Source organism: Cellulosimicrobium sp. RS (genome assembly GCF_046159675.1).
Classification (GTDB): domain Bacteria; phylum Actinomycetota; class Actinomycetes; order Actinomycetales; family Cellulomonadaceae; genus Cellulosimicrobium; species Cellulosimicrobium funkei.
The window spans coordinates 1-57377 of record NZ_JBJXVU010000004.1 but is presented as its reverse complement, the minus strand read 5'-3'; the positions used below and the strand labels follow the sequence as shown (position 1 = coordinate 57377).

Below are 57377 nucleotides of genomic sequence, written 5' to 3'. Positions count from 1 at the left end.
GTCGCGACAGCGCCCATGTCGAGCGCGTCGGTGACGATCGGGCTGTCGAACCCGAGCTCGCGCACGAGCGCGCCGACGGCGGGCTCGAGCGTCGCGGGCAGCGCGCCGAGCGCGGGGACGACGACGTGCGCCGTCATCACGGCGTCGAGCAGCACGTCGCCGGCCTCGTCGTCCGGGGCCATGGTCGCGACGAACGGGGGCAGGTCGCGCGCGCGGAGCTCGTCGAGGCTCGCGTCCACGACCGGGAGGGCGAGGTGCGAGTCGACGTTTGTCGCGCCGTGCCCTGGGAAGTGCTTGCCGCACGCACCCGCGCCGCCCGCGTGCAGTCCGCGGACGAACGCCGCGCCGTGGCGGGCGACGAGCGCGGGGTCCGCGCCGAACGAGCGCACGCCGATCACGGGGTTGTCGGGGTCGGAGTTCACGTCGAGGTCGGGCGCGAGGTCGAGGTCGACACCGGTCGCGGTGAGCAGACGACCGAGCGCGGCGCCGACCTCCTCGGTGACCGCGACGTCGTCGACCAGCCCGAGGGCCGCGTTGCCGGGCAGGCTCGAGCCGGTCGCGGCCTCGAGCCGGGACACGTCCCCGCCCTCCTCGTCGACCGCGACGAGCAGGTCGGGCGACGCGCCGCGCAGGCGCGCGGTGAGCCGCGCGGTGGTCGCGACGTCGGGCGTGTTGTGCCCGAACAGCACGACCCCGGCCAGGCCGTCGCGCGCCGCGTCGACGAGCCACGCCGGCAGGTCGTCCGTGCCGGTGAACCCGGGCAGGAGCACGCCGTTCACGGCGCGCACCACGTCGGCCGCGCGCTGCGCCCCGGTCGGGGCCGCGGCCGGAGGCGTCGCGCCGCTCATCCCTTCACCGACCCGGCGGTGAGGCCCGAGGACAGGTTGCGCTGCACGAGGACGAAGAACACGAGCACGGGCAGCGTGATGATCGTCGACGCGGCCATGACGGCGCCCCAGTCGGTCGTGTTCTCGCCGAAGAACTTCTGCAGCCCGATCGGCACGGTGTACTTGCTCGACTGCTGGAGGAACGTCAGCGCGAAGATGAACTCGTTCCACGCGGTGATGAAGGAGAAGACGCTCGTCGCGACGACCCCGGGCGCGACGAGCGGCACCAGGACCTTCCAGAACATGCGCCCCCACGACGCGCCGTCGAGGAACGCCGCCTCCTCGAGCTCGACCGGGACCGCGGCGACGAAGCCGCGCAGCGTCCAGATCGCGAAGGGCAGCGCGAACGCGAGGTACACGACCGCCAGGCCCAGGAGCGAGTTGAGCATGTTGAGGTTGCGCATCTGGATGAACAGCGGGATGACGAGCGCCTCGAGCGGCACCATCTGCACCATGAGGATGAGCACGAGCATCGACTTGCGGAACCGGAAGCGGAACCGGCTCACCGCGACGGCGGCGAGCAGCGCCACGACCGACGACGCGAGCACCGTGCCGAGCGCGACGAGCACCGAGTTGCGCAGGTAGTGGCCGAACCCGCCGTCGTCGATCACGGTGACGAAGTTGTCCCACGTGACGCCGGCGGGCAGGAGCCGGGCGCCGCGCGTCGCGGCCTCCGGGTCGATCGCCGAGGAGAACATCCAGTAGGCGGGGAAGAGCGAGAAGGCGAGGAGGGCGACGATCCCCACCGTCTTGGCCGCCGCGACGCCGGGACGACGGCGGCGGGCGCGCAGCACCTGCTCGGTGCGGGCGCCGGGCCCGGGGGTGGCACGGGTGTCGACGACGGCGGCGCTCACAGCTCCTCCTCCTTGAACAGGGTGCGCATGTACACGAGCGTGATGCCGAGCAGGATGAGCGTGAGCAGGACCGCGATCGCCGCGCCCATGCCGTACTTGCCCTGCGCGAACGACTGGATGTACGACCACACGCCGAGGTTGAAGACGTCCTTGTTCCCGCCGTTGCCGCCGGGCATGAGGTAGATCTGCGTGAAGACCTTGAAGTCCCAGATGGTCGACAGGATCGTCACGACCGCGAACACGGGGCGCAGGATGGGCGCGGTGATGGCCCAGAACCGGCGCCACGCCGTCGCGCCGTCGACCTTGGCTGCCTCGTGCAGCTCGTGCGGGATCGTCATGAGCCCCGCGAGCACGGTGATCGCGACGAACGGGAACCCGTGGTGCACCACGTTGAGCGTCGCGATCGCGTAGAACGACAGGCGCTCCGTGAACCAGTTGACCGTGCCGGGTTCGATCGCACCCACGCCCTCGAGCACCGAGGCGACGAGGCCGTTCAGCGGGTCGAAGATCCACACCCACACGTACGTGCCCGTGATCGCGGGGACCGCCCAGGCGACCATGATCGCCGTCGCGCCGACGCCCCGCCAGAACCCGCCGAGCGTGTTGAGGAACAGCGCGACCGCCGTCCCGAGCGCGACCGTGAGCACGACGCACGCGAGCGCGAACAGCACGGTGTTGGGCAGGACCGTGGTCCACAGGTAGCTGTCGCCGAGCAGGTCGGCGTAGTTCTGGAGCCCGATCCAGTTCGACTCGCCGCTCGCGATCTGCCGCAGGCCGTAGTCCTGCAGCGAGAGCAGCACGACGCGCACGAGCGGCCACAGGAGCAGGACGCCGAGGACGACGAGTCCCGGGGCCAGCAGCAGCCAGGGGCGCAGCGGGGAACGGTGGCCGAGGCCCGTGCGGCGCCGTCGTGCGGCGGTCGGCACGGTGCTCGACGGCGGCCGGTCGGCCGGGGCGGCCGGGGCCGGCGAGGCGCCGGGCGCGGCTCGAAGGTCTGCCATGGGAGAGGTCCTGTCGCGGGGTGCGGGGCGTGGTGCGGGCGCCGGCGGTCGGGTGCCGGCGGAGGCGGCGTCCGGCCGCGGGCGGGCTGCCCGCGGCCGGACGCGTCAGGTCAGGAGCCGAACGTCTCGTCCATGTCGGCGGCCGCGGTGTCGGCGGCCTCCTGGACGGTCGCGCTGCCCGACAGGACGGACTGGAGCATCGTCTCCAGCGTCTTCTTGCCCTGGATCTGGCCGTAGAGCGGCGTGACCGGGACCGAGCGGCCGGCCTCGACCATCTGCTGGGCGAACGGCGCGACGATCGGGTCGTCCTCCTCGATGACCTTCTCGAGGAGCGACGTCTGGCCCGGGAAGTAGCCGGACTGCTCGCCCCACGCCTGCGCGAACTCGCCGGTCGTCATCATCTCGACGAACTTCCACGCGAGGTCCTGCTTCTCGCTGGCCTCGAAGACGCCGAGGTGCGAGCCGCCGAGGAACGAGTCGGACAGGCCCTCGGTCTGGCCGGGGATCGGGAAGGCGCCGATCTTGCCCTCCATGTCCGGGACGTCGGCGAGGATCTTGCCCGGCGTCCAGCTGCCGGAGATCATCATGCCGACCTGGCCCTGCTCGAACGCGGCGAGGAGGTCCGTCTCCTTCCACGTCGTCGCGGCGGCGGTCGAGAAGCCGTGCTCGGTCGCGAGGCCGGTGTAGAACTCGAGGCCCTCGACCGACTCCGGCGAGCTGATCTCCGACGTCCAGGTGTCGCCGTCCTTCACCGCGAGGTCACCGCCCGCGCCCCAGACGAACGGCATGGCGCCGTACTGGCTGTCGCCCGCGACGGGGAACGGGATGATCTCCGGGTTCGCCGCCTTGAGCGCGTCCGCCGCGGCGACGAGCTCGTCCCACGACGTCGGGGTCTCGATGCCCGCGGCCTCGAAGAGGTCGGCGCGGTAGACGACCGAGCGCACGCCCGCGTACCACGGCATGCCGTAGACGCCGCCGTCGAGGGTCGCGGACTCGACGAGCCCGGGGACGAGGTCGTCCTCGAGGCCGGCGTCCGCGATGCGGTCGGAGAGGTCGGCGAGCGCGCCGACGTCCGCGAACTCGCCCGTCCAGGTGGTGCCCACCTCGGCGACGTCCGGCGTCGTGCCGCCGGCGATGGCGGTCGTGAACTTGTCGTGGGCGCTGGCCCACGGCTGGAACTCGATCTGGAGGTCGGCGCCGGTCTCGTCCTTGAACGCGGTCGTCACCTCGTCGAAGAACGCGTCCGCGTCGGGGTTGGTGCCCTCCATGATCCAGACGGTGAGGGTCTCGCCCGAGAAGTCGGTCGCGTCGTCGCCACCGGTCCTCTCGGAGCCGGACCCGCCGCCGGAGCTGCACGCGGCCAGGCCGAGCGCGAGGACGAGGGTGCCCGTGACGGCCACCGTGCTGCGTCGCTGCATGCCGTGACACTTCCTTTCTGGTCGGCCGTCGGGGGAACGGCCGGGTCGTGTGTCCTGACGGTCCCGCGCGGCCGGTCGGCTCCCGCGGTGTGAAACTTACTTCCATCAGTGGACGTATGTGTGGAGATTACTGCCACGCGTGCGCGAACGGAAGCCACGGCGGCAGATGTTGCACGTTCTTAACAATCGCCGGGCGTCGCCCGGCTCTGGCGACCGCTCAGGCCGCGGGGCCCTGCCCGCGGGCGGGCGTCACACTCCCGCGCCGGCCGCGCACGTCCCCGCGCAGCACCCCGCGCGTCACGGGACGCGCGCGGTCCACTCCGGCGTGGAGAACTTCGTCCGCGCGAGCTCCTGCGCGCGCTCGCGCTCCTCGGGGGTGACCGCACCCTCGACCGTGCGGTACCGCGAGCGGAAGTGGTCCTTGAACGCCTCGATGACGTCCTCGCGCGCCATGCCCGTCTGCGAGCGCACCGGGTCGACGCGCTTGTTGGCGCTCGTGGTGCCCTTGTCCGAGAGCTTCTCGCGCCCGATGCGCAGCACCTCGGTCATCTTGTCGGCGTCGATGTCGTACGCCATGGTCACGTGGTGGAGCACCGCACCCCCGCGCAGGCGCTTCTGCGCCGCGCCCGCGATCTTGCCGGCCGGCGACGCGATGTCGTTGAGCGGCTTGTACGTCGCCTCCACGCCCAGGTCGGCGAGGGCGCCCAGCACCCAGTCGTCGAGGAACGCGTACGAGCGCTCGAAGCTGAGCCCCTCGACGAGCGACCCCGGCACGTACAGCGAGTAGGTGATGGTGTTCCCGGGCTCGACGAACATCGCACCCCCGCCCGAGATCCGCCGCACGACCGTCACCCCGTGCCTCTCCGCGCCCTCCGGGTCGACCTCGTTGCGCAGCGACTGGAACGAGCCGATGATCACCGCGGGCGACGCCCACTCCCAGATCCGCAGCGTGGGGCCGCGACGGCCCTCGTCGAGCTCCTCCGTGAGCACCTGGTCGAGCGCGAGGTGCATCGCCGGCTCCTCGGGCCCCTCGTGCACGATCTCGAACGTGTGGTCGCCCCACCCCGTCGCCCGGCCGAGCGCCCGGCGCACCGCGATCGCGACCGCCTCGGGCGAGAACCCGACCATCGTCACGTCGGGGCCGAGCGCGGCCTGCACGGCGCTCGCGAGCTGCGCGACCGTCGCCGTCTCCGGCATCCCCGTCAGGGCGCCGTCGATGTCCTCGAGCGCGCCGTCCGGCTCGAGGAAGAAGTCGCCGCTGACCGCGACCCGGGCGAGCCGCCCGGCCTCCACCTCGACGTCGACCGCCACGAGCTTGCCACCGGGGACCTTGTACTCACCACGCACGCGTCCACCCTAAGCCCGACGCGCGCACCTCCGGCTCAGCGCGGCTCGACGCCCGCGTGGACCAACCCGTAGATCGCCGAGTCGGTGAGCGCCTCCCAGGCCGCCTCGATGAGGTTGGGCCCGACGCCGACCGTCGACCACGACGTCGAGCCGTCGGTCGTCTCGATTAGCACGCGCGTGATGGCGTCCGTGCCCTGCTCGGTGTCGAGGATGCGCACCTTGAAGTCGATGAGCTCGAACACCTCGATCTCCGGGTAGACGCGCCCGAGCGCGAGCCGCAGCGCGTGGTCGAGCGCGTTGACGGGGCCGTTGCCCTCGCCCGTGGAGACGATGCGCTCGCCCCCGGCGTGCAGCTTGACGGTCGCCTCCGCCGTCGCCTCGGTGCCGCGCGACCCGGCGCGCTCGACGATCGTGCGCCAGCTCTCGACCCGGAAGTACGGCGGGCGCTCCCCCGCGATCTCCTCGCGCAGCAGCAGCTCGAACGACGCGTCGGCGGCCTCGTACGTGTAGCCGCGCGCCTCGTCGTCCTTGACCCGGTTCGTCACGCGGGTGAGGAGGTCGCCCTGGCCCGACAGGTCGAACCCGAGCTCGCGCCCCTTGAGCTCGATCGACGCCCGGCCCGCCATGTCGGAGACGAGCATGCGGATGTCGTTGCCCACCGCCGTCGGGTCGATGTGCTGGTACAGGTCCGGGTCGACCTTGATGGCGCTCGCGTGCAGGCCCGCCTTGTGCGCGAAGGCGCTCGCCCCGACGTACGGCTGGCGCGCGTACGGGGAGATGTTCGTGATCTCGCTGATCGCGTGCGAGATGCGCGTCGCCTCCTCCAGGCCCTCGCCCGTGAGCGTGCGCACCCCGTGCTTGAGCTCGAGGTTCGCCACGACCGTGAGCAGGTCGACGTTGCCCGTGCGCTCCCCGTACCCGTTCACCGTGCCCTGCACGTGCGCGGCGCCCGCCTCGACGGCGGCGAGCGTGTTCGCGACGGCGCAGCCCGAGTCGTTGTGCGCGTGCATCCCGAGCAGCGCGTCCCCCGGCAGCGCGTCGCGCCCGTGCGGGAGCCCGACGGCGTCGCGCAGCTCCGCGACGGTCTCGGCGACCCACGTGGGCAGCATGCCGCCGTTCGTGTCGCACAGCGCGACGACCTCGGCGCCCGCCTCGAACGCGGCCTGCACGGCCGCGCGCGTGAACGCGGCGTCGTACCGGTAGCCGTCGAAGAAGTGCTCGGCGTCGACGACGACCCGGCGCCCCTCGCCCACGAGGAACGACACCGTGTCGGTGATCATCGCGAGACCCTCGTCGGGCGTCGTGCGCAGCGCGCGCTCGACGTGCCGGACGTCGGACTTCGCGACCAGCGTGACCACCGGCGCCTCGGAGTCGACGAGCGCGCGCACCTGCGGGTCGTCCCAGGCCCGCAGCCCGGCCTTGCGCGTCGCGCCGAACGCCGCGAGCACCGCCCGGCGCAGGTCGAGCTCCTTGGCCGCGCGGCGGAAGAACTCGGTGTCCTTGGGCACGGCGCCCGGCCAGCCGCCCTCGATGAAACCGACGCCGAGCTCGTCGAGCAGCGGGGCGATGGCGAGCTTGTCGGCGACGGAGAGGTTCATGCCCTCCTGCTGCGCGCCGTCGCGCAGGGTCGTGTCGTAGACGTGGAAGACCCGGGGCTCGTGGGGGCCGGTCACGGGGGTCGTCGCCGAGGTCATGGTGCCTCTTCCTGCCGTTCGTCGTGTCGCGGGCGTCGCTGCGCCCGCCCCTGCGGTGCGTCTCCCGACGCCGGGCGGGGCCCTCGTGAGGCGGTGGGCCCGGCGTCCGTGCCGCCGGGCGGAGGTGGTGCCCAGCAACAAAAAAACCCCCCGAGGGTGCGGGAGGTCTGCGCGTCCGGTGGGTGCTACCGGGCGCGCTACTCGATAATGAGCTGGGAGACGAGGTGTGTCACAGGGCACATGGTGCCACAGGTTCCGCCAGGATGGACCAGAGCGTCCATCCACTGAGCCGCCCGCCGCCCGCCGGCGCGACGGCGACCGAGCGAGGAGTGACGATGAGCGACCCGACCCCGGGCGGTTACGACCCGCAGAACCCTCCGACGCGGCGCTACGGCCAGCCGCCGGTCCCCCCGCAGTCCCCGCCCCCGGCGATCCGCCCGACGGACCCGCAGGCCCAGTTCCCCGAGCCCCGCACCCCCGTGAGCCCGGCGGACCCGCGCCTCACGGTCGAGGCCGGCCGGTTCTGGGCGGGAGCCGCCGCGACCGCGCTCGTCGCCGCCCTCATCGGGCTGCTCGGCGTGATCATCTTCGAGCGCATCTTCGCGATCACCCTCGTCCCGCCGCCCGACCTCTTCGCCACGGGGTCGCGCCAGGCGGCGTGGGCGATCGACGGCGCGATCCTCGCGCTGCTCGCCGCCGGGGTGCTGCACCTGCTCATCCTCAGCACGCCCCGGCCGCGCGCGTTCTTCGGCTGGATCATGGCGCTCGTCGTGGTGGCGATCGCCGTCCTGCCGTTCGCGTGGTCGAGCGACGTCACCGCGGCGGCGCTGTCCGGGCTCATCAACCTGCTCATCGGCGTCGCGGTGTGGTCGCTGCTCGCGGGCGTCGCGGGGCGGACGATCGTCGCGCGGCCCGCGCCCGTCGTCTGACCCGGAGCACCCGGGCAGACCCACCGCGCCGCAGTCCGTACGACGACGGGGCGCCCCTCCCGCGGGAGGGGCGCCCCGTGTCGTCCCGGCCGGCTCGGGCGAGCCGACGCTCAGGCGAGCCGGCGGAGCCAGCCGTGGCGGTCGGCGGCGCGACCGGTCTGGATGTCCGTGAGCTCGGTGCGGATCGTCATGGTCAGCGAGCCCGCCTCGCCGGTGCCGATCGTGTGGTCGAAGTCCGAGCCGGCGAGCCGGCCGATCGGCGTGATCACGGCGGCCGTGCCGCACGCGAAGACCTCCGTGACGGAGCCGTCCCGGATCCCGGCGAGGACGTCGGTCAGCGGGATGCGGCGCTCGACGACCTCGTGCCCGCGGTCGGTGAGGAGGCGGATGATCGACGAGCGCGTCACGCCCTCGAGGATCGAGCCGCTGAGCTCCGGCGTCTCGACCGAGCCGTCGGCCTTGACGACGAACACGTTCATGCCGCCGAGCTCCTCGAGGAAGGTGCGCGTCGCGGAGTCGAGGAAGCACACCTGCTCGCACCCGTGCTGCTGCGCGACCACCTGCGGGAGCAGGCTCGAGGCGTAGTTGCCGCCGCACTTCGCGTCGCCGGTGCCGCCCGCGCCGGCGCGGCTGTACTCGCGGTCCACCCAGATGGACACGGGCTTCACGCCGCCCGAGAAGTACGGGCCGACGGGCGACGCGATGACGAGGTACTCCGCCTCGAGCGACGGGCGCACGCCGAGGAACGCCTCCGAGGCGTACATGAACGGGCGCAGGTAGAGGCTCGCCTCCTCGCCCGACGGGACCCAGTCCACGTCCGTGCGCACGAGCGCGGTGATCGAGCCGACGAAGTCGTCCACCGACAGCGCGGGCAGCGCGAGGCGGTGCGCCGACCGGGCGAAGCGCGCGGCATTGGCCTCGGGCCGGAACGTCCACACCGAACCGTCGGCGTGGCGGTACGCCTTCATGCCCTCGAAGATCTCCTGCGCGTAGTGCAGGACGGCGGTCGCCGGGTCCAGGAGGAGCGGGCCGTACCTCTCGATGCGGCGGTCGACCCACCCGTCGGTCGAGTTCCAGCTGATCCGCGCCATGTGGTCCGTGAAGACGGTGCCGAACTTCGGGGCCGCGATGGCGGCCTCGCGCTCGGCGGGCGGCGTCGGGGAGTCCGTGGGGCGGACGTCGAACAGGGCGACGAGGTCCTCCGCCGAGGAGGACGGCTGGTGCTGCGCTGCGAGGGTGCTCATCATGAGGCCTTTCACCTGGCGACCCGGGTGGTCTCCGCCTAGTTTTCCACGCCGGTGCGGCTCGTGCGGGGATCCGCGCGAGGGCACGACGACGCGGGGCGCCACCGGGTCAGAACGGGAGGGATCCGGTCCTGGGGCGATGACGACCGAGGTGCGGGGACTGCGGCGAACCGGTGCCCGGGCCCGCGAGGGGCCCGTGACGGCGTGTCAGCCGGCGACGCGAGCGGCGAGCTCGCGGCCCACCTCGGCCGTCGAGCGTACTCGGCTCCCCCGCTCGGCGAGGTCGGCGGCGACGGCCGCCTCGACGCGCCGCGCCTCGTCGCCGAGGCCCAGGTGGTCGAGGAGCAGCGCGACCGACAGCACCGTGGCGGTCGGGTCGGCCTTGCCCTGCCCGGCGATGTCCGGTGCCGAGCCGTGCACGGGCTCGAACATCGACGGCGCGGTGCGGTCGGGGTTGATGTTCGCGGACGCGGCGAGGCCGATCCCGCCCGTGATCGCGGCGGCCTGGTCGGTGAGGATGTCGCCGAACAGGTTGTCGGTGACGATCACGTCGAAGCGCGAGGGCTTCGTCGTGAGGAAGATCGTCGCGGCGTCGACGTGCAGGTAGTCGGTCGTGACGTCGGGGAACTCCGCGTTGACGGCCTCGACCGTGCGACGCCACAGGTGGCCCGCGTGCACGAGGACGTTGTGCTTGTGCACGAGCGTGAGGTGCTTGCGCGGACGCGCCTGGGCGCGGGCGAACGCGTCGCGCACGACCCGCTCGACGCCGAACGCCGTGTTGAGGGAGACCTCGGTCGCGATCTCGTGCGGCGTGCCGGTGCGCAGCGAGCCGCCGTTGCCGACGTACGGGCCCTCGGTGCCCTCGCGCACGACGACGAAGTCGATCTCGCCCGGGTCGGCGAGCGGCGACGTGACGCCCGGGTACAGCTTGCCCGGGCGGAGGTTGACGTAGTGGTCGAGCGCGAAGCGCAGCTTGAGCAGCAGGCCGCGCTCGAGGACGCCGGACGGGACGCTCGGGTCGCCGATCGCGCCCAGGAGGATCGCGTCGTGCCCGCGGATCGCGTCGAGGTCCGCGTCGGTGAGCGTCTCCCCCGTGGCGTGCCAGCGGCGCGCACCCAGGTCGAACGGCGTCGTGGAGACCTTCACGTCCGAGCCGGCCACGGCGGCCTCGAGCACGGCGAGCCCCTGCTCGACGACCTCGGTCCCGATGCCGTCGCCGGCCACGACTGCCAGATCAATGGTGCGCGTCATGCCGGCGAGCCTACGCCGCGCCGCCACCCTTCGGGACGGTGGTCTCACGTCTCGGACGGGCGTCGAGTTGCGTTCCGCGCGCAGCCGGTCCACTATTAGTAAACTTTCCTAAAGCCCGTCGAAGGACCGACCATGACCGCGCCCGCCACGTCGAGGGTTCCCGGCACCCCGGGGCTCCTGCGCACCATCAACGACCGCGCGGCCCTGGAGCTCCTCCTCGACGTCGGGCCGCTGACCCGGTCCCAGATCGGTGACCGCACCGGCGTCTCGCGACCGACCGCCTCCCAGATCGTCGCACGGCTCGAGCAGTCGGGACTCATCGAGCCCACCGGCTCCGTGCAGGGCGCGCGCGGCCCCCAGGCCACGCAGTACGCCGCCCGGACCGACGTCGTCGTGGGACTCGCGCTCGACGTCGTGCCCGCCGGGGTGCGCGCCAGCGTCGTCGACGCGCTCGGCCGCACGCTCGGCGAGACGACCGTCACCGCCGGTCCCGAGCGCTCGGCAGCCGCCGACGTCCTCGCCGCGCGCGACGAGGCCTGCGCCGACGCCGGCATCCCCGTCTCCCGCGTCGCGACCGCGGTCGTCGGCGTGCAGGCCGCCGTCGCGCCGCGCACCGGCGACATCGCCCTCGTCGGGGAGCTCCCCGGCTGGCCGCGCCGCGGGCTGCGCGCGCACCTCCAGGACGCGCTCGGCATCGACGTCCACGTCGAGAACGACGTCAACCTCGCCGCGATCGCCGAGCGCGACGCCGGCCGCGACGAGGAGAGCTTCGCGCTGCTGTGGCTGGGCGAGGGCATCGGCATGGGCGCGTGGCTCGAGGGCCGCGTGCACCACGGCACCGCGGGTGGCGCCGGTGAGATCGGCTACCTCCCCGTCCCCGCCGCCGGCATCGACGACTCGGTCAACGTGCAGGACCTCGTCGGCGGTCTCCGCCTCGTCGAGCTGTGCGCCCGCGCGGGGGTCCCCGGCATCACCGAGGAGGGCTCCTCCTACGGCGACGCCGTCGCCGCCCTCGCCGCGCACCGCGACAGCACCGCGGTGCACGACCTCGTGCAGGACCTCGCGCTCCGCGTCGCGATCGTCCTCCAGCCCGTCGTCGCCATCCTCGAGCCGGACGCCGTCGTGCTCGGCGGGCCGACGGGCGTCGCGTGCGGTGCGCCGCTCGCCGAGGCGACCGCCGCCGTCCTGCGCGGCACCGACCAGCGGACGGGAGCGGTCGTCGCGAGCGCCGTCCCCGAGCTCGCCGTCCTGCGCGGCGCGCGCTCCGTCGTCGCCGAGGACGTGCGCACCCTCCTGCTCGCCGCCGCGGGACGACCGGACCACCCGGTCGTCGCGCCCACCGTCCCGGGGTAGTCCTCTTCACCTACCTCGCGAGCGGTGGCCGGCCGACCGTGGCACGGCCGGCCACCGCTCATCCTCGCCGCGCTCAGCGCGGGTAGCGCAGCTCGAACCGCTCGCACACCAGCGGCATGTCCGGCGCGAACTCGCGCGACAGGACGCGACGGAAGTACTTCTCGTGCTCGACGCGCCACGACTCCAGCGACCGGTCGTCCTCGCCCTCCGCGTGCGCGAAGTCCGCGTCGACGTCCTCGAACGCGACCACCTCGACCGACGTCGTGCGGATCAGCGCGCGCGGGTGGCCCGCGCCGTCGAGCAGGATCGACAGCTCGCCGACCCGCGGCACCGCCTCGCCCGTCTCCTCGTACTCCCACAGCGCCGACGATGTCGCCGTCTTCTCCCCCGTGAGCACCGCCATGAGCAGGTCGTCGGCCAGCGCCGGGTTGTCCCCGAACGACCACGCCGGAGGCGGCACGCTCTCGGACACCGTGGTGCCCGTGACGACGCCGAGCCGCGCCATGCCCGCGCTGGGCCGCGCCAGCTCCCAGAACGCCAGGATCTCCGCCGCCCGCTCGTCCACCGTCACGTCGTCCGTCACCGGGTCTCCCTCGTCCGCCTGTCGGGTCATGCCCCCCATCCTGGCGCACGGGGCCGCGCACCACCCGCACCGCCCGCCCACCGGTCGTCGGCCGGTCGCGACGCGACGACGAACGGCCGGCCGGGCCGGTGGGACGACGAAGGGGTGGGTGACCCCTGTCGCGCGACAGGGGTCACCCACCCCCAGAGGTGAGCCGAGCTCAGAAGTCGAGGATCAGCGTGCGGCGCTGCCCTCGGTGTAGTCGGCGTCCTGCTGCTTCCACGCGAACAGCGACCGCAGCTCCTTGCCGACCTTCTCGATCGGGTGCTGCGCGGCCTTCTCGCGGAGCGCCGTGAACTCCGGCGCGCCGGCGTCCTGGTCGTCGATGAAGCGCTTGGCGAACGCGCCCGACTGGATGTCGGCGAGGACGCCCTGCATGTTCTCCTTGACGCGGGCGTCGATGACGCGCGGGCCGGAGACGTAGTCGCCGTACTCGGCGGTGTCCGAGACGGACCAGCGCTGCTTGGCGATGCCGCCCTCCCACATGAGGTCGACGATGAGCTTGAGCTCGTGCAGCACCTCGAAGTACGCGATCTCCGGCTGGTAGCCGGCCTCGGTCAGCGTCTCGAAGCCGTACTGGACGAGCTGCGACACACCGCCGCAGAGCACGGCCTGCTCGCCGAACAGGTCGGTCTCGGTCTCCTCGGTGAACGTCGTCTTGATGACGCCCGCACGCGTGCCGCCGATCGCCTTCGCGTACGACAGCGCGACGTCCCAGGCCTGGCCCGACGCGTCCTTCTCGACGGCGATGATGTCCGGGATGCCGCGGCCCGCGACGAACTCGCGGCGCACCGTGTGGCCCGGCGCCTTCGGGGCGACGAGGATGACGTCGACGCCCTCGGGGGCCTCGATGTAGCCGAAGCGGATGTTGAACCCGTGCGCGAACGCGAGCGTCTTGCCCGTGGCGAGGTTCGGCTTGATCTCGTCGTTGTAGATCGAGCGCTGGTGCTGGTCCGGCGCGAGGATCATGATCAGGTCGGCCCACGCGGCGGCGTCCGCCACGGACTTGACCTCGAAGCCCTCGTCCTGGGCCTTCGCGACGGACTTGGAGCCCTCGCGCAGGGCGACGACGACCTCGACGCCCGAGTCGCGCAGGTTCTGGGCGTGCGCGTGGCCCTGGCTCCCGTAGCCGACGATCGCGACCTTCTTGCTCTGGATGATGGACAGGTCGGCGTCGTCGTCGTAGAACAGCTCAGCCACGATGGATCTCCTCGGTTCTTCGTTGCGGTGCAGGGGTCTGTTGCGGTGTCGCGCGGAACGGCGACCGGTGCGCGCCGACGCCCACGGGGGTCTCGGTGCGAGGGTAGGCGATGGTCAGGCGGAGCGGACGACGCGTTCCAGCGCGCGGTCCGTGATGGAGCGGGACCCGCGCCCGACGGCGACGGTCCCCGACTTCACGATCTCGCGCACGCCGTAGGGCTCGAGGGCCCCGAGCAGCGCGTCGAGCTTCTCCCCCGTGCCCGTCGCCTCGATGGTCACGGCGTCGGGGACGACGTCGACCACCTTCGCGCGGAACAGGTTGACGACCTCGAGCACGCCGGTGCGGTGGGCGCCGTCGGCACGCACCTTGACGAGCAGGAGCTCGCGCTGGACCGACGCGGACGAGTCGAGCTCGACGATCTTGATGACGTTGACCAGCTTGTTGAGCTGCTTCGTCACCTGCTCGAGCGGGCGCTCCTCCACGTCGACGACCACGGTGATGCGCGAGATCTCCTCGTGCTCGGTGGGGCCGACGGCGAGGGAGTGGATGTTGAAGGCACGGCGGGCGAACAGGCCCGCGACGCGCGTCAGCACGCCGGGCTTGTTCTCGACGAGCACGGAGAGGGTGTGGCGGGACATCGGTCAGTCCTCCAGGGACAGGGGTCGGATCGAGGCTGCATTGCGCTGCAGCCGAGTGCCTTGCTTCGCTGCGGCCCTCAACCTCCGCTGCATTTCGCTCAGTCCTCCCGGTCCCAGGCGGGCGAGATGCCCCGCGCGTACTGGATGTCGTCGTTGCTCACGCCGGCGGCGACCATCGGCCACACCATCGCGTCGCGCGAGACGTTGAAGTCGATGACGACCGGGCGGTCGTCGATCTCCATCGCGCGCTTGATCGCGGCGTCCACCTCGCCCATCGACTCGACGCGGATGCCCTCGCACCCGTACGCGTCGGCGAGCTTGACGAAGTCGGGCACGCGCGCCGTGCCGTGGCCGGTGTGCAGGTCCGTGTTCGAGTAGCGCTGGTCGTAGAACAGCGTCTGCCACTGGCGCACCATGCCGAGCGAGCTGTTGTTGATCAGCGCGACCTTGATGGGGATCTCGTTGATCGTGCAGGTGGCGAGCTCCTGGTTGGTCATCTGGAAGCAGCCGTCGCCGTCGATCGCCCACACCGTGGCGTCGGGGCGTCCGACCTTCGCGCCCATGGCCGCCGGGATCGAGAAGCCCATGGTGCCGAGGCCGCCGGAGTTGAGCCACGTCCGCGGGTGCTCGTAGCGGATGAACTGGGCCGCCCACATCTGGTGCTGCCCGACGCCCGCGACGTAGATCGACTCGGGGCCCGAGATCTCGCCCAGGCGGGAGATGACGTGCTGCGGGGCGAGGTGGCCGTCGTCGGGCTCCGTGTAGCCGAGCGGGTACGTCTCGCGCCAGTCGTCGATCTGGCGCCACCAGGCCTCGACGTCCGGCTTGCCCTTGGCCTCGTGCTCACGCTCGAGCTCCGGCAGCAGGTCGGTGATGACCTCCTTGAGGTCGCCGACGATCGGCACGTCCACGTCGCGGTTCTTGCCGATCTCCGCGGGGTCGATGTCGGCGTGCACCACCTGCGCGTGCGGGGCGAAGCTCGACAGCGCGCCGGTGACGCGGTCGTCGAAGCGGGCGCCGAGCGACACGACGAGGTCGGCCTTCTGCAGCGCCGCCACGGCCGGCACGGTGCCGTGCATGCCGGGCATGCCGAGGTTCTGGGGGTGCGTGTCGGGCACCGCGCCGCGCGCCATGAGCGTCGTCACGACGGGCGCGCCCGACAGGTCGACGAGGCGGCGCAGCTCGGCCGACGCGTTCGCGCGGATCACGCCGCCGCCCACGTACAGGACCGGGCGGCGGGCCGTCGCGAGCAGGCGCGCGGCCTCCTTGATCTGCTTGCTGTGCGGCTTAGTCACCGGGTGGTAGCCGGGCAGCTGCACGTCCTGCGGCCAGGAGAACGTGGTGCGGGACTGCATCGCCGACTTCGCGATGTCGACGAGCACCGGGCCCGGGCGGCCGGTCGAGGCGATGTGGAACGCCTCGGCGATGGTGCGCGGGATGTCGTCCGGGTCGGTGACCAGGTAGGAGTGCTTGGTGATCGGCATCGTGATGCCGACGATGTCCGCCTCCTGGAAGCCGTCGGTGCCGATCATCGACTCGGCGACCTGGCCCGTGATCGCGACGAGCGGGATCGAGTCCATGTTCGCGTCGGCGATCGGGGTCACGAGGTTCGTCGCGCCCGGGCCCGACGTCGCCATCGTGACACCGACGCGGCCGGTCGCGTGGGCGTAGCCCTGCGCCGCGTGGCCGCCGCCCTGCTCGTGGCGCACGAGGATGTGGCGCAGGCGCTGGGAGTCCATGAGCGGGTCGTACGTCGGGAGGATCGCACCACCCGGGATGCCGAAGACGACCTCGGCACCGGCCTCCTCGAGCGAGCGGACGATCGACTGCGCGCCCGTCATCTCCTCGCCCGTCGGGGCGCCGTTCGAGGCGGTGGCCGGGCGAGCCGTGGCTGCGCGCCGGACGTCGCCGCGCGGGGCGACCGACGCGGGTGTCGGGGCGGGCTTCGGCGCCGCGGCGGCGGGCGCCGGGGCGCCCTGTCGCGGAGGTGCCGGGGTGGGACCCTGGGCCATGGTGTCTCCTGCGTGTCGTGGCCTCGGCCCGGCGGGCGCCCCGTGGGGCGCTCCGCCGGGAGCCGGAGCCGACCGTGGTGGTGCGGTCGTGCTGGTCGCGGTGTGCGGGTGCCGGTCCTCGCGGGTCTCGCGGGTGCGGCGCTCGCGGTGGCCGGGTAGGCCTGCCGCGGTCTGTCTGCCGTGCTGATGGCGTTGTGGTGGCAACAAAAAACCCCTCGAACCCGGGATGCCGGGCTGGACGAGGGGTGAGCGCGCTGACGAAGCCTGGTGGCGTGGCCTCAGCCGGCGCGCTCAGGAAGTACTACAAGGAGGATCGTCTGCACGTCTGGGACTGTACGCCCATGTCCCGGTGATGTCACGTGTCGAGGCGGCCGTCTCACGCACTGGGACGTGCGGGGCGCGGCCCGGTGCGCCGGAGCACCCGTCCCTCCCACGGCTCCAGGTGCCCGACGGCGCCCGGCCGGGCGCCGTCGTCGGCCCGCCCGGGGTGCGTGGTCACGAGGACCGACGCCGCCTCCCAGCCCGCGAGCGTCCCGACCGGGACGTCCTGCGGGACGCCGCCGACGTTGACGAGCACGAGGAGCTCGTCCCGGACGGTCGTGCCGTCGGGCCCGGGAGCGTCGAGGGCGCGCGTGAACGCGTAGACCGCCTCGTGGTCGGGCAGCAGCATGCGGAAGTCGCCGAGCGCGACGACCGGCTCCTCCCGGCGCAGCGCGACGAGCCGCCGGTAGAAGTGCACCACGGAGTCCTCGTCGGCCCAGGCGGCCTCCGCGTTGATCGTCGTGTGGTTCGGGTTGACCTCGAGCCACGGCGTCCCCGTCGTGAAGCCGGCGTTCGCGCTCGCGTCCCACTGCACGGGCGTGCGGGCGTGGTCGCGGCTCGCGTGCGCGAGCACGGCGAGCATCTCCCCGTCGGTCCGCAGGCGCGGGGCGCCCGTGCGACCGGTGAGCTCGCGGAAGTACCCGAGCGACTCGACGTCCTGGTACTGCTCGATCCGCGTGAACGGCGCGTTCGTCATGGCGAGCTCCTCGCCCTGGTAGACGTAGGGCGTCCCGCGGTGCAGGTGCAGCAGGAGGGCGAGCGCCTTCGCCGAGGCGACGCGGTGCTCCGGGGAGTCGTCGCCGAACCGCGAGACGACGCGCGGCTGGTCGTGGTTGTCCCAGTAGAGGGCGTTCCAGCCCCGGTGGGCGAGGCCCGCCTGCCACCGGCCGAGGGTCGCCTTGAGGTCGGCGAGGTTCCACCGGACCGGGTCGTACCGGGTCGCGCCGTGGTCGATGCCCATGTGCTCGAACTGGAACACCATGTCGACCTCGCGACGGTCCGGGTCGGTGTACCGCACGCCGTGCTCGACCGTCACGCCCGGCGTCTCCCCCACCGTGAGGATCTCCCGGCCCCGGGCGAGGTACGGCGCGAACACCTCTCGGTGCATCTCGGCGAGGAACTCGTGCACGCGCGGGCCGTCCGTGTAGTGCGGGCTCCCGTCCCCGTACGTGCCCCAGTGCACCTCGCCGTCGGGCAGCGAGCCGTCGGGCGCGACGTCCTTGGAGATGAGGTTGATGACGTCCATGCGGAAGCCGTCGACGCCGCGGTCGAGCCACCGCCGCATCATCGCGTAGACCGCCTCGCGGACGTCGGGGTTCTCCCAGTTGAGGTCCGGCTGCTTGGTGTCGAACAGGTGCAGGTAGTACTCGCCCGAGGCCTCGTCGAACCGCCACGCGCTGCCCCCGAAGAACGAGCGCCAGTTCGTCGGCTCGGCGCCCGGGGCGCCGGGCTCCATGCCCTCGCGCGCGGGACGCCACCAGTACCAGTCGCGCCGCGGGCTCTGCGCGGACGAGCGCGACTCGACGAACCACGGGTGCTCGTCGCTCGTGTGGTTGACGACGAGGTCCATGACGAGCTTCATCCCGCGCGCGTGCAGCCCCTCGATCAGGGTGTCGAGGTCCGCGAGCGACCCGAACAGCGGGTCGACGTCCTCGTAGTCGCTGATGTCGTAGCCGTTGTCCGCCTGCGGCGACCGGTACACCGGGGACAGCCACACGACGTCGACGCCCAGCCGCTCCAGGTGATCGAGGCGTCGCGTGATCCCGGGGAGGTCCCCGATGCCGTCGCCGTCGGTGTCCTGGAACGAGCGCGGGTACACCTGGTAGACGACCGAGCGCGTCCACCAGGGGGCCTCCGCCGGCGTCTCGGCGCCGGGCCACCCCCCGCGGCGTGCGTCCTCGGCCTCGGTCCGGGCGTGCTGCGACATCGTCGGTCCTCTCTGCTCCAGGTCTCGTCCCTCACCCTGCCCGACCGTGCCGCGGGGCGCGCGTCCGGCACGCCGGGCGGACGTCCCCCACGACCGGGTCGAAGGACGGGGCGAGCACCGGTGCATCGCTCACCACGCGTGCGCCCCGGCGAACGACGTCGGGGGCGGGTCGACGCCCAGGACGTCGCGCAGGACCGCGAGGTCGTAGGTGCGTTCCATCGCGAGGTGGCTCAGCGCGTACCGGGTCAGGCGCGGCGGCTCGCGGCGACGCAGCCGCCGGGCGACCGTCTCGACCGCGCCCGCGAGCGCCCAGGCGGGGCGGACCGGGACGGCGACGACCCGCACGGCGGTACCGCGGCGGCGCAGCGCGGCGGCGAGCGCGTCGCGCAGCACCACCGGCTCGGCGTCGGCGACGTTCACGACGAGCGGGCCTCCAGCCGCGCCGTCCCCCGCGGCGGGCGCGCGGGCCGCGGTGTCGGGCAGCACGACGGCGGCGCGTACCGCGGCGAGCAGCGTGCCCACGTGGGTCAGGGACTGGAGCACGCGTCCGCCGCCGGGCAGGACGAGCCGTCCGCCCCGTACGGCGGCCTCGACGCGCGGCAGGAGCGTCGTGTCGCCCGGCCCGTAGACGGCGTGCGGGCGCAGCACGACGACAGCGCCTCGGTCCGGGTGCCGCGCGACGTCGCGGGCGAGCGCGCGTTCGGCCTCTGCCTTCGTCGTGCCGTAGGCGTCGAGGTACCGGGCGACCGGCGCCTCGTCCTCGCGGGCGCGGACGCTCGGGCGGTACGGGTCGTACACGCTGCCGGACGAGACGTGCACGAACCGGGCGTCGGGGAACGTGTCGCGGACTGCGAGCGTCCCGGCGACGTTCGTGGCGCGCGCGACGTCGAGCGCGCACCAGTCGGACACGGCGGCGCCCGCGTGCACGACGGCGTCCACCGTGGGCGGGTCGGCGAGCGGACCGGTGGTGAGGTCCCAGGCGAGGTGCCGGGCGCCGTCGACCGCCGGGTCGCGGCGGGAGGACGTCCAGACCTCGTGGCCGTCGGCGACCAGCCCGCGCGCGACCGCTCCGCCGACGAACCCCGACGCCCCGGTGACGACGACCCTCACGCGCGGGTGCCGGGCGTGTCTCGGCCGACGGCGGTCGACGCGGCGGCTACCACCGGCTCGACGGGTCCGGCCGGAGCGGCGGGCACGGTCGGCGCGGCGCTCCCGAGCGGCGCGGCGGCCACCAACTGCGCGGCGGCGCGCGAGAGCGCGGCCCGGTCGGGCTTGCGCGAGCGACCGGCGAGCGGCACGCGGTCGGCGTGCAGCACGACGTCGGGCAGCGCGTCGTGGTCGAGAACGCTCGGCAGCGCGGTGCGCACCCGGTCCACGAGCGGGTGGTGCGGGTCCAGATGCACCGCCGCACCGGCGTCGGGCCGAGGGTCGGTCCCGGTGCCCGCGTCCGGCCGAGAGTCTTCCGACGCCGAGGTGACGACGAGCGCGACCCGCTCGTCGCCGTCCACCTGGGGCACCCCCACGAGCAGCGCCTCGCCGACGCCGTCGAGCGCCGCGACGCGCGGCTCGTAGAGGCCGGGGTAGATGTTCGTCGTGCCGCGGATGATCATGTCCCGCGTGCGGCCGACGAGGACGAGCCGCCCCGCGTCGTCGAGGCGCGCGAGGTCGCCGGTGCGGTGCTCTGCGGCCCGTGCGCCCGCGCCCCGGGCGGGGGCGTCGAGGTCGTGCAGGTAGCCCGCCATGAGCGACGGCCCGGACAGCACGAGCTCCCCGACGCCGTCCTCGTGCCCGGGCTCCCCGACGCCGTCGTCGCGGCCGTCCTCGGGTTCCTCGTCCTCGACCGGGTCGAGCCGCGCGACCGTGCCGGGCAGCGGCGCGCCGACGAGGTCGCCGTCGCCCGCGTACGCGAGCTTCGCGCGGGCCTCGACCACCGCGACCGGCAGGATCTCGGTCATCCCGTACACCGCGACCCACCGCGTGCCGGGCAGCACGCGCGTCGCGCGCTCCAGGAGCGCGCGGGTCACGGGAGCGCCGCCGACGAGCGCGACGCGCGGCCCGTGCGCGGGCACCGCCCCGGCCTCGATCGCGTCGAGCAGCGCCGTGACGTCCGCGGGCACGAGGTACGTGCCTGCGGCGCCGTCGAGCTGGCGCGCGAAGGTCGTGATGTCGCGGCCCGGCGGGTCGGCCGGCACGGACCACGTGGCGCCCGCCAGCAGCGCCGGGACGCCGAGCAGCATCTGGTCGGTGTGCACGACGTCGCCCGGCGCGAGCGCGAACACGTCGCGCAGCAGGTCGCACCCGGCGAGCAGCGACCCGGCCGTGTGCACGACGGCCTTCGGCTGCGCCGTCGTGCCGGACGTGAAGACGGTGAGCGCCTCACGGTCCGGATCGAGCGGCGGCAGCGCCGCGCGGTCGACCGGGCTCGCGGCGAGGCGGCGGGCGGCGCGCGAGCCGCGCGGCACCCCGGGGAGCCACGGGCCGGCGTGCACGTGCCGCAGCGGGAGGCTCGCGTAGTCGGGCAGGAGCAGGCCCCGTGACCGGGCCAGACGGCGCAGCGGCCCGCGCGAGACGGCGTAGAGGAGCGACTCGGTCGTCGCTAGCGACGGCCCGGCCGCACCCACGCGCGCGGCGAAGAGCTCCGGCGTCGAGCCGGGGTCGACGAAGACGACGGTCCCGCCCGCCCGGACCACCCCGAACGCGAGCACGACGCCCTCCGGCCGGGGCCGCACCGAGAACAGGGCGCGGTCGCCCGGCGCGAGGCCGTCGGCCGCGAGCGCCGTCGCGGTCGCCTCGACGCGCCGCGCGAGGTCGGCGTACGTGACCTCCTCGCGCACGCGCGCACCGCGGCGGCCCGGCCGCGTCCAGCGCCGGAGCGCGACCGCGTCGGCGGACGCGTGCCCGGCGGCCCCGCGGGCGAGGATCGGGGCGAGCAGGTGGCGGGGGACGGCGTCGGGCACGGTCACGCCGCCTCCCCCGCCGACGACGCGGCCGACTCGGCGACCGGACCCGGCGCGCGCACCTCGCCGCCGACCGCCCGCACGACGAGCGAGCGGTACGCCGGGATGAGCACCCCGCGCGCGACGGCGCGGTCGACGACCTCGATGCTCCGCCCCGCGGTGACGACGGGACGCAGCGCGTCCAGCACCGCGTCCACCTGCGCGACGGCGAGCGGCATGCCGAGGCAGAAGTGCGGTCCGGCGCCGAACCACAGGTGCCGCACCGCCGGGTCGACGGGGGCGTCCGGGTCGAAGGGGCCGGCGTCCTTGCAGCAGGAGATCGTCGCGATCACGACCCGGTCCCCCGCGCGGACGCGGACGTCGCCCACGGTCGCGTCGGTGCGCACCGAGCGCAGCATCGCGGGGGTCGGTGCCGTGACGCGCAGCGCCTCCTCGACGACGCGGCCGCGCAGCGCGGCGGCCTCCGGCCCTGCGCCGGGGTCGGCCGCGAGGAGCCGGTCGAGCCAGCCGGTGTCCGCGGTGAGCGCCACGAGGCGCGGCACGAACGACTGGATGGTCTCGGTGCCCGTGAGGACGAACGCGCCGACGGCGCCGAGCGCCTCGTCCTCCGAGAGCCCGAGCTCGCGCATGCGCCCGGGGACGGTCGCGGGGTCCCCCGCGCGGTACGCGTCGCGCGCCGGCGCGGACAGCCGTGCGAGGACGGCGCGCGCGTGCCGCACCTGGCTGGGCGTGAGGCTGCGCCGGTGCAGGCGCACGAGCCCGACCACGGACTGCGCGGCGGTCATCGCCTCACGGACGGCGGCGTCCGTCGGGGGCAGCCCGGTCATCGCGCAGACGACCGTCCCGGCCATGGTCGCCGTCTCCGCCACGAGGTCGACTCGTTCGCCCGCGAGCAGCCGCGGAGCGAGGCCTGCGAGGACGTCGGGCACGCTCACCGCGACGAGGTCGCGCACCGCTCGGGGCGTGAAGAGACCCGACAGCGCCCGGCGCAGGCGCGCGTGGTCGGCCCCCTCCATGTTGAGGAGCACGGACGGGCCGAGCACGGGCGTCCACAGGTCCGACGGCGACCCCGGGCCCACCTTGGAGAAGTGCTCGCTGTCGAGCAGCACGGCGCGCGCCGTCGCGGCGTCGGACACGACCACCCCGATCCCGGGGACGCGCACGACCGGGCCGCGGTGCCGCAGGGCCCGGATCGCCGGGTAGACGAGCGGGTGCGCCCCGCGCTGGACCCTCTCCTCCCAACGCATCGCCGCGGCGAGCCCGGCGGGCGCGGGGGCCAGCGCCGTGCCGGTCATCGGATGTCCACGAGCTCGGGCCGGTAGCGGTGGTCGGCATACCAGCCGAGCGTGCGGACGAGGCCCCACGCGTGCGCCCGGCGCGTGGAGGCCCGCACGACGACGTCGCGGTGCGCGCCGTACCGCCGCGTGAGGCGGCGCACCGCGTTGACGAGCGCCCGGTCCTCGTGGACGTCCTCGATCGCGGTGCGCGGGAACCCGCCCGCCGCCTCGTACAGCGCCGCCGTGATCGCCATGTTGCAGCCCGGCGCCATGACGTAGGGCCCGAGGTAGGACGGGTCCTGGTTGCCGGGGCGGAAGCGCCCGAACGTGCTCGCGACGCTCACCGCCGCGGAGAGCACGCCCTGCTGGACGCGCGAGACCGGGCGGTCGTCGGTGCGCGGCACGAGCCGTCCCGCGACGAGGTCGTGCCCGCTCGCGAACGCGGCGCGCACGCGTCGGGTCCAGTCGGGCAGCGGCAGGCAGTCGGCGTCGGTGCGCGCGAGGTGCGTCGCGCCCTGCGCGATCGCCGCCCGCATCCCCGTGTCGGCCGCCGCGCCCGTGCCCTTCTGCGGCTCGTCGACGACGCGCCACCGCGTCATGCCCCACGCCGCCGCGGTCGCGCGCGCCAGGTCGCCCGTGCCGTCCGACGACCCGTTGTCCACGACGACGAGGTCGAAGTCCGTGTCCTGCTGGTCGCGCAGCGCCTCCAGCGTCGCGACGATCCCGTGCGCCTCGTCGCGCGCGGGCACCACGACGGCGAGCCGCTGCGTGCTCGCCACTCCTCGCGTGAACCGCCGGGTGCTCACAGCCGCACCACCGTCGCGCCGATGCTGATGCCGCCCGCGAGGCCGACGAGCACGACGACGTCGCCCGGCCCGACCCGGCCCGTCTCGAGCGCGGTCGCGAGCTGGAGCGGGAGCGTCGCGGAGGCGACGTTGCCGTGGTCGGCGACGGTGACGAGCGTGCGGCCGGTCGGCAGGCCGAGCGCGGCGTGCACGTCGTCGAGGTAGGCGACGGCGACCTGGTGCACGGCGACGAGCGCGACGTCGTCCCACGTGAGCCCCGCACGGCCGAGCGCGTCGAGGACGACCCCCGGCCCGAGCGCGAGGAACGCGTCCCGGAGCCGCGACCCGTCGATCTCGAAGTAGGTGCGCTCGAGGTCGCGGGGGTGCGCGGTGCCGCCCCCGGGGAGCATGCCGACGTCCCAGTGCGTCGACTCGGCGCCGAACGCGCTCGCGAGGATGCCGCGGGGCGCGGGGGCGCCGGAGCCGTCGCGCGCGTCGGCCTCCGCCGCGGTGGTGCGGCGCACGAGGACGGCGGCCCCGGCGTCGGACATGGTGTAGCCCGGGGCGGAGAGCAGGTAGGTCGCGCGGTCGGGGACGTCCCAGCGCACGGCGCGCGACGGCGCCTCCCCGCACGCGACGAGCACGGTGCCGTACCGGCCCGTCGCGACGAGCGCCTCGGCGACCTCGATGGCGTTGAGCACGGAGTTGCACGCGTTCTTGACGTCCATGACGGGCGCCCGGACCCCGAGCTTCGCGGCGACGATGTGGCTCGTCGCGGGCTCGACCATGTCCTGGCTCGCCGACGCGAAGAGCAGCAGGTCGACGTCGTCGGGCGCGAGGCCCTGGGTCGCGAGCAGCTTCTCCGCGGCCGCGACGGCGAGGTCGGAGGCGTCCCAGTCGTCGGGGAGCACGCGGACCTGCCGCACGCCCGTGAGGCGCGAGACCATCGGCACGCGCGGCGCCGCGCCCGGGTTGCGCTCCGCGAGCGCGCGCTCCGCCTCGCGCACGTCGACCACGCGCTCGGGCAGGTGGACCCCGACGGCGGCGATCACCGCCGCGGGACGCATGGGAGCGGACCCGGGGGCTACCGGGCGGGGTGGGTTCTCTGGCACGCGCGACACAGTAGCCAAGCAGACCCCCTCGGACGGCGGTCGTCCACAGGTTCCGATGGGGTGAAGTGCCCATCCCCGGACGGCGGCGCGGCCGCCCCGTGGCCTCCCCGGTGCGCCACACTGACCCCGTGACTGCGACCACGACCGCCCCCGTGCCCGCCCGCGAACGACGTCGCGCCCTGCCCACGACCCGGCACGAGCTGCAGGTCCTCACCGCCGCACGCCCCGCGATGGCCGGTGTGCTGCTCGTGGGCGGCGCGCTCACCGGGCCGCGTCCGGGCGGAGGGCTGCGCCGGGTCCCGGGCCTCGGGTGGGTGACGGCCGACCCGACCGTGGGTCGCCGCATCCTCACCGACCACCGGCACTTCACGATCGTCGGCGAGGGCGGGGTCGGGCACCTCTGGGCCCAGATCCTCGGCGACTGGGTCCTCGACCTGTTCGACGGCCCAGGCCACCACGACCTGCGCACCCGCTCGCGCGAGCTCTTCACCGAGGCGAGCGCCGCGGCGCTGGTCGACGGCGCGTGGTCGCTCGCGCTCGACGACGCGCGCCGCACCCTCGCCGCGGGCGGGACGGTCGACGTCGGCCGGCTCGCGCGCGTGCTCGTCGGCCGGATGATGATCTCGCTGCTCGGCATCCCGTCCCCGGCGGCCACCGGGGCGGGCTCAGGGCCGGGCTCAGCGGCGGTCGCCGGGACCGGCGCGACGCCGGAGGCCGTTCCGACGGACGACGACGCGCTCGCGGCCTTCGCGACGGGCGAGCGCCTCGCGTCGATCGCGCTCGGGAGCGCAGGCTCGACGTACCTCGCGCCGGGCCAGGTCGCCGCGGCGCGGGAGATCGTCGCCGAGCTGACCCAGGGCGTCCCGGACGGGTGGCGGCACGCGCCGGCCGACCGCCTGCTCGGCCGGTGCCGCGAGCTCGGCCTCGGGCTGGAGGAGACGACCGGGCTCGCGAGCCTGCTCATGGTCGCGGGCACCGAGACGTCGGCGTCCGCGATGGCCCGCACCACCGCGCTCCTGATCGACACGGGCGAGCAGCACCGCCTGCTCCGGCTCCTGGCCGACGAGCGCGCCCACCCCGTCACGCGCGCAGCCGGCGAGCCGGACGCCGTCGAGAACGCAGTGCGCGAGGGTCTGCGCGTGACGAGCCCGGCGTCGGTGATCGGCCGGGGCGTGTCGGCCGACGTCGAGGTCGCGGGCCGCACCCTGCGCGCCGGGGAGCGCGTCATGATCCTCACGTGGGCGGCGAACACAGCGGCCGGGCCGTTCCGCGCCGACCGCCCCTACGTGCGCGAGACGCGCCAGCTCTGGTTCGGCGCGGGGCGCCACCTGTGCCTCGGCGCCGCGCTCGCCCGCGCCGAGATCGCCGCGCTCCTGCACGCGCTGTTCGACGACGGCGCACCCCTGCGCGTCGTCTCGCGCCGCGCCAAGCGGCGGGTGCTGGTGCCCGGCTACGACGAGCTGGTCGTCGCGCGCGCCTGACCTCCGGCCGGGGGCCACGCCGCCGTCGGGCCGGGAGCGACGGCTCGCGTCAGTCGCGCGCCTGCCAGGTGCACACGCACGCCTCGTTGCCCTCGGCGTCGGCCAGGACCCAGAACGCGGGCGCGCGACGGTCGGACACGAGGTGCCCGCCCGCGGCGATGGCGGCGGTGACGCGCGCCTCCGCGACGTCGTGCGGGACCGTCACGTCCACGTGGATGCGGTTGCGCTGCTCGCGCGGCGCATCCATCTGCTGGAACCAGAACGCCGGGGCGCGCCCGCTCGGGTCGCGGAGCTCGGGCGCGGGCAGCTCCGGGGCGCCCTCGTCGAACCCGAGAACCGCGCGCCAGAACGGCTGCACCGCCGTCCCGACGAGGGTGTCGACCGCGATCTCGAGGTCCTGCACCGCCGTCGGGTCCGCGACGAGGTCGAGCTCGCGTGCCGCCGCGGAGATCTGCCGGGCGAGGGCCACGTCGCGCTCGCTGACGCCCCCGACGTCGTGCGAGGTCAGCCGGACCGTCACCGACCCGTACCGCAGGTCGACGTCGGGGTGGTGGTTCGCCGCCTCGGCGAGCTCGCCGATCGCGTCGACCAGCTCCACCCCCGCGGTGAACGACCCCGTGCGGAACAGCGTCTGCACGGTCCTCAGGATGAACCGCCAGTCCTCGACGCCGTCGCTGTCGTGGAACTGGCGCGCGGTGATGCGGTCGTCCGCCGTCTGGGTCATGGCCGTCCTCCGGGGTCCGTCGCTGCGGCGAGGTGCGACACCACGCTAGTGCGCGCCTCCGACGCCCGCGCGCTCCGCGGTCACTCGAGGATCGCGCCGCGCGACGCCGACTGGACGAGCTTGGCGTACTTTGCCAGCACGCCGCGCGTGAACGTCGGGGGCAGCGGCGCCCACCCGTCGCGGCGCGCGGCGAGAGTGTCGGCGTCGACGAGCAGGTCGAGCGTCTTGTTCGCGACGTCGAGCCGGATCGGGTCGCCGTCGCGCACGAACGCGATGGGGCCCCCGTCGACCGCCTCGGGCGCCACGTGCCCGACGCACAGGCCGGTCGTCCCGCCGGAGAAGCGGCCGTCCGTGAGCAGCAGGACCGTCTTGCCGAGCCCCGCGCCCTTGATCGCGCCCGTGATGGCGAGCATCTCGCGCATCCCCGGGCCGCCCTTGGGCCCCTCGTACCGGATGACGACGACGTCCCCGTCCGTGATCGTGCCGTCCTCCAGGGCGTCGAGCGCCGCGCGCTCGCGCTCGAAGACGCGGGCGGTGCCTTCGAACACGTCCTCGTCGAACCCGGCGGACTTCACGACGGCGCCCTCGGGCGCGAGCGACCCGTGCAGGATCGTGATGCCCCCGGTGTGGTGGATCGGGTCGTCGAGCGCGCGCAGGATCTTGCCGTCCGGGTCCGGCGGGTCGATCTCGGCGAGGTTCTCCGCGACGGTGCGGCCCGTCACGGTGAGCGCGTCGCCGTGCAGCAGGTCGGCGTCGAGCAGGGCCTTCATGACGACGGGCACGCCGCCGATGCGGTCGACGTCGTTCATCACGTAGCGCCCGAACGGCTTGAGGTCGCCGAGGTGCGGCACGCGGCTCGCGACGCGGTCGAAGTCGGCGAGCGTGAGGTCGACCTCGGCCTCGTGCGCGATGGCGAGCAGGTGCAGCACGGCGTTGGTGGAGCCACCGAACGCCATGACGACGGCGATCGCGTTCTCGAACGCCTCCTTCGTCATGATGTCGCGCGCCGTGATGCCGCGCCGCAGCAGGTTGACGACGGCCTCGCCCGAGCGGTGCGCGAACGCGTCCCGGCGCCGGTCCGCCGACGGCGGCGCCGCCGAGCCGGGCAGCGACATGCCCATCGCCTCGGCGACCGACGCCATCGTGTTCGCCGTGTACATGCCGCCGCACGCGCCCTCGCCGGGGCAGATGGCGCGCTCGATGCGGTCCACGTCCTCGCGGCTCATGAGCCCGCGCGCGCACGCGCCGACCGCCTCGAACGCGTCGATGAGCGTGACGTCCTTCTCCGTGCCGTCGGAGAGCTTGACCCAGCCGGGCATGATCGAGCCCGCGTAGAGGAACACGCTCGCCAGGTCCAGCCGCGCGGCCGCCATGAGCATCCCCGGCAGGGACTTGTCGCACCCGGCGAGGAGGACCGTCCCGTCGAGGCGCTCCGCCTGGACGACCGTCTCGACCGAGTCCGCGATGATGTCGCGGCTCACGAGCGAGAAGTGCATCCCCTCGTGGCCCATGGAGATGCCGTCGGAGACGGAGATCGTCCCGAACTGCAGCGGGTACCCGCCGCCCGCGTGCACGCCCTCCTTCGCGCCCTGCGCGAGCCGGTCGAGCGACAGGTTGCACGGCGTGATCTCGTTCCACGAGCTCGCGATGCCGATCTGCGGCTTGGCGAAGTCCTCGTCGCCCATGCCGACGGCGCGCAGCATGCCGCGCGACGCCGTCGCCTCCAGGCCGTCGGTGACCTGGCGGGAGCGCGGCTTGAGGTCGGGTCCGGCGTCGGACCCCGAGGTGTGCCCAGTCATGACCCCACTCTAGGAACGGCACCGGCGCGGGGCGCGGCGGGACGCGCCGGACGCGCCGCGGCACGGACGCCCGCCCGGCCGGGCAGGCCCGAGACGGGCCGACCGCGGTGCGAGGCGCACGGCATCATGGGGCCGTGCACACACGCCCCGGAGCCGTCCGAGCCCTCCTGCCCGTCCTCGCCCTGGCCGCGACCGCCGCGTGCGCGGCTCCCGCGCCGTCGGGCACGAGCCCCGGCTCTCCCACCTCCGCGGCGTCCGCCCCCGCACCGGACGCGACGACCGGGACGCCCGACGACACCGCGACCGCGACGGCGACCGCGAGCGCCGAGGAGGCTCCCGAGGGGCAGGTCGAGACGCCCGAGGAGTCGTTCCGCGCGTGGCTGGCCGCGAGCCGCGCGCCGGAGGTCGAGGTCGCGTGCGGGTACCTCGCACCGGAGCTCGTCGACCGGATGGTCGCCGAGATGACGGCACAGGGGTGGCCGGGCATCACGGACTGCGCGTCGATGACCACGACCACCGCCGGTCTCTACGCGGCCGTGGGCGACGTGCCGGAGGTCGAGGTCGGCGTCCGCGAGGAGCGCGCCGACGCGACGGTGCTGTCCGTCGTCTACGACGGCGGCGACTGCGGCACCGCCGTCATGGTGCCGCAGGGCGCGCGGTGGGTCGTCACGGAGCAGTCCGAGGAGGAGTGCTGACCCTCGCCGCGGGGGGCTCCGCGCCCGCGCACGACGACGGGCCCGCACCTCGGGAGGTGCGGGCCCGTCGTCGTCGGGTCAGCGGCGCTTGATGAGCGACACGTCGCGGACGGCGCCGCGGTCGGCGGACGTCGCCATGGCGGCGTAGGCCTGGAGGGCCGGCGAGACGTAGCGGTCGCGGTCGACCGGCTGCCACGGGTTCTCGCGCGCCTCCATCTTGGCGCGACGCTCGGCGAGCACGTCGTCGGGCACGTTGAGGCGGATGAGGCGGGTGTCGACGTCGATCTCGATCTCGTCGCCGTCCTCGACGAGGCCGATGACGCCGCCCGCGGCGGCCTCGGGCGAGACGTGGCCGACCGAGATGCCCGACGACCCGCCGGAGAAGCGGCCGTCGGTGATGAGCGCGGTGACCTTGCCGAGGCCGCGGCCCTTGATGAACGACGTCGGATACAGCATCTCCTGCATGCCGGGGCCGCCCGCGGGGCCCTCGTAGCGCACGACGACGACGTGGCCGGGCTGGACCTGCTTGGTGAGGATCTTCTCGACGGCCTCGTCCTGCGACTCGCAGACGAGCGCCTTCCCGACGAAGTGGAAGACGTCCGGGTCGACCCCGGCGGTCTTGAACACGGCGCCGTCCTCGGCGAGGTTGCCGCGCAGCACGGCGAGCCCGCCCTCGACGGTGTACGCGTGCTCGAGGTCACGGATGCAGCCCTCGGCCGCGTCGGTGTCGAGCGACTCCCAGCGGTTCGACGTCGAGAACGCCTGCGTGGTGCGCACTCCCCCGGGCGCCGCGTGGAACAGCTCGACGGCCCGCTCGGTCGCCTTGCCGCCCCGGACGTCCCAGTCGTCGAGCCACTCGCGCAGCGTCGGCGTGTGCACGCTCGTGACGTCGTGGTCGAGCAGGCCCGCGCGGTCGAGCTCGCCCAGGAGGGCGGGGATGCCGCCGGCGCGGTGCACGTCCTCCATGTGGAAGTTCGGGTGGTTCGGCGCGACCTTGGACAGGCACGGCACCTGGCGGCTGATGCGCTCGATGTCGGTGAGGTCGAAGTCGACGCCCCCCTCCTGCGCGGCGGCGAGGATGTGCAGCACGGTGTTCGTCGAGCCGCCCATCGCGACGTCGAGCGCCATGGCGTTCGAGAACGCGGCCTTGGTCGCGATCGAGCGGGGCGCGACGGAGTCGTCCTCGTCCTCGTAGTAGCGCTTCGCGAGCCCGACGATCGTGCGGCCGGCCTCGAGGAAGAGCTCCTTGCGCGCGGCGTGCGTCGCGAGGGTCGAGCCGTTGCCGGGGAGCGACAGGCCGAGCGCCTCGGTGAGGCAGTTCATCGAGTTCGCGGTGAACATGCCGGAGCACGACCCGCACGTGGGGCACGCGTTCTCCTCGACCTGGGCGAGCGCGGCGTCGGACACCGCGTCGTCGGCCGAGTAGTTGATCGCGTTGACGAGGTTGAGCGGGGTCTTCGCGACGCCGTCGGCGACGACCGCCTTGCCGGCCTCCATGGGCCCGCCGGACACGAAGATCACCGGGATGTTGAGCCGCAGCGCGGCGTTGAGCATGCCGGGCGTGATCTTGTCGCAGTTCGAGATGCACACGAGGGCGTCGGCGCAGTGCGCGTTGACCATGTACTCGACCGAGTCGGCGATGAGGTCGCGGCTCGGGAGCGAGTAGAGCATGCCGCCGTGGCCCATGGCGATGCCGTCGTCGACGGCGATGGTGTTGAACTCCTTGGAGACGCCGCCGGCCTCGCGGATCGCGGACGCGACGAGGTCGCCCATGTCCTTGAGGTGGACGTGGCCGGGGACGAACTGCGTGTACGAGTTGGCGATCGCGATGATCGGCTTGCCGAAGTCCTCCGCGCCCATGCCGGTCGCGCGCCAGAGGGCGCGGGCGCCGGCCATGTTGCGGCCGTGGGTGGACGTCCGAGAGCGCAGGGGGCGGCTCATTCCGGGTCAGCTCCTTCGACGGGGTGCTGCGACCGATCCTCCGGCCGCCGGGTCACATTACGCCTCGTCCGGGCGGTCCGGCCGAGGCGTCCGTCTCGTGGTCGTGCGGCCTACGTACGTAGCCCCGAGGGACTTACGGGATGTCCACGCGATCCGGACGTAAGGGTTGAACCGCCTCCCGTACCCCTGCCACCGTGGGCGAGCACGTCACGGCCGGACGACCACCGCGACGCCTCGACGGGGAGCGGCACACCGCTCGGGTCGGGGTGGGTCCTCGCCGGCCCCGACCCGACCACTTCTCTCCCCGAGGGGGCACCTCCATGTCCACGTCCACCACGTCCGCGCCGCCCGGCGCCACCCCGGGGGCCGCAGCGCGCACCACCGGCCCCGTCACCCAGGACGACGTCGTCACGCGCTCGTCGGCCCGCCACGCCCTCGCGCTCACGCGGATCGGCACGGCCGTCGTCTTCCTGTGGCCGTTCACCGACAAGCTCGTCGGCCTCGGGTACGCGACCCCGCGCGAGCGCGCGTGGCTCGCGGGGGGCGCACCCACGCAGGGCTACCTGGAGAACGGCGCCCAGGGCCCGCTCGCGAGCACGTTCGCCGCGATGGCGAGCCCCGTCACCGACTGGCTCTTCATGCTCGGGCTGCTGGGCGTCGGCCTCGCGCTCCTGCTGGGGATCGGCCTGCGCGTCGCTGCGGTGAGCGGCACGGTCCTCTTCGCGATGCTGTGGCTCTCGCAGTGGCCGCTCGCGGCCGGTTCGACCAACCCGGTCGTCGACGACCACGTCCTCGTGATCCTGCTCCTCGCCGTCCTCGCGACGACGCTCGCGGGCCACACGTGGGGCCTCGGCCGCCGCTGGGCGGCCCTCCCCCTCGTGCGCCGGGCGGCCTGGCTGCGCTGACGCGCCGCGGGACGGGCACCACCACGGCGCAGCACCGGAGCGGGGCCGCGACGTCGCGGCCCCGCTCCGTCGTCGGGCGTCGCGCTCAGGCCCCGGCGGTGTGCGCGCCCTCGAGCTCGTCGGCGTGGCGGATGTGCCGCGTGACCCACGGCGCGAGCGCGAACAGCGCGAGCGCGAACACGAGGGTGATGGCGCCGATGCCGCCGAAGTACGCGGTGTCGGAGGCACCCTCGGTGACCTGCACGACCTGCGCGGTGATGGCCTGCCCGGCGGCGGGCGCGAGGAACCACAGGGCCATCGCCTGGGACCGGAACGCCTTCGGCGCGAGCAGGGTCGTCGCGGCGAGGCCGACCGGCGACAGGCACAGCTCGCCGAGCGTCTGGATCACGTAGACGAGCACGAGCACCCACGACGGCGCCTTGCCGTCGCCGACGACGGCCGACGCGGCCGCGAGGAAGAGGAACGACACCGACGCGAGGGTGAGGCCGATCGCGAACTTGTTGGCCGTCGTCGGGCGGTCGCCCGTCTTAAGCCAGATCCACGCGAACACGGGCGCGAGGACGATGATCGACAGCGGGTTCACCGACTGGAAGAACTCGGGGCTGATGCCCACGCCGAAGAACGTCAGGTCGGTGCGGTCCTTCGCGAACGCCGAGAGCGTCGTGGCCGCCTGCTCGAAGATCATCCAGAAGAGCATCGCCGCGACGAACAGCGGGATGTACGCGATGACGCGCGGCCGCTCGGCGTCCGTCACGCGCGGCGAGCGGTACATGACGATGAAGTAGGCGATCGGCGCGAGGAACGCCAGGTAGGACATCGTGTCGATGAAGGTCGAGATCTCGAACCCGCCGGCGACGAGGACGGCGACCAGACCGACGAGCACCACGCCGCCCGCGATGAGGAGGAAGATCCGCGCGATCTTCGCGCGCTCCTCGGGGCGGACGGGGTTGGGCACGTGCGCCCCCGCCTCGCCGAGGTAGCGCCGGCCCGCGACGAAGAACACGAGCGCGACCGCCATGCCCACCGCCGCGACGGCGAAGCCCGCGTGGTACCCGCCCCAGGCGCGCGCGGCGCCCACGAGGAACGGCGCGACGAACGAGCCGAGGTTGATGCCCATGTAGAAGATCGAGAAGCCCGAGTCGCGGCGCGGGTCGTCGCGCGCGTACAGCTCGCCGACCATCGACGACACGTTCGGCTTGAGCAGGCCGGTGCCGAGCGCGACGAGCGCGATGCCCACCATCGAGAAGCCCGCGCCGGGGACCGTGAGGCTCACGTGCCCGGCCGCGATGATGATGCCGCCGTACAGGACGGAGCGCCGGGACCCGATCACGCGGTCCGCGAGCCAGCCGCCCACGACGGACAGCAGGTACACGCTGGTGCCGTAGATCGACACGAGCGCGAGGCCCGTCGTCTCCCCGATGCCCAGGCCGCCGTTCGCCACGGTGTCCGTGAGGTAGAACAGCAGGATCGCGCGCATCCCGTAGTAGCTGAACCGCTCCCACAGCTCGGTGGTGAAGAGCGTCAGCAGCCCGCGCGGGTGCCCGAAGAACGCGTGGTCCCCGACGATGGCCCCCGCCGCGGGGCCCTCGGCGGCCCCTACACCGGCCGCGGTACCCGGCCCGAGGGGCGGCGCCCCGGCCTCCGGCTCGGTGCGCGCCTCGCGTTCGAGGGCGCGGCGTCGCGCGTCGTCCTGCTCTCGTCGGTCGTCACCACCCATCCTGCGATGCTCCCACCGGCGTGCACCGCCTGCGACCGTTAGCGTGGCCGGATGCCGACGCTCTGGTGGTGCCGCCGCGACCTCCGCCTCGCCGACAACCCGGCCCTCGTCGCGGCGGTGCAGGCCGCCCGGGACGCGGACGACGAGGTCGTCGCGCTCTACGTGCTCGATCCCCGCCTGTGGGGCGCCGCGGGCGACCCGCGCCGCGCCTACCTCGCGCGCAGCCTCGCCGCGCTCGACGAGGCGACGGGCGGCCGGCTCGTCGTCCGGCACGGCGACCCGCGCGCCGTCGTGCCCGCCGTCGCGCGCGAGGTCGAGGCGCGCGAGGTGCACGTCGCGGCGTCGTTCGAGCCCTACGGCGTCGCCCGCGACGTCGCGGTCGAGGAGGCGCTGCCCGACGCCGACGCGCACCTCGTGCGCACCGGCTCGCCCTACGCCGTCGCGCCGGGGCGCCTGCGCACGCGCACCGGGACCCCGTTCCAGGTCTTCACGCCGTTCCGCGACGCGTGGGTCGAGCACGGCTGGCGCGACCCGGCGCCGAGGCCGCGCGACGTGCCGTGGGCCACGCTCCGGTCGGACGGCGTCCCCGCCGACCCCGGTACCGACGCCCGGCTCCCCGCAGCGGGCGAGGCCGCGGCGCGACGGCGCTGGCGCGACTTCCTCGCGGACCACCTCGCGGGCTACGCGACCGAGCGCGACCGCCCGGACCGGCCCGCGACGTCGGGCATGTCGGTGCCGCTGAAGTGGGGCGAGCTGCACCCGCGCACGCTCCTCGCCGACGTGCGGAGCGCCCTGCACGACGGCTCCGCGCCGTCCGACGACGCGCTCGCCTACCGCTCCGAGCTCGCCTGGCGCGAGTTCCACGCGGACGTCCTGTTCCACCACCCGGGGGCCGCGCAGCGGTCGCTCCGGGACGTCGTGCCCGAGGACGCGTGGGCGGAGGGTGCCGCCGAGGACGCGTACCTCGCGGCGTGGGCCGAGGGCCGCACGGGCTACCCGCTCGTCGACGCCGGGATGCGCCAGCTCCTCGGCGAGGGGTGGATGCACAACCGCGTGCGGATGGTCGTGGCGTCGTTCCTCGTCAAGGACCTGCACGTGCGGTGGCAGCGCGGCGCGGAGCACTTCATGGCGCACCTCGCGGACGGCGACGTCTCGCAGAACCAGCTGAACTGGCAGTGGGTCGCCGGGACGGGCCGCGACGCCGCGCCGTACTTCCGCATTTTCAACCCCGTCACCCAGGCGAAGAAGTTCGACCCCGACGGCTCGTACGTGCGCCGGTGGGTGCCGGAGCTGCGGGAGGTCGAGGGCCGGGCGGTCCACGAGCCGTGGACGCTGCGCGAGCTGCCGGCCGGGTACCCCGAGCGGATCGTCGACCACGCCGTCGAGCGGAAGGTCTCGCTCGACGACTTCGAGCGGGCCCGGCGCGTCTGACGCCTCTTTCTCAACCAAAGGGTTGACGACTCTCCGAGTGCGGCGTAGCGTCGTTGTCAACCGATGAGTTGATGACCGGACGCCGCACCCCGGCGCCCCACGAGGAGGTCCCGTGACGGCCGACCCGCTCTCCCGCGTGTTCTCGGCGCTCGCCGATCCCACGCGCCGCGACATGGTGGCCCGGCTCGCGTCGGGAGACGCCAGCGTCGGCGAGCTCGCCCGGCCGTACGACATGTCCGTCCAGGCGGTGTCCAAGCACCTGCGCGTGCTCGAGGACTCCGGCCTGGTGACCCGCACGACGGACGCCCGGCGCGCCCCCGTGCACCTCGAGGCGGAGGTGCTGGACCTCATGACGAAGTGGATCGAGCGCTACCGGCGCGAGGCCGAGGACCGCTACCGCCGCCTCGACGACGTCCTGCGCGACCTGCCCGACCGACCGGGCACCACCGAGAACGACCCGACGACAGGAGCAGCACCATGACCACCACCGGCACCCACGAGACCGAGATCGTCGTCCCCACGGACCTCCCGATCGTCCGCATCGTGCGCGAGTTCGACGCGCCCGCGGCGAAGGTCTTCCGCGCCCACCTCGACCCGGAGCTCTTCGCGCGCTGGAACGGCCCGCGCTACCTCACCCAGCGCAACGAGCTCTGGGACGTGCGCACGGGCGGCGCGTACCGGTACGTCCAGGTCGACCCGGACGGCAACGAGTACGCGTTCTTCGGCAGCGTCCACGAGGTGCGCCCGGACGAGCTCATCGTCCAGACGTTCACGTTCGAGGGCTTCCCCGACGGCGTCTCGCTCGACCGCCTCGTGTTCGAGGACCTGCCCGACGGCCGCAGCCGGCTCACCGCGACGTCGCTCGTCGACTCGTTCGAGGGCCGCGACGGCTTCGTCGCGAGCGGCATGGAGGTCGGCGTGCGCGAGGGCTATGAGCAGCTCGACGAGCTCCTCGCGCAGTCCTGACCCCACGCCCTCCACCCCGCCGAGGTAGAGCCCTGGTCCGCCGAGGTAGAGCCCTGGTCCGCCGGGGTAGAGCCGTGGTCACGACCACGGCTCTACCCCGGGCGACCACGGCTCTACCTCGGCTGACCCGGGCTCTACCTCGCGCGCGACGAGGGGCGGCACCCACCAGCGGTGCCGCCCCTCGTCGTGCGCGGGTCAGGTGGTTCCCCGTGCCCGGCCCCCGCGGCCGGGCACGGGAGTCTCAGCCCCTCACGCGTCGCCGCGCGAGAGCAGGCGGCCCGTGGGGCGGTCGAGGGTGATCTCCTCGCCCCGCAGGTACGTCGCGACGACGGCGCCCGAGAGCGCGCGGTCGGCGTACGGCGTGATGGGGTTCTTGTGGTGCAGGGCCTTCGGGTCGACGACGAACGCCGTGTCCGGCTCGACCACCGCGAGGTCCGCGTCGAAGCCGAGCGCGATCGAGCCCTTGCGCCGCAGGCCCGCGACGGCCGCCGGGCGAGCCGACATCCACTCGACGACGCGCGCGAACGGCACGCCGCGCGTCCGCGCCTCGGTCCACACGATCGCGAGCCCGAGCTGGAGCGACGACACGCCGCCCCACGCCGTCCCGAAGTCGCCCGTGTCGAGCTCCTTGAGGTCGGGCGTGCTCGGCGAGTGGTCCGAGACGATGCAGTCGATCGTGCCGTCGAGCAGCCCCTCCCAGAGCAGCTCGCGGTTGTCGATCTCCCGGATGGGCGGGCAGCACTTGAACTGCGTCGCGCCGTCGGGGATCTCCTCGGCCGCGAGCGCCAGGTAGTGCGGGCACGTCTCGACCGTGAGGCGCACGCCCTCGCGCTTCGCGCTCCGGATCATCGGCAGCGCGTCCGAGCTCGACAGGTGCAGCACGTGCGCGCGCGCCCCGGTCCAGCGCGCCGCCTCGATCACCGCGGCGATCGCGACGTTCTCCGCGCCGCGCGGGCGCGACGCGAGGAACGTGTCGTAGTGGTCGCCGTGCGGGGTGGGCGCCCGCTCGATCGCGCGCGAGTCCTCGGCGTGCACGAGCATGAGCCCGTCGAAGTCGGCGAGCAGGCGCAGGTCGGCCTCCAGCTCGTCCGGCTCGAGGTACCCGAACTCCTCGACCCCCGAGTGCAGCAGGAAGCACTTGAACCCGAACACGCCCGCGTCCCACAGGGGCCGCAGCTCGTCCGCGTTGCCGGGCACGGCGCCGCCCCAGAACCCGACGTCGACGAACGCCTGGTCGCGCGCGACCTTCTGCTTGGTCTCGAGCGCCTCGACGTCGACCGTCGGGGGGATCGAGTTGAGCGGCATGTCGACGATCGTCGTCACCCCGCCCGCGGCGGCGGCCCGCGTCGCGGACGCGAACCCCTCCCACTCGGTGCGCCCCGGCTCGTTCACGTGCACGTGCGTGTCGACGAGCCCGGGGACCAGCACCTGGTGCGGCCCCAGCTCGACGACGCGCGCGCCGTCGAGCCCCGCGCCGAGCGGCTCGATCGCGCGGACCACTCCCCCGACGACACCTACCTCGCGCGGGTGCTCGCCACCGGCGACGAGCACGCGCTCGCCGCGCACGACGAGGTCGTACTCGTGCCCGCGACCGCTCACCTCACCCGTGCCCATCGCGCCCTCCGTCATGTCTCCTGCTCCCTGGGTGCGGCGTGCTCAGTCGAGCAGCGCGGTGGCGGTGGGGGCGTCCTCGGCCGAGATCGCGAGGTCCTCGAACTCGTTGACGCCCGTGATCTCGACGCCCATGGCGATGTTCGTGACGCGCTCGAGGATGACCTCGACCACGACCGGCACGCGGAACTCCGCCGCCATGGCCTGCGCCTTCGCGAACGCCTCGCCGAGCCCCTCGGGGTCGGTCACGCGGATCGCCTTGCAGCCCAGGCCCTCGGCCACCTTGACGTGGTCGACGCCGTAGCCGCCCAGCTCGGGCGAGTTGACGTTCTCGAACGAGAGCTGGACGTGGTAGTCCATGTCGAAGGCCCGCTGCGCCTGGCGGATCAGGCCCAGGTAGGAGTTGTTCACGACGACGTGCACGTACGGCAGGTTGAACTGCGCGCCGACCGCGAGCTCCTCGATCATGAACTGGAAGTCGTAGTCGCCCGAGAGCGCGACGACCGGCTCGTCCGGCACGGCCTTCGCGACACCGAGCGCCGCCGGCCCCGTCCAGCCGAGGGGCCCGGCCTGGCCCGCGTTGATCCAGTGCCGCGGCTTGTACACGTGGAGGAACTGCGCGCCGGCGATCTGCGAGAGCCCGATGGTCGTGACGTAGCGCGTCTCGGGGCCGAAGGCCTTGTTCATCTCCTCGTACACGCGCTGCGGCTTGATGGGGATCTCGGTGAAGTGCGTCTTGCGCTGCAGCGTCCGCTTGCGCTCGGCGCACTCGGCCGCCCAGCCCGCGTAGTCGCGCGCACGGCCGGCGTCGCGGCGCTCGCGCGCGACCTCGACGAACAGCTCGAGGGCCGCCTTCGCGTCCGACACGATGCCGTAGTCGGGCGCGAACACGCGACCGATCTGCGTCGGCTCGATGTCGACGTGGACGAACGTGCGGCCCGCGCGGTACGTGTCGAGGCCGCCCGTGTGGCGGTTGGCCCAGCGGTTGCCGATGCCGAGCACGAAGTCGGACGCGAGCAGGTTCGCGTTGCCGTAGCGGTGCGACGTCTGGAGACCGGCCATGCCGGCCATGAGCGCGTGGTCGTCCGGGATGACGCCCCAGCCCATGAGCGTCGGGATCACGGGGACGCCGAGCGTCTCGGCGAGCTCGACGAGCAGGTCCTCGCCGCCCGCGTTGACGATGCCGCCGCCCGCGACCAGCAGGGGACGCTCCGCCGCGAGCAGCAGGTCGATCGCCTTCTCGGCCTGGGCGCGCGTCGCCGTCGGGCGGTGCACGGGCAGCGGCTCGTAGGTCGCCGGGTCGAACTCGATCTCCGTGAGCTGCACGTCGATCGGCAGGTCGACGAGCACCGGGCCCGGGCGGCCCGAGCGCATGAGGTGGAACGCCTGCTGGAAGACCTGCGGCACCTGCCCGGCCTCGAGGACGGTCTTGGCCATCTTCGTCACCGGAGCGGCGATGCTCGCGATGTCGACGGCCTGGAAGTCCTCCTTGTCGAGCTTGGCGACCGGCGCCTGGCCCGTGATGCAGAGCATCGGGATCGAGTCGGCCCACGCGGCGTAGAGGCCGGTGATCATGTCGGTGCCCGCGGGGCCCGACGTGCCGATGCAGATGCCGATGTTCCCCGGCTTCGCGCGGGAGTAGCCGTCGGCCATGTGCGACGCGCCCTCGACGTGGCGGGCGAGCACGTGGTCGATGCCGCCGTGCGCGCGCATCGCGGAGTAGAAGGGGTTGATGGCGGCGCCGGGCAGGCCGAAGGCCTGGGTCGCGCCCTCGATCTCGAGGATCGCCACTGCGGCGTCCACCGCACGCATACGAGGCATGGTTTCTCTCCTTGCTGGAGGTGACGTCGTCGTCAGGGGGAAGGTCAGGAGCCGTCGCGGCCGGACAGGCGCTCGACGCCGCGGAACAGGCCGGAGTGGTCGAGGCCGCCGTCGCCGTTCGCGCGGGCGGAGGCCATGAGCTGGGCGACGAGGCCGCCGAGCGGCGCGACGACGCCCGCCTCGCGGGCCGCGGCGGTGACGATGCCGAGGTCCTTGTGGTGGAGCTCGATCCGGAAGCCGGGGCCGAAGTCGCGGTCGAGCATCTTGCGCGCCTTCTGGTTCAGCACCGCCGAGCCCGCGAGGCCGCCGCCCAGGACCTCGATCGCGGCATCGGTGTCGACGCCGTAGGCCTCGAGGAAGACGACCGCCTCGGCGAGAGCCTGGATGTTCGCGGCGACGATGAGCTGGTTCGCGGCCTTGACCGTCTGGCCGGAGCCGTTCGGGCCCACGTGCACGACCGTCTTGCCGACGACGTCGAGGAACGGCTTGGCTGCCTCGAAGTCCTCGGGCGTGCCGCCGACCATGATCGACAGCGCGGCGTTGATCGCGCCCGGCTCGCCGCCCGAGACGGGGGCGTCGACGATCCGCAGGCCCGCGTCCTTCGCCTGCTGCGCGAGCGCGACCGTGACGTCCGGGCGGATCGAGGAGAAGTCGACGACGAGCGCGCCGGGCTTCGCGTTCGCGAGGACGCCGTCGTCGCCGGTGAGCACCGCCTCCACGTCGGGCGAGTCCGGGACCATGATCGCGACGACGTCGGCGCCCGAGACCGCGTCGGCGACCGACCCGGCCGCGCGACCGCCCGCCTCGACGAGCGGCGCGGTCTTCTCGGGGCTCCGGTTGTAGCCCGCGACGTCGTGCCCGGCGTTCTGCAGGTGGACGGCCATGGGGCTGCCCATGATGCCGAGTCCGATGAAGGCGATGGAGGCCATGGTGTGCTCCTCTGGGTGGTTCAGGTCGGGGGTCGGGGCGGCCGACGGACGCCGGCACGCGGCCGGCGGACGGCCGGGGGTCGCGTCAGCGCTCGGCGGCGGGAAGCCACGCGAACGGGTCGGCGGCCGCGGTCTTGTACTCGAGGCCGATCCAGCCGTCGTAGCCGCCGGCGCGCAGGTCCTTGGTCCAGCGCTCGATCGGCAGGTCGCCCGTGCCGGGCTCACCGCGACCGGGCGCGTCCGCGACCTGCACGTGCGCGATGCGACCGCGGTAGGTCGACAGAGCCGCGTCGACGTCGTCGCCGTTCACGGCCAGGTGGTAGACGTCGAACAGGAGACCGAGGTTCGTCTCGCCGTGGTCGGCGGCGACCCGGTCGATGACGCGCACGGCGTCGGCCGCGGTCTTCAGGGGGTAGGCCGGCGCGCCGCTCACGGGCTCGACGAGCACCGTCCCGCCGATGCGCCCGACGGCCCGCGCCGCGAGCGCGAGGTTCTCGGCGCCGAGCTCGTCCTGCGCCTCGGGCGTCTCACCCTCCTGGCGGTTGCCGTAGAGCGCGTTGAACGCGCGGCAGCCGGTGCGCTCCCCGATCGCGGTGACGACGTCGAGGTTCGCGCGCAGGTCGGCCGAGCGCGCGGGCCACGATACGAGCCCGCGGTCGCCGCCGGGCATGTTCCCGGCGTCGAAGTTCAGGCCCGTGAGCTGCACGCCCGCCGTCTCGATCGCGCCGACGAACGCGTCCACCTCGTCGCGGGCGGGCGTGGGCGACGCGAACGGCCACCAGAACTCGACGCCCCGGAACCCCGCCGCCGCGGCGGCGGCCGGCCGCTCGAGCAGCGGCAGGTCCGTGAGCAGGATCGAGCAGTTGACGGTGTACGTCGGTGCGGGACTCATCGTCGTCTCCCTGGGTCCGTCCGCGTCTCGCTGCGTTGCGATTCCATTCTGCGGAACTTTTCTTCTGCTGTATGGAAGTGTAGACACCGTTCGTGCAGAGCGTCAACCGTCGAAGAGGCCTCGGTGCGACGTCCAGGCAGTCTGCGTTTCCCGTAGCTGGTGCGATGGGAAGCCCGTCAGCGGAGTCTCACGAGGGCGCGCAAGGCTGAACCTCTCCCAGGCCTCGGGTGCAGACCCTGGCGACGACGGTGGCAGGAGAGGGCGACGAACTTGGGCTCGCGCGCTGCTCTCGTCCGCTCTCACACGACCCACGAAGGCGGGTCGTGCGACGGCTCCCGTCTCCGGCGTGCGCGCTCGAGTCGCGCTCGGCGACGTTCAGACGTCATGCATCATCGGGATGGCGAAGGCGAGACGCGCTGCCGCTCGGTCAGGAGGTCAGGGGCCGGTCGCGGTGCTCTTCGAGGAGTGGGCGGGCGTGGCCTTCATGGAGGCGCAGAACGCGAGGCTCGACGGAGGCGCAAACCTCGTCGCTACAGGGACGTCCGTCGCCAGGCGGGATCGACGTGCGGCCTGGTCCTCCACGACGCATGACGGCGACCGGTCGGGACCGGGCCTGACTCACAGTCCCGTGGTACTCACTCCGTACTCGGCTTGCTCCGGCGTGAATCCTTCGAAGAGCAACTGGTCGACGAGACCGGCTCGCGAGAACGACGTCAAGTCGAGGTAGCTCGCCGCGCTCTCGGCCGCCTCCGCGTTCCAGTCAACGCCGCCCTCGGCCTCGAGTCGAGCGATGGCGAACTCGGCGTCGGCCGTGCTGAAACCCTCGAACTCGAGCTGCCCGATGAGGCCCGAACGCGAGAACCCCGTCAGGTCGAGGTAGCTCACGGCCGACCGGTACGCATTCTGCTGCGCGACCGACCCGATCCTCGCCGCTTCGGCAGCGGCCGCCTCAGCAGCAGCCGCCTCGTCAGCGAGTCGCTGCTCCTCCGCCAGCCGCTCCTCCTCGGCTTCCGCCGCCGCCGCTGCTTCCTCCTCGGCGAGGCGCTCGGCCTCTGCCTGCTCGTCCGCAGCGATCTCGTCAGCCGACTTCTCGCCCTGATCGGCACCTTGCGTCGTCGCGACGACAACGGGATCTTCGCCTGCGCCGCCATTCCCGCCGACCAGCGCCGCGATGGCGACGATGAGCAGGACCACACCGCCTGCTCCCGTCAGGAGCTTGTGCCGCGCAATCCAGGACTTCCCCTGTGCCGCTCCCGCGGTCTCGTCACCGGCACCGACCTTGGGAAGCACCCCTCGGGGATCGGGAGAACCGGACTCGGTGTCTTCGACCCAGAACCTCCACCCCTGCGGCGCGGGTCCCCATGCGGGGTCAGGCGACCAGCCTGGCGGCGGTGACCACCCTGCAGGAGGCGGCGGCCAGTTGGGCGGGGAGTTGTAGCGCGGTGCCATGAACACTCCATTGGTTCACGTGATCCGTTGCCTTACACCCCACTGTGGCACCGCCGACAGGCCGAGAGACGTTCGGAGCCGGATGATCTTCGCGCCGCGGCGGGTGAAAACACCCGAAGCACGACGAGGGCCCGGCTCCGCGTGCGGAGCCGGGCCCTGGTCATGCCCTCGTCAGGTCTCGTCAGCGCCGACGGTCGAGCTTGACCTGCCGGTTCACGTCCTTGTAGAGCAGGTAGCGGAACGGCTTGGGGCCGCCCGCGTAGCAGGCCTGCGGGCAGAACGCGCGGAGCCACATGAAGTCGCCCTCCTGGACCTCGACCCAGTCGCCGTTGAGGCGGTAGACCGCCTTGCCCTCGAGCACGTAGAGCCCGTGCTCCATGATGTGCGTCTCCGCGAACGGGATGGACCCGCCGGGCTGGAACGTCACGATGTTGACGTGCATGTCGTGCGCGAGGTCGTCGGGGTCGACGAACCGCGTCGTCACCCACACGCCGTCCGTGTCCGGCATCGCGCGCGGCTCGACGTCCTGCTCGCGCGTGACGAACGACGTCGCGGTGTGGCCCGGGATCGGCTCGTACACCTTGCGGATCCACTGGAACGCGGCCTTGGCGTCCGAGCGGTTGTGCAGCGCCCACCGCTCCCCCGCCGCCAGGTACGCGTACCCGCCCGGCTCGAGCACGTGCTCGACCCCGGCGAGCGTGAGCACGAGCGTGCCCTCGGTGACGAAGACGACGGACTGCACGGTCTCCTCGTCCTCGCCCTGGTCCGACCCGCCGCCGGGCGAGACCTCCATGACGTACTGCGCGAACGTCGTCGCGAAGCCCTCGATCGGCCGGGCGAGCACCCACAGCCGGGTCTTGTCCCAGCCGGGCAGGTTGCTCGTGACGATGTCGCGCAGCACGCCGCGCGGGATCACCGTGTACGCCTCGGTGACGATCGCGCGGTCGGTGAGCAGCTCGGTCTGGCCGGGCAGGCCACCCTGCGGGGTGTAGTAGGGGGTGGTCTGGGTCATGGGGTCACTCCTCGGAGGTCGTGGCCGTGCCGGTGGCGGTGCCACGGCGGACGGCGGGAAGGATGGGAGGGCGGGCGCTCAGCCCGCGACCGGCTGCGGCGCGCGCCCGGAGACGCGGACCGCGTCGAGCCCGGCGCGGTCGAGGCCGGTCGCGGTGCGGACCTCGGTCTCGGTGAGCGCGCCGCAGTCGACGCCGCGTCCGAGGAACCAGGCCATCGCCTTGGCGGTCGCCGGCTCGTCGAGGACGCCCCCGGCGTCGGGCACGAACCCGACGTACGCCGCGAGGCGCGCGAGCGCCGACGCCGCGCCCTCGCGGTAGAACGCGTACGTCGCGGCGAACCGGCTCGGGAGCTGCGCGGGGTGCAGGTCCCAGCCCTGGTAGTACCCGCGCTCGAGCGAGCGGCGCACGAGCCGCCCGTGCAGCCGCCACGCCGCGTCGACGGCCTGGGGGTCGCCGACGGGCAGGACGTTCGTCGACCCGTCCGACAGGCGCACGCCCGTGCCCGCGACGGCGAGCTGCATGACCGACTTCGCGTGGTCGGCCGCGGGGTGCTCCATCGACTGGTACGCAGCGGCGATGCCGAGCGACGCCGAGTAGTCGTACGTGCCGTAGTGCAGCGCCGTGACACGACCCGGCGCGGCGTGCACGAGGCGGGCGACCGTCGCCGTGCCGTCGGCCGCGAGCAGCGCCTGCGGCGTCTCGACCTGGACCTCGAACCGCAGGGTGCCCGGCTCGAGGCCGTTCGCGTCCTCGACGTGCTCGCACGCGCGCGCCATCGCCTCGACCTGCTGCGGCGCGGTGACCTTGGCGAGCGTCACGACGAACCCGTCCGGCAGGGCGCGGGCCTCGCCGGCCGCGGCGCGACCCGCGACGAGCTCCGCGACGAACAGCGCGAGGGTGCGCACGCCGCGTCGGCGCGTCGCCTCCTCGAGGCACTTGATGCGGATGCCCGCGAACGGCGTCGCGGTGCCCTGCGCCTCGGCCCGGACGAGCTCGCGCGCCGCCGCGATCACCGCGGCGTCCTCCGCCGCGTCGCCGCGGTCGCCGAACCCGTCCTCGAAGTCGATCCGGAGGTCCTCGATCGCCTCGACCGCGAGCTTCGCGCTCACGCGCTCCGCGACGGCGTCCGCGAGGTCGCCCCCGGCTCCCTCCCCGACGCCCAGCAGGTCCACGAGGCGACGGACGCCGCCCGCGCCGTCGACCGCCTCGCGCGCCTGGGCCGCCCACTCCGGCGCGAGGCCCGCCGCGTACCGGTCGCCCGGCACGTAGACGGTGTGCACGGGCTGGCGCGAGCCGTCGTCGCCCGGGTAGCGGGCCGCGAGCTCCGCGTCCCAGGGTGCGAGCAGCCCGTCGAGCGACGCGTGCAGCGCCGCGACGCCGTCCTCGCTGAAGCCGCGGACCGAGCCCGCCTCGGGACCGGCCGGCATCAGGACGCGTCCTGCTCGTGCGCGACGACGTCCTCGTACGCGGGCAGCGTGAGGAAGTCGACGTAGTGCTCGTTGAGCGCGATGTCCTCGACGAGCGCCGCCGCCCGGTCGTACGGCCCGGCGTCGTAGGCCTCGTGCCCGACGTCGTCCCGCAGCCGCGCGGTCTCCTCGCGCAGGAGCGTGCGGACCAGGTCCGCGGTGACGGTCGTGCCCGCGCTCTCGCCCGCGGTGAACGACGCGCCCGAGCGCACCCACTGCCACACCTGCGAGCGCGAGATCTCCGCGGTCGCGGCGTCCTCCATGAGGTTGTGGATCGCGACCGCGCCGTTGCCCGCGAGCCACGCCGCGACGTACGCGACGGACACGTAGAGGTTGTTGCGCAGCCCCGCCTCGGTGACGTCGCCCTGCGCGGACGCCACGTCGAGGAGCTGGTCGGCCGTGACGTGGACGTCGGGGCGCCGCCGGTCGAGCTGGTTGGGTCGCTCGCCGAGCACCCCGTCGAACACCTCGCGGCACACCGGCACGAGGTCCGGGTGCGCGACCCACGACCCGTCGAAGCCGTCGCCGGCCTCGCGCTGCTTGTCGGCGCGCACCTTCTCGAACGCCTGGGCGGTGACCTCGGGCTCGCGGCGGTTCGGGATGACGGCCGCCATGCCGCCCATAGCGAACGCGCCGCGCCGGTGGCACGTCTGCACCAGCAGCTCGGTGTACGCGCGCATGAACGGCGCGGTCATCGTGATGGACCCTCGGTCGGGCAGCGTGAACGACGGCCCGGAGTCGCGGAAGTACTTGATCACGGAGAACAGGTAGTCCCAGCGGCCCGCGTTGAGCCCGGACGCGTGGTCGCGCAGCTCGTAGAGGATCTCGTCCATCTCGAACGCCGCGGGGATCGTCTCGATGAGGACCGTCGCCCGGATCGTCCCGTGCGGGATGCCGAGCGCCTGCTCCGCGTGCGTGAAGACCTCGTCCCAGAGGCGCGCCTCGAGGTGGGACTCCATCTTCGGCAGGTAGTAGTACGGCCCGGAGCCGCGCGCGACGAGCTCCGCGGCGTTGTGGAAGAAGTGCAGCCCGAAGTCCACGAGCGCGCCGACGGCGGGCGTCCCGTCCACGGTGAGGTGCACCTCGTCGAAGTGCCAGCCACGGGGCCGCACGACCATGACGGCGAGCGGGTCGCCGTCGGTCTCCGGGCGCAGCGCGTACTGCTTGCCCTCGGGCGACGTGAACGCGAGCGTGCGGCGCGTCGCGTCGTGCAGGGCGACCTGGCCGCCGACGACGTTGCTCCAGTGCGGCGTCGACGCGTCCTCGAGGTCGGCGAGCCAGACCTTCGCGCCCGAGTTGAGGGCGTTGATCGCCATCTTGGGCGTCGGGGGGCCGGTGATCTCGACGCGGCGGTCCCGGAGGTCCGCGGGCGCGCCGGCGACCGTCCAGTCCCCCGCGCGCACGTCGGCGGTCTCGGGCAGGAAGTCGAGGCGACCCGTGCGGGCGACCTGCTCGCGCCGCGCGGCCCGGGCGGCGAGCAGCTCGTCGCGGCGGGCGCCGAACCGGCGCTGCAGGTCGGCGACGAAGTCGAGCGCGTCCGGCGTGAGGATCTCGTCGGACCGCTCGACGGCGGGTCCGTGGACGGCGACGGCCGTGGTGGTGGTCATGGTGGTGTCCTTTCTGCGGGGCGGGCCGGGCTGACGAGGGTGCGTCAGGACCGGGCTGCCGACCCGACGTGGTGGCCCGACGTGCTGCTCTCCTGAGCCTGGCCCGCGCGGTCGCGCTCCGCGACCTCGGCGACGGCGCGCGCGACGGCCGTGGAGACGGCCGGCTCGAAGACGCTCGGGACGATGTAGCTCGCGCTGAGCTCCTCGGGCGCGACGGCGTCGGCGATCGCGACGGCCGCGGCGCGCAGCATCTCGTCGGTGATCTCGCTCGCGCCGACGTCCAGCAGGCCGCGGAAGAGGCCCGGGAAGGCGAGCACGTTGTTGATCTGGTTCGGGTAGTCGCTCCGGCCCGTGGCGACGACCGTCGCGTGCTGCGCCGCGGCGATCGGGTCGACCTCCGGCGTGGGGTTCGCCAGCGCGAAGACGATCGCGTCGTCGGCCATGGTGGCCACGTCGTCGCCCGTGAGGATGTTCGGCCCGGAGACGCCGATGAAGACGTCGGCCCCGGCCAGGCCCTCGCGCAGCGTGCCCGTGAAGCCGTCGGGGTTGGTCGTCTCCGCCAGGCGGCGGCGGTGCTCGTCGGTGAGGCTCGCGCCGGGGTGGATCGCGCCCTGGCGGTCGAACGCGACGATGTTGCCCGCGCCCTGGCCCTGGAGCAGCGCGATGATCGCGTTGCCCGCCGCGCCGACGCCGGAGACGACGATGCGCACGTCCTCGATGGCCTTGCCCACCACGCGCAGCGCATTCGTCAGCGCCGCGAGCACGACGATCGCCGTGCCGTGCTGGTCGTCGTGGAACACGGGGATGTCGAGCTCCTCGCGCAGGCGGCGCTCGATCTCGAAGCAGCGCGGCGCGGAGATGTCCTCGAGGTTGATGCCGCCGTACACGGGCGCGATGGCCTTCACCGTGCGGATGATCTCCTCGGTGTCGGTCGTGTCGAGGCACACCGGCCACGCGTCGACGCCCGCGAACTGCTTGAACAGCGCGGCCTTGCCCTCCATGACGGGGAGGGCCGCGGCGGGACCGATGTCGCCCAGGCCGAGGACGGCGGTGCCGTCGGTCACGACCGCGACCGTGTTGCGCTTGACCGTCAGACGGCGCGCGTCCTCGGGCCGCTCCGCGATGGCGAGGCACACGCGCGCCACGCCTGGCGTGTAGGCGCGGGCCAGGTCGGCGCGGTGGCGCAGCGGCACCTTGGGGTTGACCTCGAGCTTGCCGCCGAGGTGCATGAGGAACGTCGCGTCGCTCACGTGGCGCACGGTGAGGCCGTCGAGCGCGCTCAGCGCGTCCCGGATCTGCTCCACGTGCGCGGCGTCGACGGTGTCGGCCGTGATGTCGACGACGAGGCGGTCGGCGCCCGACTCCGAGACGTCGACGCCCGTGATCGCGGCACCCGTCGCGCTCACGGCCGCGACGAGGTCGCTCGCGGTGCGGTGACCGCTGGGGGCCTCGACGCGCAGCGTGATGGAGTAGCTCGGGCTGGTCGCGGCGTTCTTCGCCGTCGCGGCCTGCGTCTCCGGGGCCTTCGTCTCGGACGTCATGTTCGTTCCTTCTTCTCGTATGCTGATGCGTGTCTTCCGTGATGCGGAAGGGAGCGCGGGAGGTTCCCGCACTGCTCAGGCGAGGTGCGCCCGCCGTCGGGCGGCACCTGGTGGACAGGAGATGGTGAGATGGCCGAGACCTCGGCGGCGACGGAGCCGACGGAGAGCGCCCCGGGCACGCGGCCGGCGAAGCCGGCCGGGGGCGTGCAGTCCGTGGACCGCGCGATCGAGCTGCTCGAGCTGCTCGCCGACTTCGGCGGCGAGTCCGGCCTGAGCGAGCTCGCGCAGCACGCGGGGCTCCCCCTGCCCACGATCCACCGCCTGCTGCGCACGCTGCTCGCCCAGGGCTACGTGCGCCAGACGCCGTCGCGGCGGTACACCCTCGGCCCGCGCCTCATCCGGCTCGGCGAGTCGGCGGGCCGCCAGCTCGGCGCCGGCGCGCGCCCCTACCTGGAGCGCCTCGCCCACGACCTCGGCGAGTCGGCGAACCTCGCGATGATCGACCGCGACATGGCGGTCTACGTCGCCCAGGCGTCGTCGAGCCACTCGATGCGCATGTTCACCGAGGTCGGACGGCGCGTCTACACGCACTGCACGGGCGTCGGCAAGGCGGTCCTCGCCCAGCTCCCCGACCAGACGGTGCGCGAGATCATGGGCCGCGTCGGCATGCCGCCCGCGACGGACCAGTCGATCACCGACGTCGACGCGCTCCTCGCGGAGCTCGCCGCGACCCGCGAGCGCGGGTACGCGATCGACGACGGCGAACAGGAGCTCGGCGTGCGCTGCTTCGCCGTCGCGGTGCCCGACGCCCCGACCCCCACCGCGCTGTCCGTCTCCGGGCCCGCGGCCCGCGTGACGTACGAGTTCGGCGAGCACGCGGTCCCGGTGCTGCACCGCGTCGCGAGCGAGCTCACGCGCGAGCTCATCACCGCGGCGCCCTGAGGCGGGCGCGCCCTGCCGGGCCGCGGGGGCTCCGCGGCCGGGCAGGGCGCGTCCGTCCGTCATGACGCCTCAGCAGAACCCGGTGACGGTCGCCCAGGCACGCGGCTCGGCCGGGACGTCCTCACGCAGGACGGTCGCCTCGATGAGGCCGTACGGGCGGTCGGCCGCGTAGAAGACCTCGTTCGGGTTGTCGAGGCCGAACGGCGCCAGGTCCACGAGGAAGTGGTGCTTGTTCGGCATCGAGAACTTGATCTCCGCGATCTCCGGGACGGCCTCCAGGACGGCCTTGCCCATCGCGAAGAGCGTCTGCTGGAGCGCGAGCGAGTGCGTCGTCGCGAACGCCTCGAGCTGGATCGCGCGGACCTTCGCGTACACCGCGTCGAAGTCGACGTCGGTGGTCGTGTAGCGCCAGCGCGAGGTGACCGACGTCGCGAGGATGCGGTCGTCCGTCTCGACGAGCGTCGTGTAGCGGTCGCGCGGGAACCCGTGGAACTCCGAGCCCGTCGACTTGAGGACGACGAGGTCCGTGAGGCCCGAGACGACGAAGACCTCGTCGCCGTCGCGCTGCACGACCGTGGTGCGCGTCTCCTGGTTGTTGCGGACGAACGCGTGGTCGTGCTCGCCGGCCGAGGTCTCGATGCGGTTCCAGGAGTACTGCTCGATCTCCCAGCGCCCGCCCTCGATCCACTCGAAGTCCTCGACGAAGTGCTGCCCGAGGCGGATGGCGAAGTCCTCGATCGCGCCGACGCCGTCACGGGCGAACGCGTAGATCGTGTTCTTCTGCGTGTCCGTCGCGACGCACCGGGAGTTGTCCCCCTCGCGGTGCGTGGCCTCCTGCCCGCCCCTCAGCTGTGAGGAGACGTTGACGTCCGTGATCTCGTGCCGGGGCGTGGAGCGGTCGACGCGCACGAGGCGCACCTCCGCCTTGCCCCACTGGTTGTCGCCCAGGACGATGGCCCCGCTGCTCTGCGTGGCCGCCGACTGCTCGGCAGTCGTGGTGGTGCTCATGTCAGCTCCCTCGATAGGTCGAGTAGGCGAACGGGCTGAGCAGGACGGGGACGTGGTAGTGCTGCTCAGCGCTCGCCACCCGGAAGACGATGACGACCTCCGGGTAGAAGGACACGGTGTCTCGCCGGTCGAAGTACTCGGCCGTGTCGAACACGAGCCGGTACGTACCGGGGACGAGGGTCTCGGGCCCGAGCTGGGGCACGCGACCGTCGTCGTTCGTGCGGGAGGACGCCACCAGGGACCAGCCCTGCCCCGTCGTCCCCTCCGCGATCTCCGGAGCCGCCTCCAGGCGGACGGTGATCCCCTCGGCGGGCCTACCGCTGGCCGCGTCGAGTACGTGCGTGGTGATGTGGCTGGCGTGGGTGCTCATGCCGTCAGCATTCCCTTCAGCCGCAGCGCGGCGATCTCGCGCAGGTTGCGGGCGGCGTTCGCCCGCTCGGTCTCGGCGTCGTTGCCCAGCCGCTCGGTGAGCTGCTCGAGGATCTCCTCGGCGCTGCGCCCGGCGGCCCGGACGAGGAACACGTGGCCGAACCGCTGCTCGTACGCGCGGTTCCCCTCGGCGAGCCGGCGCGTCACGTCGTCGTCGGAGGTGTCGACGCCGGCCTGCTCGGAGCGCGACATGCTCGCGTCCGCGGCCTCCCCCTCGGCACGCTCGCCGATCCGGGGGTGGCGCGCCAGCGCGGAGTCGACCTCGTCGTCCGTCCACGGGTCGGCGGCGGTGAGCGCCGCCTCGGCGGCGTCCTCCACGGTCGCGTACGGGCGCCCGGCCGCGACCTCCTCGGCCCAGCGGTCCACGTGGGCGCACGCGAGGAGCGCGTCCCGCGCCTCGTCCGGCGACCACCGGTTGAACTCGTCCAGCGTCATCGCTGCGTTCCCTCTCGACGACCGGGCCGGGCGGCACACCGCCCGACCTTCGGAGTGGATTCCACATCTCGGAAGTTTGTTTCCGTCTTATGAATGTACGTCGTGGGTCGGGTGATGTCAACCACGGTGCGTCCCGGCCACGCGTCGGTAATCCCGTCGTCCGCCGCGAGCCGGAGCCGCTACGTTCCTGCCCCATGATCGACGACCTCTGGACCGGCCCGCGCTGGGAGCGGCGGCTCGCACCGCCGGCGTGCACGCGCTCGTCGTCGTGCACGCGGGGACCACCGAGCGCACGTGGTTCCGCCGCCACGACGGAGCGGACCGCCTCGCCAAGCTGAACTCGGTGACGAAGAGCGTCACCGGCATCCTCGCGGGCTTCGTCGACGTCGACCTGTCGTCCTCGGCGCTGGCGCACCTGCCGCACGTGCCGGTCGACGACGAGCGCAAGCGCGCCATCACCGTCGAGCACCTGCTGGGGATGACGTCGGGGCTCGAGTGGCCGGAGTTCGGCGTCTGGCGCGGCTCGGCCCCGCCGCTCACCGCGAGCAAGGACCTGCTGCGCGCCGTCGTGGAGCGGCCGCTGGTCGACGAGCCCGGACGCACGATGTGGTACTCCACGGGGTCCTCGCACCTGCTCGGTGCGGTGCTCCACCGGCGCACGGGTCGCAGCGTCGAGCAGCTGGCGGAGGAGCACCTCTTCCGCCCGTCGGGCATCCGCCGCTGGCGCTTCTACGCGGACCGGAACGGCTACAGCCACGCGGGCAACGGGCTGTGCCTCCTCCCGACCGACCTCGCGCGCCTCGGGACCGCCGTGCTGCGCGAGGAGGTCGCGCCGCTCGACTGGCTGCGCGAGTGCTGGCGCCCCCGCACCCGGACCTACCCCTGGATCGGCGCGTACGGCTGGCACTGGTGGGCCGACCCGGACCTCGGCATGGTCTTCGCCCTCGGCCTGGGCGGCCAGCTCCTGGCGCTCTTCCCCGACCAGGAGCTCGTCGTCGTCATGACCGGTGGCACCTCCTTCGAGGGCACGCAGGACGGCGTGGAGCTGCTGCGCCAGGCGTACCGCGCCTGACGGGCGCGTCCGCGCGGCGAGGAGCTGGTGCAGGACGGGACGACGAAGGGCCCGGCAGCGGATGCTGCCGGGCCCTTCGTGCGGTCGTGCCCGCGGACGGCTCAGGACGCGCCGAGGCCCGCCCGGAACTCGTCCTCGAGGATGCTCATGACCGTCGCGTCCGCCCACCCGTCGCCGTCGCGGTAGACGTCGCGCAGCCGACCCTCCTCGCGGAAGCCCAACGACTCGTAGAGCATCCGGGCGCGGGGGTTGATGCTCAGCACGTCGAGGCTCACGCGGTGCAGGCGCGGTCCCTCGTGCCGGACGCCGTCGACGTCCGTCGACCCGTCGAACGCGAACCGCAGCACCTCGAAGATTGCCTCGCGACCGTAGCCGCGCCCGCGGTAGTTCGGGAGCAGCGCGAGCCGCAGGTTCGCCGAGCGCGCGTGCTCGTCGAGGTCGTTGAGCACGATCTCGCCGATCAGCTCGTCGCTCACCGGCTGCCCGTCACGCACCGCGCCCGGCGTGATGGCCCAGTCGTACCGGCCGTCCCGGTCGCTGACGGTCGCCACCCACTCGTCGATCTGCTCGCGCGTGAAGGTCGCCGTCGTCCCCGTGAGCCGGTTGGCCTCCGGGTCCTGCAACGACTCCCACATGCGGTCCGCGTCCCGCGCCTCGATCGGGCGCAGACGCACCATCTCTCCCAGGACGACCGGTCCGCGCGTCACGGCGGTCAGCCGATCCGCTCGAGGACGAGCTCGCGCACGCGGCCCGCGTCCGCCTGGCCGCGGGTCGCCTTCATCACGGCACCGATGATCGCCCCGACGGGCCCGAGGTTCCCGCCCCGGACCTTTTCCACGATGTCCGGCTGCGCGGCGAGCGCCTCGTCGATCGCGGCGAGCAGCGCACCGTCGTCGGAGACGACCTCGAGGCCCCGGGCGGTGACGACCGCCTCCGGGTCCCCCTCGCCGGCGAGCACGCCGTCGAGCACCTGGCGCGCGAGCTTGTCGTTGATCCGGCCCGCGTCGACGAGGCCCTGCAGCGCGGCGATCTGCGCGGGCGTGACGGGCAGCGCCTCGAGCGCCACCTCGTCCTGCTTGGCGCGGCGCGCGAGCTCCCCCATCCACCACTTGCGCGCACCGGCCGGGCTGGTGCCCGCGGCGACGGTGGCCTCGATGAGGTCGAGCGCACCGGCGTTCACGACGTCGCGCATCTCGGCGTCCGCGTAGCCCCACTCGCCCTGGAGCCGACGGCGGCGCGCGACCGGCAGCTCGGGGAGCCCCGCACGGATCTCCTCGATCCACTCGCGCGGCGGCGCGATCGGGACAAGGTCGGGCTCCGGGAAGTACCGGTAGTCCTCGGCGTCCGACTTCACGCGGCCCGACGTCGTGATGCCCGTGTCCTCGTGCCAGTGCCGGGTCTCCTGGATCACCGTGCCGCCCGCGTCGAGCACGGCGGCCTGGCGCGAGACCTCGTAGCGCACGGCCCGCTCGACGGAGCGGAACGAGTTGACGTTCTTCGTCTCGGTGCGCGTGCCGAGCGGCGACTCGGGCGTCGGGCGCAGCGAGAGGTTCACGTCGGCGCGGACGTTGCCGCGCTCCATGCGCGCCTCGGACACGTCGAGCGCCCGGAAGATGTCGCGCAGCGTCTGCACGTACGCGCGCGCGACCTCGGGGGCGCGGTCGCCCGCGCCCGTGATCGGCCGCGTGACGATCTCGACGAGCGGGATGCCGGCGCGGTTGTAGTCGACGAGCGAGTACTCGGCACCGTGGATGCGACCGGTCGCCCCACCCACGTGGGTGTTCTTGCCGGCGTCCTCCTCCATGTGCGCGCGCTCGATCTCGACGCGGAACACGGTCCCGTCCTCGAGCTCGACGTCGATCCACCCGTCGTAGGCGATGGGCTCGTCGTACTGGGACGTCTGGAAGTTCTTCGGGACGTCCGGGTAGAAGTAGTTCTTGCGCGCGAACCGGCACGTCTCGGCGATCTGGCAGTTGAGCGCGAGGCCGATGCGGATCGCATACTCGACGGCCTTGCCGTTGACGACCGGCAGGGCGCCCGGGAGCCCGAGCGAGACCGGGGTCACCTGGGTGTTCGGCTCGGCGCCGAAGCTCACCTCGGCCGGGCAGAACATCTTGGTCAGCGTGCCGAGCTCGACGTGCACCTCGATCCCGATGACGGGGTCGTAGCGGCGCGTGGCGTCGGCGTAGTCGACGAGGTCGACGGTCGTGGCGGTCATCCGACCTGGCCCTCCTGTGCGTTCGTGGCCGTGGGCAGCGCGGGCGCGCGGTCGAGCAGCGGTCCGCCCCACGAGCCGACCAGGGCGGCCTCGAGCGCGGCGCCCACCCGGTACATGCGGTCGTCGGCCTTGGCCGGCGCGAGGATCTGGAAGCCGACGGGCAGGCCGTCGTCCGACAGGCCCGACGGCACCGACATCCCGGGGACCCCCGCGAGGTTCGCGGGGATCGTCGCGACGTCGTTGAGGTACATGGCGAGCGGGTCGTCGAGCTTCTCGCCGAACCGGAACGCCGTGGTCGGCGCCGTCGGCGAGACGAGGACGTCTGCCTGCTCGAAGGCGGCGGCGAAGTCCCGCTGGATGAGCGTGCGGACCTTCTGCGCGCTGCCGTAGTAGGCGTCGTAGTAGCCGGCCGAGAGCGCGTAGGTGCCGAGGATGATGCGGCGCTTCACCTCGTCGCCGAAGCCCGCGCCGCGCGTGGCGGCCATGACGCGCTCCGCGGTCACGGGGCCCTCCTCGGGCTCCACGCGCAGGCCGAAGCGCATGCCGTCGAACTTCGCGAGGTTGCTCGACGCCTCCGACGGCATGATCAGGTAGTACGCGCCGAGCGCGTACTCGAAGTGCGGGCAGGAGACCTCGACGATCTCGGCGCCGAGCCCGCGCAGGAGGTCGAGCGACTGCGCGAAGCGCGCGCTCACGCCCTCCTGGTAGCCCTCGCCCGTGAGCTCCTTGACGACGCCGACGCGCAAGCCCGAGAGGTCGCCCGTGGCGCCCTGGACCGCGGCGTCGACGAGCGCCGGCCCGCGGCCGGGGATCGACGTGGAGTCGCGCGGGTCGTAGCCGCCGATGAGCTCGTGCAGCAGCGCGGCGTCGAGCACGGTGCGCGTGACGGGGCCCGCCTGGTCGAGCGAGGACGCCATCGCGATGAGCCCGTACCGGGAGACGCCGCCGTACGTCGGCTTGACGCCGACGGTGCCGGTGACGGCCCCGGGCTGACGGATCGAGCCGCCCGTGTCCGTGCCGATCGCGAGCGGGGCCTCGAACGCCGCCACCGCCGCGGCGGAGCCGCCGCCCGATCCGCCGGGGATCCGGTCGAGGTCCCACGGGTTGCGGGTGTTGCCGTACGCGGAGTGCTCGGTCGACGAGCCCATGGCGAACTCGTCCATGTTCGTCTTGCCGAGGATCGGCAGCCCGGCGGCGCGGATCTTCTCGACGAGCGTCGCGTCGTACGGCGGCACCCAGCCCTCGAGGATCTTGGAGCCGGCCGTCGTCGGCATGCCCTTCGTCACGACGACGTCCTTGACCGCGATCGGCACACCGGCGAGCCGGTGCACCGGCTCGCCCGCGACGCGGCGGTCGTCGACCGAGCGCGCCGTCGCCAGCGCCTCGTCGGTGTTGACGTGGAGGAACGCGTTGACCGCGCCCTCGACCGCGACGATCCTGTCGAGGTGCGCCTGGGTGGCCTCGACGCTCGAGAAGTCGCGCGCCTCGAGCCCTTCGGCGAGCTCGGCCGCGGAGAGCCGTGTCAGGTCCGTCATCTCACTCCTCCCCGAGGATCTGCGGTACGGAGAACCGGCCGTCCTCCGCCGCGGGCGCGGCCGCGAGGACGTCCTCGACGGGCAGCGGCGGCTCGGGGATGTCGTCACGGAAGACGTTCGACATCGGGATCGGGTGGCTCGTCGCGGGGACGTCGGGCGTCGCGACCTCGCTGACCTTGGCGATGGCGTCGACGATCACGTCGAGCTCGCCGGAGAGCCGGTCCAGCTCCTCGGGTCGCAGATCGATGCGGGCCAGCGCGGCGACGCGCGCGACCTCGTCACGGGAGATGGTGGACATGCCCCCATTCTAGTGGGGACACGCGCCGTGGCCCGCCTCCGGCCGGCCCGCAGCCCGATCAGCCTGCGTCTGCCGGCGCTCGGTGGCGCACCTCGCACCGCTCTGCCCGGCGTCCGGAGAAGCGTGGTGCGAGGTGCGCGCCCGGGGGCGCTGCCTCTGCTCCGGCTCGACGCCGGCACACCCCCCGCTCCGCGACGGCTCGGGCGGACGCCGGGGCCAGCGCCGACGCCGACGCCGACGAGAGGGTCAGCCACGACGGGTTCGCCCCGTCGCGTGGTGTGGGGGTATGCGGATATGCCGAAGGCCCACCCCGTGTGGGGTGGGCCTTCGGTGAAGGGTTGTCCGGCGGCGTCCTACTCTCCCACCCCGTCTCCAGGGCAGTACCATCGGCGCTGAAGGGCTTAGCTTCCGGGTTCGGTATGGGACCGGGCGTTTCCCCTTCGCTGTGACCGCCGTAACTCTGTTGAACCTCCTCGACACCGGGGCACCCCGTGTGGGGTGTGGTGTTGGTGGTTCGGGAACCGCACAGTGGACGCGTAGCACAAGAGTGTTTGGTGTTGAAGTTGTCGGCTGATTAGTACCGGTCAGCTGCACGGGTCTTTCGTCCCCGCTTCCACGTCCG

Annotated in this window: 48 protein-coding genes and 1 rRNA gene (1 of these 49 running past the window's edge); 10 read left to right on the top strand and 39 right to left on the bottom strand. The window is 73.6% G+C overall.

Annotation, left to right across the window (positions count from 1 at the left end):
- From ACI769_RS07660 to cimA, 6 genes are all read right to left on the bottom strand, one after another.
- Window positions 1–848: the 5' end (the start) of a glycoside hydrolase family 3 N-terminal domain-containing protein gene (locus tag ACI769_RS07660; protein ID WP_409141437.1), read on the bottom strand. Its footprint begins 865 nt before the window's first position; 848 of the gene's 1713 nt are visible here — the first part of the coding sequence; the start codon lies at window positions 846–848; the stop codon falls past the left edge of the window.
- Window positions 845–1681 carry a carbohydrate ABC transporter permease gene (locus ACI769_RS07655; protein WP_369824859.1) on the bottom strand — a complete coding sequence of 279 codons (837 nt, stop codon included), beginning with the start codon at window positions 1679–1681 and terminating at the stop codon, window positions 845–847. The genes ACI769_RS07660 and ACI769_RS07655 overlap by 4 nt, the downstream gene beginning before the upstream one ends.
- Window positions 1682–1737: 56 nt before the next feature.
- Window positions 1738–2742 carry a carbohydrate ABC transporter permease gene (locus tag ACI769_RS07650; protein WP_085387622.1) on the bottom strand — a complete coding sequence of 335 codons (1005 nt, stop codon included), beginning with the start codon at window positions 2740–2742 and terminating at the stop codon, window positions 1738–1740.
- A 110-nt stretch (window positions 2743–2852) separates the two neighbouring features.
- Complete coding sequence (locus ACI769_RS07645) at window positions 2853–4160, bottom strand: sugar ABC transporter substrate-binding protein (RefSeq protein ID WP_409141436.1); 1308 nt, start codon at window positions 4158–4160, stop codon at window positions 2853–2855.
- Window positions 4161–4457: 297 nt separating this feature from the next.
- Complete coding sequence (locus tag ACI769_RS07640; protein WP_021481986.1) at window positions 4458–5507, bottom strand: biotin/lipoate A/B protein ligase family protein; 1050 nt, start codon at window positions 5505–5507, stop codon at window positions 4458–4460.
- Between the two features lie 35 nt (window positions 5508–5542).
- On the bottom strand, window positions 5543–7201 hold the full coding sequence (gene cimA / locus ACI769_RS07635) for a citramalate synthase (protein WP_021481987.1): 1659 nt from the start codon (window positions 7199–7201) through the stop codon (window positions 5543–5545).
- Window positions 7202–7536: 335 nt separating this feature from the next.
- On the opposite strand from cimA, the gene ACI769_RS07630 reads away from it, so the two are divergent.
- Window positions 7537–8130: a hypothetical protein gene (locus tag ACI769_RS07630; RefSeq protein ID WP_051028087.1), complete on the top strand. Its 594-nt coding sequence runs from the start codon at window positions 7537–7539 to the stop codon at window positions 8128–8130.
- A 110-nt stretch (window positions 8131–8240) separates the two neighbouring features.
- Here the strand turns inward: ACI769_RS07630 and ACI769_RS07625 are convergent, their stop codons facing one another.
- Window positions 8241–9374: a branched-chain amino acid aminotransferase gene (locus tag ACI769_RS07625; RefSeq protein ID WP_031317075.1), complete on the bottom strand. Its 1134-nt coding sequence runs from the start codon at window positions 9372–9374 to the stop codon at window positions 8241–8243.
- A 207-nt stretch (window positions 9375–9581) separates the two neighbouring features.
- Window positions 9582–10625 carry a 3-isopropylmalate dehydrogenase gene (locus tag ACI769_RS07620; RefSeq protein WP_076405733.1) on the bottom strand — a complete coding sequence of 348 codons (1044 nt, stop codon included), beginning with the start codon at window positions 10623–10625 and terminating at the stop codon, window positions 9582–9584.
- 132 nt (window positions 10626–10757) lie between these two features.
- Here ACI769_RS07620 and ACI769_RS07615 point away from each other — a divergent pair, with 132 nt between their 5' ends.
- Entirely contained in the window at window positions 10758–11978 is a 1221-nt protein-coding gene (locus ACI769_RS07615) for an ROK family transcriptional regulator (RefSeq protein ID WP_354807425.1), read from the top strand.
- Window positions 11979–12051: 73 nt separating this feature from the next.
- Here ACI769_RS07615 and ACI769_RS07610 read toward each other — a convergent pair whose 3' ends face one another.
- From ACI769_RS07610 to ACI769_RS07565, 10 genes are all read right to left on the bottom strand, one after another.
- A complete protein-coding gene (locus ACI769_RS07610; RefSeq protein ID WP_021481960.1) occupies window positions 12052–12591 on the bottom strand; it encodes an ASCH domain-containing protein in 540 nt (179 codons plus the stop codon).
- Window positions 12592–12774: 183 nt separating this feature from the next.
- On the bottom strand, window positions 12775–13800 hold the full coding sequence (ilvC, locus tag ACI769_RS07605) for a ketol-acid reductoisomerase (RefSeq protein ID WP_021481959.1): 1026 nt from the start codon (window positions 13798–13800) through the stop codon (window positions 12775–12777).
- 114 nt (window positions 13801–13914) lie between these two features.
- Window positions 13915–14439 carry an acetolactate synthase small subunit gene (gene ilvN, locus ACI769_RS07600; RefSeq protein ID WP_021481958.1) on the bottom strand — a complete coding sequence of 175 codons (525 nt, stop codon included), beginning with the start codon at window positions 14437–14439 and terminating at the stop codon, window positions 13915–13917.
- A gap of 98 nt (window positions 14440–14537) precedes the next feature.
- A complete protein-coding gene (locus tag ACI769_RS07595; RefSeq protein ID WP_409141435.1) occupies window positions 14538–16451 on the bottom strand; it encodes an acetolactate synthase large subunit in 1914 nt (637 codons plus the stop codon).
- 376 nt (window positions 16452–16827) lie between these two features.
- Entirely contained in the window at window positions 16828–18699 is a 1872-nt protein-coding gene (locus tag ACI769_RS07590; protein WP_085387617.1) for an alpha-glucosidase, read from the bottom strand.
- Between the two features lie 129 nt (window positions 18700–18828).
- Entirely contained in the window at window positions 18829–19809 is a 981-nt protein-coding gene (locus ACI769_RS07585) for an NAD(P)-dependent oxidoreductase (protein ID WP_085387616.1), read from the bottom strand.
- A complete protein-coding gene (locus tag ACI769_RS07580; RefSeq protein ID WP_198163045.1) occupies window positions 19806–21662 on the bottom strand; it encodes a class I adenylate-forming enzyme family protein in 1857 nt (618 codons plus the stop codon). The genes ACI769_RS07585 and ACI769_RS07580 overlap by 4 nt, the downstream gene beginning before the upstream one ends.
- On the bottom strand, window positions 21659–22951 hold the full coding sequence (locus ACI769_RS07575) for a cytochrome P450 (protein ID WP_198163044.1): 1293 nt from the start codon (window positions 22949–22951) through the stop codon (window positions 21659–21661). The genes ACI769_RS07580 and ACI769_RS07575 overlap by 4 nt, the downstream gene beginning before the upstream one ends.
- Window positions 22948–23739 (bottom strand): glycosyltransferase family 2 protein, encoded by a 792-nt coding sequence (locus tag ACI769_RS07570; RefSeq protein ID WP_232322531.1) that lies wholly within the window; start codon window positions 23737–23739, stop codon window positions 22948–22950. The genes ACI769_RS07575 and ACI769_RS07570 overlap by 4 nt, the downstream gene beginning before the upstream one ends.
- Window positions 23736–24785: a 3-oxoacyl-ACP synthase III family protein gene (locus ACI769_RS07565; protein WP_085387615.1), complete on the bottom strand. Its 1050-nt coding sequence runs from the start codon at window positions 24783–24785 to the stop codon at window positions 23736–23738. The genes ACI769_RS07570 and ACI769_RS07565 overlap by 4 nt, the downstream gene beginning before the upstream one ends.
- Before the next feature lie 173 nt (window positions 24786–24958).
- On the opposite strand from ACI769_RS07565, the gene ACI769_RS07560 reads away from it, so the two are divergent.
- Window positions 24959–26311: a cytochrome P450 gene (locus ACI769_RS07560; protein ID WP_232322529.1), complete on the top strand. Its 1353-nt coding sequence runs from the start codon at window positions 24959–24961 to the stop codon at window positions 26309–26311.
- Window positions 26312–26360: 49 nt separating this feature from the next.
- On the opposite strand, the gene ACI769_RS07555 is transcribed toward ACI769_RS07560, so the two are convergent.
- Window positions 26361–27035, bottom strand: a complete 675-nt coding sequence (locus ACI769_RS07555; RefSeq protein ID WP_043656695.1) for a 4a-hydroxytetrahydrobiopterin dehydratase — start codon at window positions 27033–27035, stop codon at window positions 26361–26363.
- Window positions 27036–27115: 80 nt separating this feature from the next.
- On the bottom strand, window positions 27116–28834 hold the full coding sequence (gene ilvD, locus ACI769_RS07550; RefSeq protein WP_085387614.1) for a dihydroxy-acid dehydratase: 1719 nt from the start codon (window positions 28832–28834) through the stop codon (window positions 27116–27118).
- 134 nt (window positions 28835–28968) lie between these two features.
- On the opposite strand from ilvD (ACI769_RS07550), the gene ACI769_RS07545 reads away from it, so the two are divergent.
- Complete coding sequence (locus tag ACI769_RS07545) at window positions 28969–29529, top strand: hypothetical protein (RefSeq protein ID WP_085387613.1); 561 nt, start codon at window positions 28969–28971, stop codon at window positions 29527–29529.
- Window positions 29530–29607: 78 nt separating this feature from the next.
- Here ACI769_RS07545 and ilvD (ACI769_RS07540) read toward each other — a convergent pair whose 3' ends face one another.
- Window positions 29608–31470, bottom strand: coding sequence for a dihydroxy-acid dehydratase (gene ilvD / locus ACI769_RS07540; RefSeq protein WP_085387612.1), 1863 nt, complete (start codon window positions 31468–31470; stop codon window positions 29608–29610).
- A gap of 320 nt (window positions 31471–31790) precedes the next feature.
- Here ilvD (ACI769_RS07540) and ACI769_RS07535 point away from each other — a divergent pair, with 320 nt between their 5' ends.
- A complete protein-coding gene (locus tag ACI769_RS07535) occupies window positions 31791–32375 on the top strand; it encodes a DoxX family protein (protein ID WP_409141434.1) in 585 nt (194 codons plus the stop codon).
- An 85-nt stretch (window positions 32376–32460) separates the two neighbouring features.
- On the opposite strand, the gene ACI769_RS07530 is transcribed toward ACI769_RS07535, so the two are convergent.
- Entirely contained in the window at window positions 32461–34092 is a 1632-nt protein-coding gene (locus tag ACI769_RS07530) for a peptide MFS transporter (RefSeq protein WP_081600138.1), read from the bottom strand.
- A 51-nt stretch (window positions 34093–34143) separates the two neighbouring features.
- Here ACI769_RS07530 and ACI769_RS07525 point away from each other — a divergent pair, with 51 nt between their 5' ends.
- The 3 genes from ACI769_RS07525 (at window position 34144) to ACI769_RS07515 (ending at window position 36489) form a co-directional block, all read left to right on the top strand.
- On the top strand, window positions 34144–35523 hold the full coding sequence (locus ACI769_RS07525) for a deoxyribodipyrimidine photo-lyase (protein ID WP_034652238.1): 1380 nt from the start codon (window positions 34144–34146) through the stop codon (window positions 35521–35523).
- A 112-nt stretch (window positions 35524–35635) separates the two neighbouring features.
- Entirely contained in the window at window positions 35636–36004 is a 369-nt protein-coding gene (locus ACI769_RS07520) for a helix-turn-helix transcriptional regulator (RefSeq protein WP_043654229.1), read from the top strand.
- Window positions 36001–36489: an SRPBCC family protein gene (locus ACI769_RS07515; protein WP_085387610.1), complete on the top strand. Its 489-nt coding sequence runs from the start codon at window positions 36001–36003 to the stop codon at window positions 36487–36489. The genes ACI769_RS07520 and ACI769_RS07515 overlap by 4 nt, the downstream gene beginning before the upstream one ends.
- A 249-nt stretch (window positions 36490–36738) precedes the next feature.
- Here ACI769_RS07515 and allB read toward each other — a convergent pair whose 3' ends face one another.
- The 9 genes from allB to ACI769_RS07470 all read right to left on the bottom strand — a co-directional run bounded on the left by allB (window position 36739) and on the right by ACI769_RS07470 (window position 48818).
- Window positions 36739–38103, bottom strand: a complete 1365-nt coding sequence (gene allB / locus ACI769_RS07510; protein ID WP_144722666.1) for an allantoinase AllB — start codon at window positions 38101–38103, stop codon at window positions 36739–36741.
- Between the two features lie 42 nt (window positions 38104–38145).
- Window positions 38146–39921 carry a glyoxylate carboligase gene (gcl, locus tag ACI769_RS07505; protein WP_021481125.1) on the bottom strand — a complete coding sequence of 592 codons (1776 nt, stop codon included), beginning with the start codon at window positions 39919–39921 and terminating at the stop codon, window positions 38146–38148.
- A gap of 44 nt (window positions 39922–39965) precedes the next feature.
- Window positions 39966–40850, bottom strand: a complete 885-nt coding sequence (locus ACI769_RS07500; protein WP_085387608.1) for a 2-hydroxy-3-oxopropionate reductase — start codon at window positions 40848–40850, stop codon at window positions 39966–39968.
- 85 nt (window positions 40851–40935) lie between these two features.
- Entirely contained in the window at window positions 40936–41742 is an 807-nt protein-coding gene (locus ACI769_RS07495) for a hydroxypyruvate isomerase family protein (protein ID WP_034652231.1), read from the bottom strand.
- 618 nt (window positions 41743–42360) lie between these two features.
- Window positions 42361–42936, bottom strand: coding sequence for an Ltp family lipoprotein (locus tag ACI769_RS07490; protein WP_232322528.1), 576 nt, complete (start codon window positions 42934–42936; stop codon window positions 42361–42363).
- Window positions 42937–43372: 436 nt separating this feature from the next.
- Entirely contained in the window at window positions 43373–44203 is an 831-nt protein-coding gene (locus ACI769_RS07485) for a bifunctional allantoicase/(S)-ureidoglycine aminohydrolase (RefSeq protein ID WP_021481128.1), read from the bottom strand.
- Window positions 44204–44281: 78 nt separating this feature from the next.
- Window positions 44282–45631: a DUF6986 family protein gene (locus ACI769_RS07480; protein WP_409141433.1), complete on the bottom strand. Its 1350-nt coding sequence runs from the start codon at window positions 45629–45631 to the stop codon at window positions 44282–44284.
- Window positions 45631–47277, bottom strand: a complete 1647-nt coding sequence (gene aceB, locus ACI769_RS07475; RefSeq protein ID WP_409141432.1) for a malate synthase A — start codon at window positions 47275–47277, stop codon at window positions 45631–45633. Before aceB ends, ACI769_RS07480 begins: the two co-directional genes overlap by 1 nt.
- Before the next feature lie 44 nt (window positions 47278–47321).
- Window positions 47322–48818, bottom strand: coding sequence for an NAD-dependent malic enzyme (locus ACI769_RS07470; RefSeq protein WP_137280992.1), 1497 nt, complete (start codon window positions 48816–48818; stop codon window positions 47322–47324).
- A 129-nt stretch (window positions 48819–48947) separates the two neighbouring features.
- Between ACI769_RS07470 and ACI769_RS07465 the strand changes: the two genes are divergently transcribed.
- A complete protein-coding gene (locus tag ACI769_RS07465) occupies window positions 48948–49760 on the top strand; it encodes an IclR family transcriptional regulator (protein WP_051028102.1) in 813 nt (270 codons plus the stop codon).
- Between the two features lie 69 nt (window positions 49761–49829).
- On the opposite strand, the gene pucL is transcribed toward ACI769_RS07465, so the two are convergent.
- Genes pucL through uraD form a run of 3 tightly spaced genes read right to left on the bottom strand, consistent with a single transcriptional unit; the run spans window position 49830 to window position 51632 of the window.
- Window positions 49830–50768, bottom strand: a complete 939-nt coding sequence (pucL, locus tag ACI769_RS07460; RefSeq protein WP_051028101.1) for a factor-independent urate hydroxylase — start codon at window positions 50766–50768, stop codon at window positions 49830–49832.
- 1 nt (window position 50769) lies between these two features.
- On the bottom strand, window positions 50770–51138 hold the full coding sequence (uraH, locus tag ACI769_RS07455; RefSeq protein ID WP_021480424.1) for a hydroxyisourate hydrolase: 369 nt from the start codon (window positions 51136–51138) through the stop codon (window positions 50770–50772).
- Window positions 51135–51632 carry a 2-oxo-4-hydroxy-4-carboxy-5-ureidoimidazoline decarboxylase gene (gene uraD, locus ACI769_RS07450; RefSeq protein WP_021480423.1) on the bottom strand — a complete coding sequence of 166 codons (498 nt, stop codon included), beginning with the start codon at window positions 51630–51632 and terminating at the stop codon, window positions 51135–51137. The genes uraH and uraD overlap by 4 nt, the downstream gene beginning before the upstream one ends.
- A gap of 187 nt (window positions 51633–51819) precedes the next feature.
- Here uraD and ACI769_RS07445 point away from each other — a divergent pair, with 187 nt between their 5' ends.
- Window positions 51820–52704 (top strand): serine hydrolase domain-containing protein, encoded by an 885-nt coding sequence (locus tag ACI769_RS07445; RefSeq protein ID WP_409141487.1) that lies wholly within the window; start codon window positions 51820–51822, stop codon window positions 52702–52704.
- 101 nt (window positions 52705–52805) lie between these two features.
- Here ACI769_RS07445 and ACI769_RS07440 read toward each other — a convergent pair whose 3' ends face one another.
- The 5 genes from ACI769_RS07440 to rrf all read right to left on the bottom strand — a co-directional run bounded on the left by ACI769_RS07440 (window position 52806) and on the right by rrf (window position 57212).
- Window positions 52806–53411 (bottom strand): GNAT family N-acetyltransferase, encoded by a 606-nt coding sequence (locus tag ACI769_RS07440; RefSeq protein ID WP_034652222.1) that lies wholly within the window; start codon window positions 53409–53411, stop codon window positions 52806–52808.
- 5 nt (window positions 53412–53416) lie between these two features.
- Window positions 53417–54922 carry an Asp-tRNA(Asn)/Glu-tRNA(Gln) amidotransferase subunit GatB gene (gene gatB / locus ACI769_RS07435; RefSeq protein WP_021480421.1) on the bottom strand — a complete coding sequence of 502 codons (1506 nt, stop codon included), beginning with the start codon at window positions 54920–54922 and terminating at the stop codon, window positions 53417–53419.
- Window positions 54919–56457, bottom strand: a complete 1539-nt coding sequence (gene gatA, locus ACI769_RS07430; RefSeq protein ID WP_034652219.1) for an Asp-tRNA(Asn)/Glu-tRNA(Gln) amidotransferase subunit GatA — start codon at window positions 56455–56457, stop codon at window positions 54919–54921. The genes gatB and gatA overlap by 4 nt, the downstream gene beginning before the upstream one ends.
- A 1-nt stretch (window position 56458) precedes the next feature.
- Entirely contained in the window at window positions 56459–56755 is a 297-nt protein-coding gene (gene gatC / locus ACI769_RS07425) for an Asp-tRNA(Asn)/Glu-tRNA(Gln) amidotransferase subunit GatC (protein WP_034652217.1), read from the bottom strand.
- A 340-nt stretch (window positions 56756–57095) separates the two neighbouring features.
- A 5S ribosomal RNA gene (gene rrf, locus ACI769_RS07420) occupies window positions 57096–57212 on the bottom strand.
- Window positions 57213–57377 lie beyond the last annotated feature (165 nt).

Bases quoted from the DNA above. Each gene is read 5' to 3' on its own strand.
- gatC (WP_034652217.1), bottom strand. From the start codon at position 56,755: ATGTCCACCATCTCCCGTGACGAGGTCGCGCGCGTCGCCGCGCTGGCC.
- ACI769_RS07610 (WP_021481960.1), bottom strand. From the start codon at position 12,591: ATGACCCGACAGGCGGACGAGGGAGACCCGGTGACGGACGACGTGACG.
- ACI769_RS07495 (WP_034652231.1), bottom strand. From the start codon at position 41,742: ATGAGTCCCGCACCGACGTACACCGTCAACTGCTCGATCCTGCTCACG.
- ACI769_RS07470 (WP_137280992.1), bottom strand. From the start codon at position 48,818: ATGACGTCCGAGACGAAGGCCCCGGAGACGCAGGCCGCGACGGCGAAG.
- ACI769_RS07485 (WP_021481128.1), bottom strand. From the start codon at position 44,203: ATGACCCAGACCACCCCCTACTACACCCCGCAGGGTGGCCTGCCCGGC.
- ilvD (WP_085387612.1), bottom strand. From the start codon at position 31,470: ATGAGCCGCCCCCTGCGCTCTCGGACGTCCACCCACGGCCGCAACATG.
- ACI769_RS07650 (WP_085387622.1), bottom strand. From the start codon at position 2,742: ATGGCAGACCTTCGAGCCGCGCCCGGCGCCTCGCCGGCCCCGGCCGCC.
- ACI769_RS07530 (WP_081600138.1), bottom strand. From the start codon at position 34,092: ATGGGTGGTGACGACCGACGAGAGCAGGACGACGCGCGACGCCGCGCC.
- gcl (WP_021481125.1), bottom strand. From the start codon at position 39,921: ATGCCTCGTATGCGTGCGGTGGACGCCGCAGTGGCGATCCTCGAGATC.
- uraD (WP_021480423.1), bottom strand. From the start codon at position 51,632: ATGACGCTGGACGAGTTCAACCGGTGGTCGCCGGACGAGGCGCGGGAC.
- uraH (WP_021480424.1), bottom strand. From the start codon at position 51,138: ATGAGCACCCACGCCAGCCACATCACCACGCACGTACTCGACGCGGCC.
- aceB (WP_409141432.1), bottom strand. From the start codon at position 47,277: ATGACCACCACCACGGCCGTCGCCGTCCACGGACCCGCCGTCGAGCGG.
- ACI769_RS07565 (WP_085387615.1), bottom strand. From the start codon at position 24,785: ATGCGTCCCGCGGCGGTGATCGCCGCCGTCGGGGTCCACCTGCCCGAG.
- pucL (WP_051028101.1), bottom strand. From the start codon at position 50,768: ATGAGCACCACCACGACTGCCGAGCAGTCGGCGGCCACGCAGAGCAGC.
- ACI769_RS07645 (WP_409141436.1), bottom strand. From the start codon at position 4,160: ATGCAGCGACGCAGCACGGTGGCCGTCACGGGCACCCTCGTCCTCGCG.
- ACI769_RS07515 (WP_085387610.1), top strand. From the start codon at position 36,001: ATGACCACCACCGGCACCCACGAGACCGAGATCGTCGTCCCCACGGAC.
- ACI769_RS07555 (WP_043656695.1), bottom strand. From the start codon at position 27,035: ATGACCCAGACGGCGGACGACCGCATCACCGCGCGCCAGTTCCACGAC.
- ACI769_RS07465 (WP_051028102.1), top strand. From the start codon at position 48,948: ATGGCCGAGACCTCGGCGGCGACGGAGCCGACGGAGAGCGCCCCGGGC.
- ACI769_RS07615 (WP_354807425.1), top strand. From the start codon at position 10,758: ATGACCGCGCCCGCCACGTCGAGGGTTCCCGGCACCCCGGGGCTCCTG.
- ACI769_RS07630 (WP_051028087.1), top strand. From the start codon at position 7,537: ATGAGCGACCCGACCCCGGGCGGTTACGACCCGCAGAACCCTCCGACG.
- cimA (WP_021481987.1), bottom strand. From the start codon at position 7,201: ATGACCTCGGCGACGACCCCCGTGACCGGCCCCCACGAGCCCCGGGTC.
- ACI769_RS07525 (WP_034652238.1), top strand. From the start codon at position 34,144: ATGCCGACGCTCTGGTGGTGCCGCCGCGACCTCCGCCTCGCCGACAAC.
- ACI769_RS07535 (WP_409141434.1), top strand. From the start codon at position 31,791: ATGTCCACGTCCACCACGTCCGCGCCGCCCGGCGCCACCCCGGGGGCC.
- ACI769_RS07500 (WP_085387608.1), bottom strand. From the start codon at position 40,850: ATGGCCTCCATCGCCTTCATCGGACTCGGCATCATGGGCAGCCCCATG.
- ACI769_RS07625 (WP_031317075.1), bottom strand. From the start codon at position 9,374: ATGAGCACCCTCGCAGCGCAGCACCAGCCGTCCTCCTCGGCGGAGGAC.
- ilvN (WP_021481958.1), bottom strand. From the start codon at position 14,439: ATGTCCCGCCACACCCTCTCCGTGCTCGTCGAGAACAAGCCCGGCGTG.
- ilvD (WP_085387614.1), bottom strand. From the start codon at position 28,834: ATGACTGGGCACACCTCGGGGTCCGACGCCGGACCCGACCTCAAGCCG.
- ACI769_RS07575 (WP_198163044.1), bottom strand. From the start codon at position 22,951: ATGACCGGCACGGCGCTGGCCCCCGCGCCCGCCGGGCTCGCCGCGGCG.
- gatB (WP_021480421.1), bottom strand. From the start codon at position 54,922: ATGACCGCCACGACCGTCGACCTCGTCGACTACGCCGACGCCACGCGC.
- ACI769_RS07595 (WP_409141435.1), bottom strand. From the start codon at position 16,451: ATGGCCCAGGGTCCCACCCCGGCACCTCCGCGACAGGGCGCCCCGGCG.
- ACI769_RS07620 (WP_076405733.1), bottom strand. From the start codon at position 10,625: ATGACGCGCACCATTGATCTGGCAGTCGTGGCCGGCGACGGCATCGGG.
- gatA (WP_034652219.1), bottom strand. From the start codon at position 56,457: ATGACGGACCTGACACGGCTCTCCGCGGCCGAGCTCGCCGAAGGGCTC.
- ACI769_RS07590 (WP_085387617.1), bottom strand. From the start codon at position 18,699: ATGTCGCAGCACGCCCGGACCGAGGCCGAGGACGCACGCCGCGGGGGG.
- ACI769_RS07480 (WP_409141433.1), bottom strand. From the start codon at position 45,631: ATGCCGGCCGGTCCCGAGGCGGGCTCGGTCCGCGGCTTCAGCGAGGAC.
- allB (WP_144722666.1), bottom strand. From the start codon at position 38,103: ATGGGCACGGGTGAGGTGAGCGGTCGCGGGCACGAGTACGACCTCGTC.